The sequence below is a fragment of the Flavobacterium sp. DG2-3 genome (assembly GCF_030730925.1).
Taxonomy (GTDB): Bacteria; Bacteroidota; Bacteroidia; order Flavobacteriales; family Flavobacteriaceae; genus Flavobacterium.
Genome location: NZ_JAVAMB010000014.1, coordinates 1 through 57,671 on the forward strand (window position 1 = coordinate 1; position 57,671 = coordinate 57,671).

At 34.7% G+C, this 57,671-nt stretch carries 43 protein-coding genes (1 of these 43 running past the window's edge); 12 read left to right on the forward strand and 31 right to left on the reverse strand.

Translation table 11 applies throughout. The annotated features are described in order from the left end of the window. Positions 1 to 326: 326 nt before the first annotated feature. The 17 genes from Q9Q97_RS17250 to Q9Q97_RS17330 all read right to left on the reverse strand — a co-directional run bounded on the left by Q9Q97_RS17250 (position 327) and on the right by Q9Q97_RS17330 (position 23,836). Entirely contained in the window at positions 327 to 503 is a 177-nt protein-coding gene (locus Q9Q97_RS17250; protein WP_026729959.1) for a histone H1, read from the reverse strand. A gap of 307 nt (positions 504 to 810) precedes the next feature. Beyond that, on the reverse strand, positions 811 to 2,157 hold the full coding sequence (locus Q9Q97_RS17255) for a glycoside hydrolase family 28 protein (protein WP_306159357.1): 1,347 nt from the start codon (positions 2,155 to 2,157) through the stop codon (positions 811 to 813). A 2-nt stretch (positions 2,158 to 2,159) separates the two neighbouring features. Then, positions 2,160 to 3,440, reverse strand: coding sequence for a DUF4861 domain-containing protein (locus Q9Q97_RS17260; protein WP_306159359.1), 1,281 nt, complete (start codon positions 3,438 to 3,440; stop codon positions 2,160 to 2,162). Positions 3,441 to 3,599: 159 nt separating this feature from the next. Continuing rightward, positions 3,600 to 3,992, reverse strand: a complete 393-nt coding sequence (locus tag Q9Q97_RS17265) for a hypothetical protein (RefSeq protein ID WP_306159362.1) — start codon at positions 3,990 to 3,992, stop codon at positions 3,600 to 3,602. 19 nt (positions 3,993 to 4,011) lie between these two features. Next, positions 4,012 to 4,377, reverse strand: coding sequence for a hypothetical protein (locus Q9Q97_RS17270; protein WP_306159364.1), 366 nt, complete (start codon positions 4,375 to 4,377; stop codon positions 4,012 to 4,014). Between the two features lie 707 nt (positions 4,378 to 5,084). Continuing rightward, on the reverse strand, positions 5,085 to 5,828 hold the full coding sequence (locus tag Q9Q97_RS17275) for a rhamnogalacturonan acetylesterase (RefSeq protein WP_306159366.1): 744 nt from the start codon (positions 5,826 to 5,828) through the stop codon (positions 5,085 to 5,087). Between the two features lie 555 nt (positions 5,829 to 6,383). After that, positions 6,384 to 7,739 (reverse strand): glycoside hydrolase family 28 protein, encoded by a 1,356-nt coding sequence (locus tag Q9Q97_RS17280; RefSeq protein ID WP_306159368.1) that lies wholly within the window; start codon positions 7,737 to 7,739, stop codon positions 6,384 to 6,386. 104 nt (positions 7,740 to 7,843) lie between these two features. Then, on the reverse strand, positions 7,844 to 9,841 hold the full coding sequence (pelA, locus tag Q9Q97_RS17285) for a pectate lyase (RefSeq protein ID WP_306159370.1): 1,998 nt from the start codon (positions 9,839 to 9,841) through the stop codon (positions 7,844 to 7,846). A gap of 10 nt (positions 9,842 to 9,851) precedes the next feature. Continuing rightward, positions 9,852 to 11,441 (reverse strand): glycoside hydrolase 43 family protein, encoded by a 1,590-nt coding sequence (locus tag Q9Q97_RS17290; RefSeq protein WP_306159371.1) that lies wholly within the window; start codon positions 11,439 to 11,441, stop codon positions 9,852 to 9,854. Positions 11,442 to 11,635: 194 nt separating this feature from the next. Continuing rightward, positions 11,636 to 12,862 carry a glycoside hydrolase family 105 protein gene (locus tag Q9Q97_RS17295; RefSeq protein ID WP_306159373.1) on the reverse strand — a complete coding sequence of 409 codons (1,227 nt, stop codon included), beginning with the start codon at positions 12,860 to 12,862 and terminating at the stop codon, positions 11,636 to 11,638. Between the two features lie 69 nt (positions 12,863 to 12,931). Beyond that, the gene (locus Q9Q97_RS17300; protein WP_306159375.1) at positions 12,932 to 14,137 is read right to left on the reverse strand and encodes a glycoside hydrolase family 105 protein; all 1,206 of its coding nucleotides are present in this window, start codon (positions 14,135 to 14,137) and stop codon (positions 12,932 to 12,934) included. 9 nt (positions 14,138 to 14,146) lie between these two features. Continuing rightward, on the reverse strand, positions 14,147 to 15,340 hold the full coding sequence (locus Q9Q97_RS17305; protein WP_306159376.1) for a glycoside hydrolase family 105 protein: 1,194 nt from the start codon (positions 15,338 to 15,340) through the stop codon (positions 14,147 to 14,149). A 178-nt stretch (positions 15,341 to 15,518) separates the two neighbouring features. Then, positions 15,519 to 16,484: a DUF4861 family protein gene (locus Q9Q97_RS17310; RefSeq protein WP_306159378.1), complete on the reverse strand. Its 966-nt coding sequence runs from the start codon at positions 16,482 to 16,484 to the stop codon at positions 15,519 to 15,521. A gap of 13 nt (positions 16,485 to 16,497) precedes the next feature. Continuing rightward, entirely contained in the window at positions 16,498 to 17,436 is a 939-nt protein-coding gene (locus Q9Q97_RS17315; RefSeq protein WP_306159380.1) for an alpha/beta hydrolase, read from the reverse strand. Positions 17,437 to 17,536: 100 nt separating this feature from the next. Continuing rightward, entirely contained in the window at positions 17,537 to 19,225 is a 1,689-nt protein-coding gene (locus tag Q9Q97_RS17320; protein ID WP_306159382.1) for a RagB/SusD family nutrient uptake outer membrane protein, read from the reverse strand. A 12-nt stretch (positions 19,226 to 19,237) separates the two neighbouring features. Continuing rightward, positions 19,238 to 22,366, reverse strand: a complete 3,129-nt coding sequence (locus tag Q9Q97_RS17325) for a TonB-dependent receptor (RefSeq protein ID WP_306159384.1) — start codon at positions 22,364 to 22,366, stop codon at positions 19,238 to 19,240. A 30-nt stretch (positions 22,367 to 22,396) separates the two neighbouring features. Then, positions 22,397 to 23,836: a glycoside hydrolase family 28 protein gene (locus Q9Q97_RS17330; protein WP_306159386.1), complete on the reverse strand. Its 1,440-nt coding sequence runs from the start codon at positions 23,834 to 23,836 to the stop codon at positions 22,397 to 22,399. Between the two features lie 288 nt (positions 23,837 to 24,124). On the opposite strand from Q9Q97_RS17330, the gene Q9Q97_RS17335 reads away from it, so the two are divergent. Continuing rightward, on the forward strand, positions 24,125 to 25,153 hold the full coding sequence (locus tag Q9Q97_RS17335; protein ID WP_306159388.1) for a LacI family DNA-binding transcriptional regulator: 1,029 nt from the start codon (positions 24,125 to 24,127) through the stop codon (positions 25,151 to 25,153). A 267-nt stretch (positions 25,154 to 25,420) separates the two neighbouring features. On the opposite strand, the gene Q9Q97_RS17340 is transcribed toward Q9Q97_RS17335, so the two are convergent. From Q9Q97_RS17340 to Q9Q97_RS17375, 8 genes are all read right to left on the reverse strand, one after another. Next, complete coding sequence (locus tag Q9Q97_RS17340; protein ID WP_306159389.1) at positions 25,421 to 27,043, reverse strand: UxaA family hydrolase; 1,623 nt, start codon at positions 27,041 to 27,043, stop codon at positions 25,421 to 25,423. Positions 27,044 to 27,248: 205 nt separating this feature from the next. After that, positions 27,249 to 28,694, reverse strand: coding sequence for a tagaturonate reductase (locus tag Q9Q97_RS17345; protein ID WP_306159390.1), 1,446 nt, complete (start codon positions 28,692 to 28,694; stop codon positions 27,249 to 27,251). Positions 28,695 to 28,915: 221 nt separating this feature from the next. Continuing rightward, positions 28,916 to 29,584 (reverse strand): bifunctional 4-hydroxy-2-oxoglutarate aldolase/2-dehydro-3-deoxy-phosphogluconate aldolase, encoded by a 669-nt coding sequence (locus Q9Q97_RS17350; protein ID WP_306159392.1) that lies wholly within the window; start codon positions 29,582 to 29,584, stop codon positions 28,916 to 28,918. Between the two features lie 14 nt (positions 29,585 to 29,598). Further along, positions 29,599 to 30,618, reverse strand: a complete 1,020-nt coding sequence (locus Q9Q97_RS17355; RefSeq protein WP_306159394.1) for a sugar kinase — start codon at positions 30,616 to 30,618, stop codon at positions 29,599 to 29,601. A 289-nt stretch (positions 30,619 to 30,907) separates the two neighbouring features. Beyond that, positions 30,908 to 32,308, reverse strand: a complete 1,401-nt coding sequence (uxaC, locus tag Q9Q97_RS17360) for a glucuronate isomerase (protein WP_306159396.1) — start codon at positions 32,306 to 32,308, stop codon at positions 30,908 to 30,910. A gap of 24 nt (positions 32,309 to 32,332) precedes the next feature. Further along, positions 32,333 to 33,124 carry a gluconate 5-dehydrogenase gene (locus Q9Q97_RS17365; protein ID WP_306159398.1) on the reverse strand — a complete coding sequence of 264 codons (792 nt, stop codon included), beginning with the start codon at positions 33,122 to 33,124 and terminating at the stop codon, positions 32,333 to 32,335. Between the two features lie 4 nt (positions 33,125 to 33,128). Continuing rightward, positions 33,129 to 33,968, reverse strand: a complete 840-nt coding sequence (gene kduI, locus Q9Q97_RS17370) for a 5-dehydro-4-deoxy-D-glucuronate isomerase (RefSeq protein WP_111377125.1) — start codon at positions 33,966 to 33,968, stop codon at positions 33,129 to 33,131. Positions 33,969 to 34,066: 98 nt separating this feature from the next. Beyond that, positions 34,067 to 35,662: an MFS transporter gene (locus tag Q9Q97_RS17375; RefSeq protein ID WP_306159402.1), complete on the reverse strand. Its 1,596-nt coding sequence runs from the start codon at positions 35,660 to 35,662 to the stop codon at positions 34,067 to 34,069. 408 nt (positions 35,663 to 36,070) lie between these two features. On the opposite strand from Q9Q97_RS17375, the gene Q9Q97_RS17380 reads away from it, so the two are divergent. Further along, positions 36,071 to 37,009 (forward strand): alpha/beta hydrolase, encoded by a 939-nt coding sequence (locus Q9Q97_RS17380; RefSeq protein ID WP_306159404.1) that lies wholly within the window; start codon positions 36,071 to 36,073, stop codon positions 37,007 to 37,009. Positions 37,010 to 37,105: 96 nt separating this feature from the next. Here Q9Q97_RS17380 and Q9Q97_RS17385 read toward each other — a convergent pair whose 3' ends face one another. The 3 genes from Q9Q97_RS17385 to Q9Q97_RS17395 form a co-directional block, all read right to left on the reverse strand. After that, a complete protein-coding gene (locus Q9Q97_RS17385; protein WP_306159405.1) occupies positions 37,106 to 38,554 on the reverse strand; it encodes a PepSY domain-containing protein in 1,449 nt (482 codons plus the stop codon). Between the two features lie 75 nt (positions 38,555 to 38,629). Continuing rightward, complete coding sequence (locus Q9Q97_RS17390) at positions 38,630 to 39,868, reverse strand: DUF4374 domain-containing protein (protein ID WP_306159407.1); 1,239 nt, start codon at positions 39,866 to 39,868, stop codon at positions 38,630 to 38,632. Positions 39,869 to 39,892: 24 nt separating this feature from the next. Further along, a complete protein-coding gene (locus tag Q9Q97_RS17395; RefSeq protein WP_306159409.1) occupies positions 39,893 to 42,199 on the reverse strand; it encodes a TonB-dependent receptor in 2,307 nt (768 codons plus the stop codon). 191 nt (positions 42,200 to 42,390) lie between these two features. On the opposite strand from Q9Q97_RS17395, the gene Q9Q97_RS17400 reads away from it, so the two are divergent. From Q9Q97_RS17400 to Q9Q97_RS17425, 6 genes are all read left to right on the forward strand, one after another. Next, entirely contained in the window at positions 42,391 to 43,422 is a 1,032-nt protein-coding gene (locus tag Q9Q97_RS17400; RefSeq protein WP_306159411.1) for an AraC family transcriptional regulator, read from the forward strand. A gap of 522 nt (positions 43,423 to 43,944) precedes the next feature. Beyond that, the gene (locus Q9Q97_RS17405) at positions 43,945 to 44,256 is read left to right on the forward strand and encodes a hypothetical protein (RefSeq protein ID WP_306159412.1); all 312 of its coding nucleotides are present in this window, start codon (positions 43,945 to 43,947) and stop codon (positions 44,254 to 44,256) included. A gap of 25 nt (positions 44,257 to 44,281) precedes the next feature. Continuing rightward, on the forward strand, positions 44,282 to 44,848 hold the full coding sequence (locus Q9Q97_RS17410) for a 2'-5' RNA ligase family protein (protein ID WP_306159413.1): 567 nt from the start codon (positions 44,282 to 44,284) through the stop codon (positions 44,846 to 44,848). A 316-nt stretch (positions 44,849 to 45,164) separates the two neighbouring features. Next, a complete protein-coding gene (locus Q9Q97_RS17415; RefSeq protein WP_306159415.1) occupies positions 45,165 to 46,088 on the forward strand; it encodes an AraC family transcriptional regulator in 924 nt (307 codons plus the stop codon). Positions 46,089 to 46,658: 570 nt separating this feature from the next. Further along, on the forward strand, positions 46,659 to 47,384 hold the full coding sequence (locus Q9Q97_RS17420) for an SDR family oxidoreductase (protein ID WP_306159416.1): 726 nt from the start codon (positions 46,659 to 46,661) through the stop codon (positions 47,382 to 47,384). Positions 47,385 to 47,644: 260 nt separating this feature from the next. Beyond that, positions 47,645 to 48,409 carry an SDR family NAD(P)-dependent oxidoreductase gene (locus Q9Q97_RS17425; RefSeq protein WP_306159418.1) on the forward strand — a complete coding sequence of 255 codons (765 nt, stop codon included), beginning with the start codon at positions 47,645 to 47,647 and terminating at the stop codon, positions 48,407 to 48,409. 255 nt (positions 48,410 to 48,664) lie between these two features. Here the strand turns inward: Q9Q97_RS17425 and Q9Q97_RS17430 are convergent, their stop codons facing one another. From Q9Q97_RS17430 to Q9Q97_RS17440, 3 genes are all read right to left on the reverse strand, one after another. Beyond that, positions 48,665 to 49,138: a hypothetical protein gene (locus tag Q9Q97_RS17430; RefSeq protein ID WP_306159420.1), complete on the reverse strand. Its 474-nt coding sequence runs from the start codon at positions 49,136 to 49,138 to the stop codon at positions 48,665 to 48,667. Between the two features lie 170 nt (positions 49,139 to 49,308). Then, positions 49,309 to 50,010 (reverse strand): LytTR family DNA-binding domain-containing protein, encoded by a 702-nt coding sequence (locus Q9Q97_RS17435; RefSeq protein WP_306159422.1) that lies wholly within the window; start codon positions 50,008 to 50,010, stop codon positions 49,309 to 49,311. Next, positions 50,007 to 51,044, reverse strand: a complete 1,038-nt coding sequence (locus tag Q9Q97_RS17440; RefSeq protein WP_306159424.1) for a sensor histidine kinase — start codon at positions 51,042 to 51,044, stop codon at positions 50,007 to 50,009. The genes Q9Q97_RS17435 and Q9Q97_RS17440 overlap by 4 nt, the downstream gene beginning before the upstream one ends. A gap of 174 nt (positions 51,045 to 51,218) precedes the next feature. On the opposite strand from Q9Q97_RS17440, the gene Q9Q97_RS17445 reads away from it, so the two are divergent. From Q9Q97_RS17445 to Q9Q97_RS17460, 4 genes are all read left to right on the forward strand, one after another. Next, on the forward strand, positions 51,219 to 52,604 hold the full coding sequence (locus Q9Q97_RS17445; protein WP_306159425.1) for a TolC family protein: 1,386 nt from the start codon (positions 51,219 to 51,221) through the stop codon (positions 52,602 to 52,604). Between the two features lie 12 nt (positions 52,605 to 52,616). Next, complete coding sequence (locus Q9Q97_RS17450; RefSeq protein WP_306159427.1) at positions 52,617 to 55,904, forward strand: efflux RND transporter permease subunit; 3,288 nt, start codon at positions 52,617 to 52,619, stop codon at positions 55,902 to 55,904. A 209-nt stretch (positions 55,905 to 56,113) separates the two neighbouring features. Then, positions 56,114 to 57,202: an efflux RND transporter periplasmic adaptor subunit gene (locus Q9Q97_RS17455; protein ID WP_306159429.1), complete on the forward strand. Its 1,089-nt coding sequence runs from the start codon at positions 56,114 to 56,116 to the stop codon at positions 57,200 to 57,202. Positions 57,203 to 57,429: 227 nt separating this feature from the next. Next, positions 57,430 to 57,671 carry the 5' end (the start) of a hypothetical protein gene (locus tag Q9Q97_RS17460; RefSeq protein ID WP_306159430.1) on the forward strand. 316 nt of this gene lie beyond the right edge of the window, so only the first 242 of its 558 coding nucleotides appear in the window; the start codon lies at positions 57,430 to 57,432; its stop codon lies off the right edge, out of view.

Genomic DNA, 57,671 nt, shown 5'->3' on the forward strand with positions numbered 1-57,671 from the left:
GTAAAAAACTATTCAATAAAATTTGCGATAATTTGTGTAATTTCTGGTAAAAACCAATCCAATAAAATTCGTGAATTCGTGGCAGAAAAACTAACCGCAAAGGGCTTCGACTCCGCTCAGACAGACAGGCTTAGTAAAAAACTATTCAATAAAATTTGCGATAATTTGTGTAATTTCTGGTAAAAACCAATCCAATAAAATTCGTGAATTAGTGGCAGAAAAACTAACCGCAAAGGACTTCGACTCCGCTCAGCCTGACAAACGCAATAATTCACGGCAAAATAAAGCATAAAAAAACCTCGCCGATTGACGAGGTTTTAGTTGTATTATTTTTTTGATTCTTCGATAGAAACTTTTCTGAACTCTTTTAAAAGTTTTTCAATTTCTAAAGTAGCTTTACGTGCTCTTGGTCCTGCAGCCTTGATACCTTTCTCAGTTAAAGATTCAGCTTCTGCTTTGAATGTGTCAATTTCGGCGTTGATTTTTACTAATAAATCTTTCATGCTTATATATTGTTAAATTAAGCCACAAAAATAAAAGTTTGTGTGATAGTTACAACAATTTTGCTGTTAAATTTAATGCAGTTTTTCATGCATTTTCTTTACAATAAATTGACTTGCTTTGTTTTCAAAAACCCAGCAAACACAATGTATTAACAATCAAAGACTTATTAATAAAATATTCTAGTTACGCTTATTTTAATGCTTTGTAGAAAGTATCTCAGTTCAAACAATTTTATCAGAATTTGGCGTCTGAAATCCTTCTATTTGTTAATTTTTACAGGAAAAAATTGCTCCAAAAAGGAAAAAATTAGTCGATTAGAGCCTTATTTAGGTAAACATTCTTGAAAATAATACCATCTACAATACTCTTATCAATCTTCGTTTTTACAGATTCTATATTTAGATTTTTAAATTCAAAATTGCTTAATCGCACATTCGGATCTTTTTCCACACCATAAAAATTAGTGCATTTGAGATTGATATTTCTCAAAGTAATATGATCTCCATAAGACAGCGGGATATCTTTACGATTTTTTAGATCATAAAACTGCCGCCACGCAAAAATAGCCAAACCCGTTTCCGCTTCACCTTGAATATTTTCAACCAAAATATATTCGTACCGTTGCGGCGTATCTGGTCTCATTTTTAGCCAAAGCAGCCGAGAAGCACCTTCTATTTTACTGTCTCTAAAAATTACATTACGGTTGTGGATTGCTTCGCTCCCATTGGTCAATGCCGAATGGCAAAACCCAAAAGTACAATCCTCAATGATGATATTTTTATTAGAGCCGTTATTCTCGTCTTGGTCTGCATAAGGGCCTTTACCGCCTTTTAGAGCTACTGCATCATCATTAACCGACATGTAGCAGTTTTTTATTAAAACATTTTCGCAGACATCCAGATCAACCGCATCTGTGCTAGGCGCTTTAATTCCGATATGCGGAGAGAAAATATAAAGATTCAGCAGTTTTACATTCTTGCACTTATAAAAATGATTCGTCCAAAAACCAGAATTAATCAATTTTACATCCTGAAATTGAACATCATTGCAGTTCCATACAAATACTAATCTTGGGCGTGAAACTTCTAGATTCGTACAGTTTGGATTTTCACTTCGTCTTTTCCAGAAAGCTTCCCAAAACTTTTTACCATTTCCGTTTATAGTTCCTTCGCCAGAAATAGAAAAACGATCTACTCCATAAGCATTCACCAAAGCAGGAAAATAATCCAAATTCTGCCCTTCTATTCTTGAAGCCCTAATCGGATAATCAGCAATTGCATCTGACCCTTTTAAAACTGCTCCTTTCTCTAAATACAAAGCTGTTTTGGGTTTAAAGAATAAAGCACCACTCAAGAAAACGCCTTTTGGAAACACAATTACGCCACCACCATTTAATGATGCTTGGTCAATTACAGATTGAATGCTCTTAGTCTGAATTAACGTGCTGTCCTGCTTAACTCCGAAATCTGTTATACGATATTGTTTCCCTAAATCTTTCAGCTGCAACTTCTGATCATTTTTAAACCAGCTGCTAATCGGACTTCCATCAGGAAAAAATTCCGAATCTTTCTGTGCAAAAGAAGAATTTAGGCAACATATAAAAGTTAAAACAAGAAAAAGCTTTCTCATTTGTATAGCAGTCTCAAGTTTCAAGATTATTTAATTTTAACGGTAACTTTAGCAGAAAGCTGTTTCGCTAAATTCGTCACATAATTGGTGAAGAAAGCAGAATCTTCAAATCCTTTATCTGCACTTAATTCCCAAGCTGCAACAGCATAATAACTAATTTCTTTATTGTTTTCAATTTTCAATTTTGCCAAATACGAATCTGTTAGCTGTCCTGTTTTAGGAGCTTCCATATAGCCTTGATAAATATTTTTCGGAACTAAAATCGCCGATCCTAAAATCCATTGGCGTTCGTACGTAAGGCGGTCATGTAGAATCAAACACACCCATTCGCCAGCTTCTATAACTTGAAGCGGATTTTTATTGTTGATGTTTGAAAGCGCCGCGAGAAAAGTTTCTTTTCCTTTAATGCCATTGATAGACACCGTATTTTTATAGGCATACATTCCTGGCCAAATCGATGTTGTTTCTTGCGCCTGATATAAGTTGTCAGAAGCTTTCCAATTTTCGTAGTGATAACTTAAAACTGACTTTACAGGTCCTTCTGCTACAATTTTGAAAGTCGTTTTCTCTACATTATTAATCGTATCATTTCCTAAAATACCAAGCCTAGTGATTTTATTATCAGCCAATAATGCAAAACCGCCTAAACCGGCAGAACTTCCCACAGGAAAAACATCTCTTCCCCAATCCAGCATGACATGATAATTGTCTTCAACGGCACCTTTGCTGTTTATTCCAACATCTTCTGGTGTTATTCCCGGAAGTTTTTTACCAAACACATCTTTACAGTTTCTTCCGTCCAGATAATGTCTAAAACCCACTTTATCATTCTCCCAAGTTGGCCCATCAGTCTGATATTTTTGATAGCCTAATTTTTTATGCACTTGATTGGCAAGCAAAACTTCTTGTGTATCTGGATGAACTGGTAAATCTTTGCCTTCCCTTTTTCCAAATCGAACACTTGTCTTAATTGTAAATTTAGGATCTTTATCTGACCACTTCCATACAATCTTTTTTTCTTCATTTGGCGCAAAATCGGTCACAAAAAATAGTTCATCCCATTTTCCATCTCCATCAAGATCATTAATTTGTGCTGGAATCGTATCGTTTTTAAAAAGCAAAATCGGGTAATTTGCTTTATTTTCAAATCGCTTTTCTCTTTTTATAGAAACTGCTTTTTGAGATAATTTTAAAGTGCTTGTGTTTTTTACAACTATAGTATTTTCTGCAGTTTTTTGGGCGTTAGTGCTTGTGTAACATAATGCAGTAAAAGCAATTGAAATATAAAATGGGATTATTTTTTTCATTCTTTTTTAATCTTTATATTTTTTCCGAACAATTTATGAAATTAATTGTTATTATCACACTTAAAACATAAAACTTCATTCAAAAAAAATGCAGGATAACGAACAACAATTATCCTGCACTTGAACCACAACTTCTAAAAAATTATGAACGAAAAAAAACTATATTAAAAAATACATAGCTTTATAATAATCCTGAAACTTTGTTTCTCTATTTACTTTTTTATCAAAAGGCGTTTTTTTAATTTTTGCAACTGGTTTTTCCATAAAATGCTGCTTCAATTCCTTAAAAACTTCTTTTCTGGTTTTTGACTCATCAAAAAGAACTAAACCATTTATTTCTTCCAGAACTGACAAGGCTGAATAAAATTGCTTGTCAAATAAACAGACTAAAGTATTAGCGTTTCGATGTTCCTTTTTTAAGAAACCAAGCAATTCCAATTTATCATATATTACAAATACAATTTTGTCGTATTGTTTTTTGTCTCCATCCTTTTCATCAAAAAATAGACATTCAGAAAGTTCAAAATCATCTTTAAGCTTTCTTTTAAACATTCTTAAAAAAAGCCCTCTATTATCGTTTACCTGGTGCTCCATTACCTCCGGCAATACCATCTTTTCCAGAAACTGTTTCTCCAGAAACAGCTAATCTTACCCATTTGTCTACATACCAGTAGTAGTACCCAGGAATAACATCTGCAGTAGCCTCTGTATTAAAAACCAATAAACTGTTTGCGTATCCACCATTATCCAGTGTTACTGTGGTTTTGTCAGTCGAACTTTTCAGTTTTACACTCGGAATCAAGATACCTTTATTTCCATCTTTAGAATACACCTCTAACTGCGTCGAAGGACTCGGATTTAGCTTTCCAATACCTACTTGCGAATAAGCAGAAAAAGCACCTAAAACAAAAAATAAAGGAAGTAATTTATTTTTCATGAGATTTGATCTTTATGAATTATTAATTAATTTTTAAGCTCTGATTAGAAATAAGAAATATTTCTAAATGCATAAAATGCTCACTAGTACTAATAAATATCGAATTCAGTTTTTTTGTCTCTTTAAAGTTTAGAGAAGTGATTTGCTGCCATTCTGAAATTTCTGCTGTGCTTACTGTTTTTTTTATTATATGCATTGTAGTTTATTTCGTTACTACTAACTTGAAAGTATATTTACTATCAATTTGAAGGTGCAAAGTTCCAGACAAATGCCTCCTTTCTTAACCTGTAAAAGTTTTTATATTAATAGATTAAGACATACTTGATATTTCCAAAACAAACAATAAAACACTACGTGTCAGACACTTGCATTTTATATGTTTTAAAAAACAGCTCTAGCAAAAGATGGTTTGATTATAATTTTAAAAATCTCAATTAGAAGAGATTACCCTTTATGAAGTATGATTAGATACAACTATATAAGTTAAAGGGACTTTTTATACTTCCTTTATAGATATAGATATGTCCTGCAAAAGAAAGCAGATAAGTAGGGATCAATTTTTATTTTCTGATGAGTTAAAATACAGCGCGGGGAAGTACGTCCGGTAAAATTAACGGCCTTATTTTTAGGTATAGGCAAAAAAAATACTGTACAAAAAACACGTTTTGTACAGTATTAAGGTTATTTCGGATTAATTAAATAAAGGCTTATTTAATTTCTTTTTGAAGTTTTTGAAGTGAGGGATTCTTTAAAAGTTTAAGCTGGCTTATAAAAATCTGTGCTATTTCTGTTGCTCCTTTTAAGGAAAGATGTGTATCGTCTTCTTTGTCTTTATCGTAAAATGGGTTTTCGCCTCCTTTAAAATGCAAGTGCAAAAGTTTAGAGTTTTCTGGCCCGTACGACTGCTCCAGTAATTCTGTATAATATTCTAAGTCTATAAAAGGTACATTATATTCTTGTGCCACCAATCTGGTTTCTAAAGGATAATCGCCATGCGTAGGCACCAGTACTCCTTTTTCATTAAAATTGCGTCTGCTGATAGAGGTCAGCAAAATAGGAATTGCTCCTTTTTCACGGCTTTCTTTTACAAATTTTATAAGGTTGTATCTGTAAGCAGTATGCGGATTGGTATATCGTGATGGGTCTTCTATTTTTTGGTCATTATGCCCAAATTCAATGAGTACGTAGTCTCCTTTTTTTAATACCTTATATATAGAGTCCCAACGTTTTTCTGCAATAAAACTTTTGGTGCTGCGGCCGTTTACTGCTTTGTTTACTACTAATATATTATCTGTAAAAAATGGCTGTAGAACTTGTGCCCAACCGTGTTCTGGATTTTTCTCTGGATCTTTTTTGTTCGCCATTGTGGAGTCGCCAATGCAATATAGGTTTGTTTTTTGGGCTACGGCTGCTGTGGTGATCAGAAGTGTTAGGATTATATATTTTTTCATTTTTTTAATGAGTTTAAATGCATTGTTTTTTTTACCGCAAAGTTCGCAAAGGATTACGCAGAGCACGCAAGGTTTTTTGTTTAATTCCTTTTGCCACAAAGACGCAAAGGCGCAAAGTTTTATTTTAAGCTTAACTGCACATTTTCTGTTTCTGAAACTAGAATTGCGCTACGATTATTTTTTATTTAATCGCGCAAAGACGCAAAGATGCAAAGTTTTATTTTAAGCTTAACTGCACATTTTCTATTCCTGAACTGAAATTGTGCGATGATTATTTTTATTTAATCGCGCAAAGACGCAAAGGCGCAAAGTTTTATTTTAAGTTTATCTGAGCATTTTCTGTTCCTGAAATTGAAATTGCGCAATGATTATTTTTATTTAATCGCGCAAAGACGCAAAGGCGCTAAGTTTTTTTGTTTTTGCTACAAAGACACTAAGGCGCAAAGTTTGTTTTAAGCTCAAATCTTTGTGTTAAATGCACTGCGGTGCGTCTCTACAATTCGGTTCGTAAAAACCTTTGTCCCTTTGTCCCTCTGTCTCTTTGAACCTAAAAAACTAATGTTTCGAAACTGCTGTTGGCACGCTTGCTCTTTGTCCTATAAAAACATCTGTCATTAATACGTTTTCTGCATTTTCGTTTGACAGGGCGTTTTTGGCTTGTTTAATCTCTATGTTGTTTAAGGTTATGTTTTTGATTTTTTTATCTGGAAATCCTTGAATTACAATTCCTGATTCTGATGCTTTATTACAAGTAATATTTGAAAAATGTATATTGGATATATCCGATTGATAGCCTTTTCCTTCTCCGTGATAATTGGCTGTTATATAGAGACAGTCTTCAACCTGATCTAATTGAATGTTTCTAACAAATATATTTTTGATATAACCGCCTCGGTCTGCATTTGTTTTTAAATAAATACCTCTCTTTAAATAACCAACGGTTTTGCAGTTTTCAACAAAGACATTCTGCACTCCTGCTGACATTTCGCTGCCGATAACTACGCCGTGAAGTCCTTTAAAATTACAGTTTCTGATGACAATATTTTGACTTGGTGTTGCTGTATTGGCTCTTCCTTCGTGATCTCTTCCTGCTTTTATGGCTACATTATCGTCTCCGTTGTCAAAAGTGACATTTTCAATTAAGATATCTTTTGCATATTCTGGATCGATTCCGTCGTTGTTGTGATTTAAGGATTTATAACTGATGCCTCGAACGGTTATGCTTTCTGATTTTAAAAGATGAAGACACCAGAATGGCGAATTTTCTATTCTGATATTTTCGACCAAAATATTTTTACAATTGAGAAACTGAATCATTTGGGGTCTTAAAAAATAACCTTCTCCAAATTTTCTTTCGTTTAATGGAGTATTGTTATGATTCATTTCGCGGCTTCGGTTTTTGCCTTCGCCTTCTTTTGCCTTAAAGGTTTTCCATATTTTTCCTCCTTCTCCATCAATTGTTCCTTCACCAGAAATAGCAATATTATTGCAATTATTGGCATAAATTAGCGGACTGTAATTATACAGCATTGTACCTTCCCAACTTGTTAAAACCATTGGTAAATAATCTCGCGGATTATCACTGAATTTAATCTTGGCTCCTTTTTCGATCTTTAAATTGACGTTGCTTACAAAGTGGATTGGCCCATTAATTTTATAAATTCCTTTTGGAACGATAATCGTTCCGCCATTATTCTTTTTGCATAATGCCATGGCTTTATCAAAAGCCTTTTTATTATTGGTAATTGAATCGCCTTTAGCTCCCAATTTTACAACATCTATTTGATAAGCCGGAATTACAAGCAGCTGTATATTTTTTACAATCGAATCGGCTTTGGCAGTCGGAAACTGAGTTTGTTGCGCAAAAGCAGTGACCGAAATAAAAAAGAAAATAAAATTTTTAATATTCATTTTTTTATAGGTTCTAAGGTTCTGAGATACTAAGGTTCTGAGGTTTTCTTTAGAGAAGCATTACGAAAAAGCTTAGCCTCTTAGCTCCTCAGAATCTTAGTCCTTTATAAAAAATACCAATTTGTAATTTTGTCTTTAAGAATGTTTTCTATAGAATATTGAACAGCTTCTTTTTTTGTAAGCTGATGCGACCAATTTACTCTTTTATTGGTTTGGGATCCCTCTCCTTTACAATTGTATTCGGCATAAAAGCTATTTTTTTCTGCTTCTGGTTTCGACCAGTTTTCCCAGCCTTCTGGTTTTATTTGTTTTCCTAATTCACATTCAATGTAAACGGTTTTGGCATAAATACGCCAAGGTCTTCCGAGATATACTTGTGATGCTTCTGGATTGGAAGTAATTTTACAGTTTTTAAATACAAAGCCAAAAGCTGTTCCTTCTGGCGTTGAAGCCGCGGTAATATAAGAGCTTTTAATGCTGTGAATAATACAATTTTCAAACAGCACTGTCGCACCTCCAAAAATAAAATCGGTTGTTCCTTCTATATAACAGTCTTTAAAGTATTGTTTGGCTTCTTTTCCAGACAGGTATAAGGTATCTTGATTTCCTAGAAGATTGCAGTTTGAAACTTTTACACGATTTGCTACAACCGATAAGGCAATTGCCTGACCGCGATCTCCCGAGGCATTTTTAATCGTTAAATTTGAAACAGAGCAATCATCCCCTTCTATTAAAACAGTGTACGTGTAAAAAGTACTGTTTCTTCCTAAACCAATTTTAGAAAAGTTATCATCAAAGGTAATAATAGTGTTCTCTTTGCTTTCTCCTTTTAAAATTACATTATTGTTCCATTCTGGAATTCTGACTTTTTCATTATAAATTCCATTTTTTACATAAATGGTCACTTTTTCATACGGAAATGCAGGTGTTGCGTATACAGCATCTTGTATTTTAGTAAAGTCACCAGAACCATCTTGCGCTACTGTAATGAAGTTTACATTTTTCTTTTCGGCTGCTCCTACCTTTGTACCGTTTTTAACGGCCCAGTCTGGAAATTTTTTCAAAGCTTCTTTTGGCGCATCCGTATACCACGAATAACCATTTCTTCTTTCGGAACCAATTTCTGCAATAGATTTCTTTTTAATTCCATCGCGATCACAAAAGAAAGGTTCATTGGATTCTAAATCCATAAATCTTGCCCAAAGGGGTGCAGCATTTTGAGTTGGAATCATTTTTTTGTCTATAATTTTTCCAGCATCGTTGAGCACTCTTTTTTCTTCCAGATTCGTGATTTTTGTTTTTTCAAACCAAGCTACTGCACTTTTTACAGCGGTAACAATTTCTGGCGAAGGTTTATCAATTGCCATTAATAGCAATACTATTTTTGCTGATTCGTATCCGCTTAGTGATGCCAATTCAAAAGCTCTTGCGTTTGCAGGCTGCAACGTAATCTCGTCATGCTGTGCGCACCAAGCGGTTAAAATTCCGTTTTGCTTGTATTGTGTTTTTAAAATGCAGTCAACTCCCTTGTCAAAAGCTTTTTTACATTTTTCTACAATTTCTTTTGAAGGTTTTATGCTGTAATAATCGGTTTCCTCTGCAACGTTTTTAATTACATTCAAGATATTTACCATCGAATCGTCGTTGTAGGTAATATGCGTGTAATAGCCTTTCTTTAACGGATAAAACTGTGGCCACCCACCGTTGTCATATTGCGCTTCCAGCAAATAATTTAATCCTTTTAAAAAAGATGCAGCGTAACGTTCGTCTTTAACCTGAGCATACATTCTCGACATAAAAAGCATTTCCTGACAAGTTGCTCCGTTGTCTGTTGTGGTTTCTACAGCCGTTTTTTTGAGTGCAATTAAATCCTCTTTCTGTTTCTCTGTAAGCTCCTCCTGCATCTGGATGTTTTTTGGCCATCCTCCTATATCTCTTTGATACAGCAATACATTGTCTGCTATTTTTTTGGCTTCCGCCGAAGCAAACCAAGCTGCATCGTTCTTACGAATAACATCTGGCCATCTTTTATAGGTGTTTTGAGATTTTACTGCAAAACTGCAAAGACATAAAAAAAGGATTATTTGTTTTTTAAACTGCATCGCTTACTTTTTATTTTGTTATTCTAAACCAATCTATTTCAACATTTCCAGAATCATTTTTTACTTCTTCGCCTAAAGCGAAAAGTCCGACTTTGGCACCAATCCATTTTCCTTCTTTGGCTTTAAAATCGGTTCCAACTTTTTGATAATTTTTATCGTCTAAGCTGTAAAAGAAACTGCACATGCCTGCTTTAGTAATTTGCACTCTAAGGTAAATCGTATTGTTTTCTATTTTTATAGGTGCAGTTTCAGTTTCTGAAACTGTTTTATCAAAAGTTCCTGTTTTCTGATTTAGATATAATTTCCCGTCAACATTTTTAAAACATAAAAAACTATAATCTAACCCCATTACGATTAAACCTGTAGATTCTTTGTTTAATCTCGGATTAAAAGTCAGTTTTGTGGTAGCTGTAAATTCTTCTGCTGGGAATTTCTGCAATAATAAGTTTGGAGCATTAAAGATGTTCTGAGAAGTGGTATTGCAAAACAAATTCAGATAACCTAAACTGGTCGGAAATCCCCAATTGATTTGTCTGTTTGCCTGCCATTGCCACTGCAATCCTAATTTTGGCGAATTAAATTCGTCTGATTCTGCTGGAGTTTCGATTGGATATTTTTTACCAACGTTTGGTTTTTTATAAGTCGTAACTGGTTCGCCAATTCCGTTTTTATCAAAATCTTCTCCCATTACAGGCCAGTCGTTTACCCATTTCATCGGCTGCAGATGTACAATTCGTCCGTAAGCGCCTTTGTCCTGAAAATGGAAAAACCAATCTTCTCCTGTTTGAGTCGTAACCCAAGCGCCTTGATGCGGACCATTTATAGCGGTCGAACCTTGTTCTATAACCTTTTTCTTTTCGTAAGGGCCGAAAGCATTTTTCGATCTTAAAATAGTCTGCCATCCAGTCGGTACTCCTCCTGCAGGGGCAAAAATGTAGTAATAGCCGTTTCGTTTGTAAAATTTAGGGCCTTCGATAGTTTCTTCGCCTTTATGTCCGTCAATAACCATTACTTCGTCATTGTTTACAATAGTTCCTTCTGGATTCATGGTGCAGACTACCAGTAAACTTTTAATCTGTGCGCGGCTTCCAGCAAAGGCATGAGTCAGGTACGCTTTTCCATCTGTATCCCAAAGCGGACTAGGGTCTATCAAGCCTTTTCCTGCTTTTACTAAAAGCGGTTCAGACCATGGTCCTTCTGCTTTTTTTGCTTTTATCATATAAATTCCGAAATCGGGATCTGGATAATAGATGTAAAATTCATTTTTATGATAGGTGATGCTTGGCGCCCAAACTCCGTTTCCGTGCTGTACTTTATTGTACGTTTCAAACGGCGGCTGTTTGACCAAAGCGTGTCCGATAATTTTCCAGTTTACCAAATCTTTAGAATGCAGAATAGGCAATCCTGGAATACAATTAAAAGAAGAAGCGGTCATATAATAATCATCGCCTACGCGAACGACATCTGGATCTGAATAATCGGCGTGAAGGATTGGGTTTGTGTAGGTTCCGTCTCCATTATCTGATGTCCAGACTTGTGCTGTATTCTTCTGAAAACAGAAAATGGAAAGAAGAAAAAGGATGATTTTTATATTATTCATTGTTGTATTGTTTTTTACCGCAAAGTTTTTTTGCCGCTAAGGCGCTAAGACACAAAGTTTTTTTGTTTGTTTTTTGTTGCAAAGTCGCTAAGACGTAAAGTTTTTTTGCCACGAATTACACTAATTGCACTAATTTTTTTTACGAAGTCGAATACTAATTTGTGGAAATTCGTGCAATTCGTGGCTAAACTTTATTATCTATTTAGCTCTAAAGCAGCTAGAATGAATGGTCCTGTTGCTTTTGGGTCGTTGTCTTTTTTTCTTTCGTTTACGTAATATTCGTAAGAACCGTCACGGTATGGATTTCCACCTAATCCTGCTACTTGACAGCAGTTTGTTAAAGTGATTCCGCCATCTTGATCTACTTTTTTGATTAATACTGTCGTTAATCCGTCAAAAGCTTTGTTGGCTGCTTTTTTAAATTTAGCTGGCAAATACCCTTTGTTTGCTCCTTTTGCATACGCATACGCAAACATAGCCGAACCAGATGCTTCTAAATAGTTTCCTTTTTCACCTGCTTTGTCTGTAACTTGGTACCATAACCCAGATGATTTATCTTGGTATTTAAGTAAAGCCTCAGAAGCATTATTTAGATATTTAACTAATTCTTTTTGCTTTGGATGCTCTTTTGGGTAATAATCTAAAACGTCAACCAATGCCATTACATACCAGCCTAATGCTCTAGACCAGAAATTTGGTGAGTTTCCTGTTTCTTTATTTGCCCAAGGCATTTGCTTGCTTTCATCCCAACCGTGGTACAATAATCCTGTTTTAGGATCTGTTGCATGTAGCTGGATTAGCTCAAATTGTTTTGCAATATCATCCAGACTTTTTCCATTTTCAAACGTTACGGTGTATTGTGCATAGAATGGTTCTCCCATGTACAAACCGTCTAACCACATTTGGTTTGGATAAATTTGTTTGTGCCAGAATCCGCCACTTGCCGTTCTTGGCTGTTCTGCCAATTGTTTGCGTATTTGCTGTAACGCTTTTAAGTATTTATCTTGTTTAGATTCTGCATAAATATCAAATAAAAGACGCCCAGGCACTACCAAATCGATATTAAATTTATCAAATTCATAGGTTTTGATTTCACCATCTGCTTGAACCAATTCATCAACATATCCTCTTATGTAAGCTTTGTATCTAGGGTCAGGATTTTTTTTGTACAATTCTTCAATAGAATGTAAAACTAAAGCGTGAACATAATCCCACTTTGGCTTTTTGGCATCATCCAGCATGTAGGCTTCTGGATGGCGTTTCATCAAAGTTAAAGCCATTTTATCAGACCACTTCAGATTCTTTCCAATCACGATATCTTTCTTCGCTGGCTCTTGTGAGGTTACTTTACAACTCGTAATCGTCATTACACAAATCAGTAAAACTGACATTAGGTAACTTTGCTTTCTACTATTCTTCATTTCAAAATATATTTAATTCTACTATAATCTATTTTTTCTAATTCTCAAATTATCTAATTTTCTATTTGACTAATTATCTAATTCCAATGCGGCTAAAATAAAAGGCCCTAATCCGTGTGAGTTATCGACTTTTATTTTTTCGCCTATATAATATTCATAAGAGCCATCGCGATAAGGATTTCCTCCTAGCCCCGCGCTCGCACAAACTTGCGTAATATGTATTTCTCCATCTGGATCTACGGTAACTAGCTTTTTTACAATACCGTCAAATCCTTTTTCTGCTAAATTTTTATAGCTTTCTGGTAAATATCCTTTGTTTGCTCCTTTAGCGAAAGCGTAAACAAACATTTCAGAACCAGATGCTTCAAGATAATTTCCTTTTTTATTTCCGGCATCCGTAACTTGATACCACAATCCTGATTTGTCTTGAAATTTTTCCACAGCTTTCGAAATCTGATTCAAGTACTGGATTAGTTCTTTTCTTTTTGGATGTTCTTTTGGCATATAATCCAAAACATCAACTAAAGCCATCATGTACCAGCCGATAGATCGAGACCAAAAATTGGGTGAAGCTCCTGTTGTTTTGTTCGCCCAAGCCATTTGTTTACTTTCGTCCCAAGCGTGAAAAAGTAGTCCTGTTTTAGGATCTAAAGTATGTTTGTGGATTTCTTCAAACTGTTTTGCAATATCGTCAAAGGCTTTATTGTTCTCAAAATCCGCTGTGTAACGCGCATAAAACGGCTCGCCCATATACAATCCGTCAAGCCACATTTGATACGGATAAATCTTTTTGTGCCAAAATCCTCCTGAATTGGTTCTTGGATGCGTTTCTAACTGCTTTCTCAGTGTCTGCAAGGCTGTCAGATAACGTTTGTCTTTAGTTGAATCGTAAAGATCAAAAAGTATTTTTCCTGCGTTGATATTATCAATATTGTAATCTTCCAATTTGTAATTCAAGATTTCTCCAGACTCATTAATCGTCGATTCTGCGTATCCTTTTGCATATTCAAAATAAACCGCATTGTTTGTTTTTTGATATAATTTTTCAAAAGACAGCATGGCTAAACCTATTTTATAATCCCATTTTGGTTTTTCGTTGTTATCAATCTGCCAAGCTTTTGGATGACGTTTCATTATAGAAAGCGCCATTCTTTCAGACCATTTCAAATCTTTAGAAATAACAATTGCCTTTTCTTGAGCTGTTACATTCAAAATTGAACATAACAGAAAAATTATAACTGGTATCGAACTACAATATTTTATTTTTCTATCCATCAAAAACGCTTATTTATCCAATTCAATTGATGCCAATAAAAATGCTCCAAGGCCTATTGCACCATTTTCTTTTGTTTTGGAAGTCAGATAATAATTATTTGTTCCGTCTCGAAATGGCTTTCCGCCCAAACCAACATTTGAAGAAACATTCAAAACATTTACTTCTCCTTTTTTATCTACTTTCACAAATTCTTTTACAAAACTGTCAAATGATTTTTTGGCTGTAGCTTTATAGCTTGCCGCTAAATAACCTTTATTGGCTCCTTTCGCGAAAGCGTAAATAATCATACCAGAAGCTGATGGCTCTACGTAATTTCCATACAATTCTGGTTTATCGGCCACTTGATACCATAAACCTGTTTCACTTTTGTATTTATTCACATTATTTGCAATCTGATTCAAATACCCCACCAAAACTTTATATTTTGGATGCGATTTCGGGAAATAATCTAACGTTTCTACCAATGCGACCATATACCAGCCAATTCCTCTTCCCCAAATGGTAGGCGAAGTTCCTGTCTGTTTATCTGCCCACGCAATCTCTTTGCTTTCGTCCCAAGCCTGATAAACCAAACCTGTTTTTTTATCTACAATATGATTTTGAACGAGTTCGAACTGTTTGGCAATATCATCCAGATTTTTTCCTTTTTCGTACTTAACCGTAAATTGCGTGTAAAAAGGTTCTGCCATATACAAACCATCAATCCACATTTGATTTGGGTAAATCTGTTTGTGCCAAAATCCTCCGCTTGGCGTTCTTGGCTGACTTTCTAACTGATTTCTTAGTCTTCCGATAATCTGCAGATAGCGCGAATCTTTTGTGACATCATATAAATTAAACAGCAGTTTCCCTGGATTCAAATAATCGATATTGTATTCTTTAAGATCGTATTTTTTGATATTTCCGGTACTGTCAATCATTCCGTCAACATACTCTTTGATATAGTTCAGGTATTTTGGATTGTTTGTCTTTTGGTACAATTTTTCAAAACCAGACAAAACAAAACCCATTTTATAATCCCATTTTGGTTTGTCGTTTCCGTCGAGCTGCCACGCATTTGGATATTTATTTAAAATAGAAAGCGCTGTACGTTCTGACCATTTTAAATCATAAGAAATAACAGCTGCATCGGCTTGATTTTGCCCAATTGCAAAAACATTGAAAAGCAGAAATAATAATATGGCTGTTTTTTTATACTTCATATTTATATTTTTTTTGCCACAGATTAATGGATTACTTGGATTATTCTTTGCTAACTTTTTTTATACTCTTTTGTTTTCAATGTGCTAAATATTTTTCACGCAGATTTAGCAGATCCAGCAGATTTAAAATTTCTAATTTGCAAATCTTTTTAATCATTTAATCTGTGGCAAAAACAACTTACATCTTCCCTTTTTTATTCAGTACTTCCAATTGTTTATCTAAATATTTAGCAAATTCTTCTTTGGTTTTAATTCCGTTTACTTCTTGTTCCCAAGCTCCCAAAAGATAAAAAGTCACCGCTTTTGTAGTTGGTTTAAAAACTAAAAGATAATCTAAATCTGTATCTGCGATATTTTCGATAGTACTAATTTCATAAAAAATTGCCATTCCTAGCTTATCTGGAACCAAAGATTGTTCTCCGTAAGTTGCCAAATACGCCCATTTTTTATTTTTGCTTTCTTTTTTAAGAAGCTCAGCCGTTTTTTGTTTTACAATTCCAGTACAGATTCCTTTTATTGCCTGAGACGCTTTAATGGTATGCTGTGTGTATAATTGGTCTGGTTTAATTGTCAGTTCAGAAATAAAATCAATTTTGTCTGAAGCGGTTTTCCATCCGTAATAATTTACTTTTACCGAAGATTCATTCGATTTATTAGCCACAGTTGCGATAGTCGAATCTACTTCACGGAAGTGTAATTTTTCATTGTTTAAATAACGGTCGATAGAACCAATTCCGATTCCTTTTCCTGCTTTCAAGATATCAGCTCCCCAATCGCTCATGTTATGGTAAGAATCAAATCCGTCTTGTCCTACAAGCGGAAGAATATTTTCTGATGTCTTTTTCCCGAAAATATCAATCGCATTTCTCCAATCTAAATACAAACGGTAACCAATTCTGTTGTTCTCCCATCCTGGTCCTTCGTAACGAATGTCAAAAGAATGATCGGTATGTTCTGGAGCCAGTTTTAATCGGTCCACATTTTTAAAAACAGTTCCGCCTTTATACTTTCTTCCTTCCCATTTTCCGTCTGTTTTTGCAGATATTTCGGCGTAGGTTTTATTGGTTTTAATATCGTATTTCTGCGCGTTTATGGCCGTTAAACCTGCGAAAAATAAAACTGCTGTGGTGATTTTTGCTTTCATTTGTATGCTAAAATTATTTAAAAATTGTATCTAGAAATCGTACGCTGTACGAAATTGTCTGTGTAAACCAAGGATCGTAAAACCAAAATGAATGTGGAGAATCTGGAATAGTCTGCACTTCACTATAAATTTTATTTTCATTCAAAATCTTAATCATATCGTCTCTCCCCGCATGAAATCTCGGAATACTGCTGCAGATGTATAACACCGGCGGTGTGTTTTGGTCAGTATGGCTTAGCGCCGAAGCATTTTTCCAATTTTCAGGTATTTCATCTGATTTTCCTCCTAACCAAAATGCTGCCATATCTCCTTCTGACGATTCTGGATGTTTGAATGCCAGAACTCCATCTACATCAATTATGGCATGGACTTTTGAAGAAGAACGGCTTTTAAAATTTGTATCTTCAAAAAGCGGATTGTTGTTTGTTGTACCAATTAAAGCTGCCATTTGCCCTCCCGAAGAACAGCCTAAAACCGCAATTTTATTTGGATCTACATTAAACTTTACTGCATTGTCTTTGATAAATTTTATTGCATTCTTGACATCAATAACTCCTTCTGGATATTTTGCTTCTAATGATAATCGGTATTCGATTGCAAAACAAGAATAGCCTTTTGTTGCAATTTCTTTTCCTATAAACTGCATTTGGCTTTTATTTCCTGATCTCCATCCGCCACCGTGAATTAGGATAACAGCTGGATTTTTTTTCTTTTTTGTATGAATAAATGCATCAAAATGTAAAGTACGATCTTGCTTTTTATTGTAAACTAAATCGAATGTTTCTGTTACGTCTGGATTTGCTTTTATTTCAGGAATGGTAATAAACGGATATTTCTTAATTAATTTAGCATAAGTGCTTTTAATGGTATACGACGTATCTACCTTGTACTGCTGGCTTTGCATTACAATGACATTAAAAAATAACGCTAAGATTAATTTAAATTTTCGCATTTTTAATCTTTACTATTTAGTTAAGAAAGGAGTTCGACCGATAGTCAAACTCCTTTTTAACTACTTCAAAAAACATAGTTCTCAAAAAACTAACAAATTACTAATAACCAGGATTTTGAGGAAAATCTTTATTCTGATTCAAATCTAAAGCTGATTGCGGTATTGGTCTTAAAATTTTAAGTTGACCGTCTATACCAACAAAGTTTGCTTCTTTTATTCTATAATTATGAGCAGAAGCTCTTGCAACCAAAGTTCCTGTACGTTTTAAGTCGAACCAACGCTTGTATTCTCCCAATAACTCTCTTCCTCTTTCGTCTAAGATATAATCGATATTAAACTGAGCCAAAGTCGCATTAGCAACACCTGCTCTTCTTCTTACTTCGTTTAAACGATCTAATCCTGTTCCTGGATTTCCTGCTTTTAAATACGCTTCTGCAGCAATAAGATACGTTTCTCCAAGTCTAGAAATAATGATATCTCTTGTGCTCACAGGTCCTGTGCTTGATGGCGTAGTCGGATTTGCATCATCAAACTTCTTAACTGGAATTGTGTAACAGTCTAAGTTTTTGATTAATGTATGTGCTGCCGAATATTCTCCCCAAGGGTGGTATACAAATGTCGAAGCTAATCTTGAAGCATTAGTTGTCATATAAGCCGTTTTGTCTGCAGGTGTAAACCATTTTGGTTCGTAAAAATGTCTCACTTTTAATGAAGCTGGATTTGAACTTCTGTAATACGGGTAATATAAAATTGTTTTTGTAACTCCGTTTACTGTTTCTGGCCCTTCTAAAATTTCGGTCATAAAAGTGGCATTCCATCTTGCATCACCTTTTTCATATAAACCTAAAGCATAATCTGTAGGACATAAATTGTAACTTCTTAATGGCGCTCCTGTTTCTGCTCCTCCTAAATAAGAACTGAAATAGTAAAACTGATTGTTACCCAACTCTGTTGGATTTGTGCTTACTGAAGCTTTATCATATTGTACAGAAAAAATCGTTTCAGCATTCAAATCGTTATCAGTACCAGCTGCCGTTGTAACAAATAATTGGCCAAAAGGAATGTTTAGTGCCTGCCCTGCAATTGCAGCATCTGCATAGGTAGCCGCTTTTGAAAAATCATCTGGTTTTGCAAAACTTTCGTATCCTCTAGTTAAGTAAACTTTTGCTAATAAATCGTTTACGGCTCTCTTATTTACTTTTCCAGCGGTACTGTAAGCAGCAGTTCCTGCATTAGCCAAAGCAAAATCTAAATCTGATATGATTTGAGCATATACTTCTTCTGCACTGTTTCTTGTAAAAAATAAAACTGGACTTGTAATATTATCATTTACAATTGGCACACCGCCATAAGTCTGAACCAATAAGAAATAGGCATTTGCTCGTAAAAATCTTGCCTCACCTACTAATGTATTCAGATTGGGTGTCTGTTCTGTAATTGTAGAATAATAAATCGTTTTATTTACAGACTGAATCAGCTGATAACAGGAAACATATAAATCTTCAACATTTGTAGAAGATGGTATTAAAAGCGTATACTGGCTCAAACCTGCTGGTTCTGGAGTTCTTCCTTCGGCATACATATCGGTTCCAGCTTCAAAAAGCCACGGATTTTTTCCATAAATTCCTTTTAGCCACGCATAATTTGTATTGACTAATAACTGAAATCCTGAGGCTGTTTTATATGTTTCATCCGCTGGCACATACGAGCGGCTATCTTCTTCAATATAATCACTGCAAGAGCTTACCGCTGCTGCAATTATTCCTATCATTACTAATATTTTTTTCATTTGATATCTTTATTAAAATTTAACACTTAATCCCAATTGTGTAGTTACAGCTGCCGGACGGTTTACACCAAAAGGTGAAGCGGCCCACTCTGGATCATATCCATCAAAATTTGTAAACACAAATGGATCTAAAACGTTTACATAAATTCTGAAATTAGAAATTTTCAGTTTTTTCAATAATTCAGAATCTAGTGTATAACCTAAAGATATATTTTTAATTTTCACATAAGAAGCATCTCTATAATATCCGAATAAAGAAGTCCAATAAGCTCCAGCTCCAGTTGCAACAGGTCCTGGTCTTGGATTGGTATTATTTGCGTTTGCTTCAATTCCTGTTCCATTAGTAGGAATAAAATAATCCATTGCTAATTTCTGGCGTCCTCTATCACTGACGTCAGCAAAGTTTTGGTGAAAAGTACTCAAAACTGTTTGTCCTTGACTTGTAATTACTGAGAAGTTAAAATCGAATTGACCTACATTTAATTTAGAATAAAAACTTCCTTGCCATTCTGGATTTGGATTACCAATTACAGTTCTATCATCTTGGTTAAATTTACCGTCACCATTTAAATCTTTTGGTCTTGCCTGCCCTGGAGCCATTCCATAAGAAGCCGCTGCTGCCGCTTCGCTTTCCTGCCAAACGCCATCATAAACATAATTGTAGTTCGGGTTAAGAGGCGCACCAAGAATCAATTTATTACCAATATCACTTACTTTATCTTGATTGTAAATAGACTCTAATTTATTTACGTTTTTAGTGAATGTGAAAGTAGTTTCCCAAGTTACCAAACGAGATTTGATGTTTTTAGTAGTCAATAAAACCTCTACCCCTTTATTACTTACAGAACCAACGTTAGCAAAAGTATTTTTCCATCCTGATTCTGATGGTAATTGCTGTTTGTAAATCAAGTCATCAGATAATCTGTCGTACACGTCAACAGAACCTGAAATTCTATTTTTTAGAAATCCAAAATCAATACCTAAATTATATTCTCTTGTTTTTTCCCAAGTTAAATCAGGGTTTGCTAAATTCTCTGATTGCCATCCTGAAACCACATTTGGACCTGCTGCATAAAATGTCTGCTGGTTTAATAAGGCCTGAGAAGTATAAGGAGCTACGTTGTCATTTCCTGTGTAACCTAAACTCGCACGCAGTTTTAAATCAGAAACGAAAGAACTATTTTCTAAAAACGATTCTTTGCTTAATTTCCATCCTAAAGCTACAGAAGGGAAACTTTGCCATTTATTTCCTTCAGAAAGCACAGAAGATCCATCCCATCTTGTAGAAGCAGTAATTAAATATTTGTCTTTAAACGCATAGTTTAAACGAACTGCATAGGAGTTTAAAGTGTTTTTTGCAAAAGATGATTTTACCACATAACTTGTCTGAACACCAGAACCCATATTATCTGTACCTACATCAAAAGGCTGGTTGTTAGAATATAATGAAGAAAATTCATCTGTATTTGAATATAAACTCTGAAGCAATAATAAACTAAAATCATGAACATCATTAAAAGTATGTTTCAAATCAATCTGATTATCCCAAGTATAATTGAAGTTGTTTGAATTTTCTAGAGTTGCAGAATTTTTTCCGTTTAATGTTACCCCTGCATTCGTCTGTGCTGTATACGCTTTTGAATTTTGCGAATCCATAATTCCCGCCGCAAAAGTTGTTTTAAACGAAAGCCATTTTAACGGCTGATACTGGAAATAAGCATTACCAACTGTTTGCCAAGTTTTTTCTGTTTGAGAAGAATTAGCAATTTCCATTAATGGATTTACAGTTGAAGTTTTATTGATTGCCCAAGCTCCATTAGGATAAGTTAACTTACCTGGAAGAAAAAACAATGTTCCAACTTGCTCGTTTCCTGCTGCATCAATTGCCCACGGAGACATTAAAGGACTCAATCTAAATGCGTCCTGCATGGCTAAATCACTACCTAACTGATTGTCTAATCTAGCAATCGTAACGTTTACACCTGTAGAAAACTTATCATTTATTTTGTGATTTAATCCTAATTTGAATGAATATTTATCTGTTGAATCATTTTCAATTAAACCACGATCACTCTGGATTCCGAAGCCTAAATTATAGCTTAAACCAGAATCTGAACGGCCTGTAATATTTAAATAATTATTCTCTGTCATTCCAGATTTTAGTACTGCATCATACCAGTCAAAATTGTAACCGCTGTTAGCACGAGATACTAATAACGGACTTTGGTTTCCTGCCAAAGCAGCCAATTGCGCTGGAGTTTGTGTTGCAGGAGTTGCACTCATGTAAGCCACTTGGTGAAATTTCCACCACTGCTCTCCTGTCATCATATTTGGCAATCTTGTCGCCGTTTTATTTCCGTAAGAAGTATCAAAAGTTACACTGATACCTGCTTTTGCACTTGTTCCGCTTTTTGTAGTTACAATGATAACTCCATTAGAACCTCTAGAACCGTAGATTGCTGCAGATGAAGCGTCTTTTAGAACGTCCATTCGAGCAATATCCTGCGGATTTAAGAAATCAATTCCATCCATCGGAACGCCATCTACAACGTATAAAGGTGAAGAACCTACCATAGTCGAATTACTAGAATCAGCAATCAAAGAGTTGTTTCCTCTAATAACAACTTTAAATCCGTCTCCTGCACGACCTGTAGAAGATGAGATCTGGACCCCTGGCGTGCTTCCTTGAATCGCTTCTAGCGGACTGATTGTGTTTCTTTCTGTAATAGTAGCCGCACTGATCGTACTAACAGATCCGGTAAGATCTGTCTTTTTTACAGAACCATATCCTACTACAACTACTTCAGTCAATGCATTTGACTGTTCTGCTAAACTTACATTGATTTTAGTTTTTCCAGCAACACTTACCTCCTGTGTCTGAAATCCTAAATAGCTAATTATTAAAATTGCTTTACTGTTTGATACATTAATTTTAAAACTTCCTTCAAAATCTGTCGAAGTTCCGTTTTTAGTCCCCTTTTCATTAATGTTTACCCCTGGCAGTGACATACCCGTAGCGTCGGTAATCTTTCCCTCTATTGTGGTTGACTGTGCGTTAATAGAACTGCACAGTAAAAAATTCAGGAAAAAGAAAAATACAAAGTACTTATCTTTTCTCTCAGATAATTGTTTAATACTCATGTGGTTTAAAGTTTGGTTAATTGATAGTGTTTAGTTTTTAATAGATTCTACTTTTTTCTCATTGATATAGGTATTTATAAAGTTTATATTTTTTACATTTTTTAATAAGTAGACCGAATCTACTTTTTGGATTTTTACATTTTTCAGCGTAATATTCTCAACTGGAGACTCCGCGTAACCTTCTGCCCAAACGCTGTATTTTCCACCGTTTTTCACCGTGACATTCTCTAAGCTTATATTTCTGATCGTCGGAATAAAATTTCCTATCTGAGATCCGTATACGTTGTAAAACATGTTTAGTTTTAAAACACATTCTTTCACCGTGCCCACTTCAAGATTTCGAACATAGACATCTTCTATAATTCCTCCTCTTTTTGAATTTGTTTTAATGCGAATGGCACGATCTAAATTTGGACTGTCCATCACACAGTTTTCAACAAAAACATTATTTACTCCTGCTGAAATTTCACTTCCAATTACAACACCGCCGTGTCCATCAATCATTTTGCAGTTTTGCACAATTATATTTTTACTTGGTATTGCCACTCTCCTTCCGTCGCCATCTCGTCCTGCTTTAATAGCAATACAATCATCCCCAGTATTAAAAGTGCAGTTTTTGATTAAAATGTTCTGCGAATATTCTGGATCACAGCCGTCATTATTCGGGCCATGGCTATTGACCGTTACTCCGTCAATAATCATGTTATTGGTTTTTATCGGATGTAAAATCCAAAAAGGAGAATTAATAATGGTTACATCTTTTATCAAGGCTGTGTTGCATTCAAAAAACTCGATAAAGTTTGGTCTTAAATAACGTCCTTCTCCAAAAACTCTTTCTGCTACCGGAATCCCTTTTTCTGCCATATCCACCAAAACCTCACGATTTGTTGGATCATTTTGAGATGGAATTCCTTTTTTCCAGCCATAATTTTTTCCTCCAGACCAAATCCACCAATTGGTGCTGTCAGCCTGACCGTTTAAAGTCCCTTTTCCTGTAACTGCAATATTGGTTTTGTTTTTAGCATAAATAAGTGGCGAAAAGTTCATTACTTCTGTACCTTCCCAAGAAGTATGCACAATAGGATAATCTTTCGGGTTTATACTAAAAAGAATCTCAGCATTATCTTCTAAATGCAAGTTGACATTGCTTTCTAAATGAATCGCTCCTGTCAAATATTTTCCGTTTGGAACCAAAACTCGACCGCCTCCATTTGCTGCACATTTTTGTATTGCTTTTTGGAAAGCTACCGTGTTTAATGTTTTTCCATCAGCAACAGCACCAAAATCATTTATGTTATATATTTTATGTGAGAAATCTGTTTGCGGAATACTTTTTACGACCAAATCCATTCTCTGCCATGGATTATCTGATGAGATTGAAGAAGAATGTCTTGTGCAAGATGCCAATGACAGCCCCAAAGCAGCGAAAAAAAGAATCTTTTTAAATGTGACTATCTTATTTGTAATCATTTGTATAGATATTTCTTGTTTGGACGCCAAAAATCTTAAGATTTATGTAATCGATTACACGAAAGTAGAAAAATTGTTCTAAGAGACCAAATTAATTTAGAAAAAAATTATATATTTAATTTTTATTGCAAAATTTAATTACATTTAATGCAAAAAATTAGATAATTTATTATCATTGTAGAATCTAAAACGTTTTAGCTTTTCGATATGGTAATCGATAACAATTTTTATTACATAATGAAAAAAAATGTACTTTTGTCTAAAAATAATCCGAAAACTTTTTTTTGAATGAGTGAAAAAGTAACTATTTACGATATTGCTGAAAAATTAAACATCACAGCTGCAACAGTTTCCAGAGCGTTAAACAATAATCCTAAAATAAAGGAAGCGACGCGTGAGTTGGTTATCAAGACAGCTGCTGCGATGAACTACAAGCAAAACAAATTGGCACTAGCTTTAAAGAGCGGTCGAAGCAATAATATCGGAGTTATTGTTCCGCGTATTGACAGTAACTTTTTCGCTTCGGTTATTCGAGGAATCGAAGAAGAACTTTATCCTCACGGTTATCAGGTTATCATCTGCCAAACGCATGAAAGCATTAAAAGAGAAAATGAAAACCTTCATACGCTGGTAGATGCACAGGTAGACGGTATCATGATGTCGGTTACTGGTATTTCAGATGAAAATGATAGCGCTTTCAGAAATGTTTTAGAAAAAAATGTCCCTCTGATATTTTTCGATAGAAGCAAACATATTGATGGCGTAAGTTCTGTAACCATTAATGACTTTAAAGGAGGCTATTTAGCCACCAAACATTTAATCGATGAAGGTTGCCGACATATTGCACATTTTTCTGGAGATCAGTCTTTAGATATCTTTAAAAACAGGTTTTTAGGCTATAAACAAGCTTTACTAGACAACGGACTTCAATTTAACGAAGAATATGTTATTTACGTAAAAAGTAGTGTTGAAGCAGGTAAAGAAGCTGCGACTGCATTATTGGGTTTACAAACTCCGCCAGACGCGATATTCTCTTCTAGTGATTTCGCCGCTCTAGGCGCAATTCAAGAACTTCAAAACAGAAATATCAGTATTCCAAATGAGTTTTGCGTAGCTGGTTTTAGTAATGAGCCTTTTACTAAATTCATGGAATTATCGATCACTTCTGTAGATCAGTCGCCTTTAGAAATGGGAAAAATGTCTGCTCGCGTTTTCTTAGAACAGGTCGACAAAACCGATACAATCAAAATCGAAAAAAAGGTTGTCCTTGCCCCAGAATTACACATTCGTAAATCTTCTACTAGAACTAATTTCTAATTAGTTTTTAAACCATATAAGTGATATAAGTTCATTTTAAGCTTTCCTGCAAGGTTTCCAAAACCTTGTAGGTATTTACTTTTATAGTAAAACAAAATTTCATTATTCTATTTCGCATTTTCAACCGCTGAGCGCAGGAGACCTACAAGGTTTTGGAAACCTTGCAGGAAATCAATACACTTAAATGTTATTTTTTTTTGCTGCAAAAAAAAGTCCATCTAAAAGTATCTTTTAAATGGACTTATATAACTTATATGGTTTAAAAACCTACAACGAGACTCCTCTTTTCCAAGGAATAAAATCGTTCTGATTTAATATCGCCGCTTTAGTTTTTACCGTACCACTCGCAATATCGATAATAGTTTCAAGCATTTCATCAGCCATTTCTTCGATAGATTTTTCTCCTTTGATGATTCCACCAGTGTCAATATCGATAATGTCAGACATTTTTGCCGCCAACTCTGAGTTAGAAGATATTTTTACTACTGGCGCAATTGGATTTCCTGTCGGAGTTCCTAAACCTGTTGTAAACAATACCATATTCGCTCCCGAGCCTACCATTGCAGTTGTACACTCCACATCATTTCCTGGCGTACATAACAATGTTAATCCTGGCTCGTTAATATACTCACCATAATCGTAAACACCAGCAATTGGAGATGTTCCTCCTTTTTTAGCCGCTCCTGCAGATTTCATAGCATCCGTAATCAAACCGTCTTTGATGTTACCTGGAGATGGATTCATATCAAATCCTGAACCAGCATCAACAACTGTTTTTTCGTACCACTTCATCAAATCTAAGAAACGTTTTCCGTCTTCGTCATCCACACAACGGTTTACCAATTCTTGCTCTACACCACATAATTCTGGGAATTCAGAAAGAATTGTCGTTCCTCCTAATGCTGCCAATTTATCAGACAAAACTCCTAAAGTTGGGTTAGCAGAAATTCCAGAGAATCCGTCAGATCCACCGCATTCTAAACCAATTCTAAGCTTAGATAATGGAGCTGGTTCTCTCTTAATTTCGTTTGCTTTTTTAATCGCTTCAAAAGTATCTTTTACCACACTGCTCAACATCGTTTCAATAGTTCCGATAGACTGCTGATCGTAAATTAAAACAGGCTTTTTACTGTCTGGATTAATAGCATCTAAAGCTTCTTTAAAAATTGAAATCTGAAGATTTTGACATCCTAAACTCAATACAGTCGCTCCAGCTACGTTTGGATTGTTTACATAACCAGCTAAAAGCTTAGCTAAACTATGAGAATCCTGACGAATTCCACCACAACCTCCTTGGTGCGTAATGAATTTTACTTCGATATTATTGAACAAGTTAGCGTCGTTTGAAGCTTCTTGATTTCCTGCTCCACCCGTTTCTGATTTCACCAAAGAACGCAACAATAATTGATAGTCGTTTTCTTTAGGTTTCATCAACTCTTTCTCAAAAATGTCTTTTAAGATTTCGATGTTTCTGTTTTCACAAAAAACCAATGGAAAAAACAACCACACATTTTCTGTTCCAACCTGCCCGTCTTCTCTATGATAGCCCTGCCACGTTCTGTCTTTCCATTTATCCACATTTGGAGCTGTCCAGCCAATAGTTTCCGTTTTACCTGTAACTTTATCACTCTCGTGTTTTACGTTTGCAGTAGAAAGCAATCCTCCTTTTTCGATTCTTGCACTTGCTTTTCCAACCAAAACACCATACATAATGATTCTGTCTCCTACATTAAAAGGAACCATTGCAATCTTATGTTTCATTTTCACATCAGACTCAACAGCAATTGATTGTCCTTCAAAATCAATCACTTCGCCAGCTGACAGATTTACCAAAGCCACCGCTACGTTATCAGTAGGATGTACTTTTATTAATTTTTTCTGCGTTGCCATAATTAACCTTTGTTCTTTGTTCTTTTTGTTTTTCTTTTATTTTCAAGCAATTGAGTATAATTCACTTTTTCTCAATCTTACTCACAATCTTAAATTTAAATCTCCATAAATCTGCTTTAATCTGTGTAAATCTGCGTGAAAAATATTTCACGCAGATTATAAAAGATTTCAGCAGATCAAATTAGATTTTAATCTTAGATCCTCTTTATTTTATTCTTTCTTGAAACTTAGCAAAACCAGCTTCAATTCCGTTTGAATCAATTTCTTCTAAAGCTATTGTAATTGCTCTTGTTAATCCTGGAATTTCTGTTAAGTCTTCATCCCAGAAAGATTTATTTTGTAATGTCAAACGAGCGATTTTCTCGTAATCATCAGATTTCCAAAGTCCGCTAAAAAACGTTATAATATCTTCACCATCTTTAACCGGTAATTCTTGTCCGTTCCATGTTCCTTTATAAAAGCGAATTAAACTCGCTAATGAGAAAGTCAAATTAACTGGTAATTTTTTGTTAGCATTATAATATCCTAATAAACTAGGCAAAACTCTTACTTTGAATTTCGAAATAGAATTTAACGCAATATCAGCAAGTGCATGTTTGATAAATGGATTTTTAAATCGGTCCATCACTTCCTCACAATAGGCAGTAATTTCATTTTTATCCATATCAAGCGTTTCACTAATTTCACCAATAACGCTATTTACAAATTTTCCTGTAAAATCTCCGTTAACAGTTTCCATCACTAATTTATTACCATACAAAAGTGAAAAAGGAACCATTGCCGTGTGAGAACCGTTTAAAATACGAACTTTAATCATTTTAAAAGGACGTATATCATCAACAATTTTTACATTCAAATCTGTTTTATCAAAAGGCAATTTTGCTTTTAAATCATCTCCACCTTCAATAGCCCAAAGGAAAAAAGGTTCAGCAGCAACAATTAAATTGTCCTGATAATCTAATTTACTATTGTATTCTTCAATTTCAGCTCTTGGGTATCCAGGAACAATTCTGTCAACCAAAGTACTGTGATAGGTACAAGCATCAGATACCCAAGTTTTAAATGCATCTTCTAATTTCCATAAATCAACATATTGCAAAATATATTTTTTCAGTGTCTCTGAGTTATAATCAATCAATTCACATGGAATAATTGTTACTCCTTTAGAAGCATCACCATTAAAATGTTTAAATCTTTCATATAATAAAACCGTCAGCTTTGCAGGAAACGACACGGGTGGCTGCATGTCTGGAGTATCACTTCCAATGAATTCAATTCCAGCTTCAGTAGTATTAGAAACAATAAACTGAAGTTCTTCTTCTTTAGCCAAAGCCAAATAATTTGAAAATTCAGTATAAGGGTTTACAGTTTTTACAATATTAGAAATTAACTCAATATTTTGTATTTTTTCACCTTTTTTGATTCCGTTCATAAACAAAGTATACAAACCGTCCTGATCATTAATCATGTTGACCATACCGTCTTTCAAAGGCTGAACTATTGCAATACCGGCATTAAAATCAACTTCAGTATTTAGTTTGTGAAAAGCGTAATCTACAAAAGCTCTTAAAAAGTTCCCTTCTCCAAACTGAACAACCTTAATTGGCTGTAACTTTTCTAATCCTGTATTTATTCTATTTAATTTTTTCATTTTAAATTTTTCTTTAAAGTGTTTTAAATAACCACTATAAATCCCTATTGTTTATGTCCTTTTTTTAAAACTGTAAATGAAACATTACACTCGATTGGGTAAAATAAAGTCTGCTGTGAGGAATGGCAAACCAAATTTTTCAAGCGTAATGCTCAATTACAATCTCTAAAAATCTAAAAAAAACTTATAAAATAAGGAGTTCGGCATGATTACCCCTTAATCTATTTTCTAATATCTTTTATAATGTCAAGAACCTGTTTCACTTTTGCAGTCAGTCCTTCGAAATCTTTATTCTCTAATATGTCTTTTGAAATTAGCTGCGAACCTAAACCAACGCAAGTAGCACCTGCATTTAGCCAAGAACTCAAACTTTCAACCGTTGGATAAACACCTCCTGTAGGCATAATGTTTGTCCATGGACAAGGGCCTTTTATAGCTTTAATGAATTCTGGTCCGTAAATATCTGCTGGAAATAATTTTACAATCTCACAGCCTAATTCTTCTGCTCTTGCAATCTCTGTCAAAGTTCCGCAACCTGGCGACCAAAGCACTTTTTTGCGATTACAAGCTATAGCTATATCTTCTCTAAAAACCGGAGTTACAATAAAATTCGCCCCTAAACTCATATATAATGAAGCCGAAGCTGCATCTGTTACAGAACCCACTCCTAAAATCATTCCTGGAAGTTCTGCTAAAGCATATTTGTTTAAAGCTCCAAAAATTTCATGAGCAAAATCACCACGGCTTGTAAATTCCATTAATCTAGAACCTCCGTCGTAACAGGCCTTTAAAACTTTCTTACTTAATTCGATATCCGAATGAAAAAAAAGCGGAACCATTCCGTTTTCTTTCATTTGAGAAGCGACTTCTATTCTTGAATATTTTGCCATTTTTTATTTTAAAATTATCTTGATACTAATGCAGAACCATCACCATCAATCATATTTTCCACTTCTTTTAAGGTAACCAAGTTGTAATCTCCAGCAATGGTATGTTTTAAGCAACAAGCCGCAACTGCAAAATCCAACGCTCTTTGGTTATTATCATATTCCAATAAACCGTAGATTAATCCGCCCATAAAAGCATCACCGCTTCCTACGCGATCTACAACTGGAGTAACTTCTTTTACAGCAGCGCTGTGAATTGCTTTTCCGTCATATAAAATTCCGCCAATTCTTTGGTGAGAAGCGCTTACAGAATAACGAAGCGTTGTTGCAGCAATCTTCAAATTCGGAATTAATTGAAACAATTTATCATATACCGCAGGAAGCGTTTTCTCATCCTGATAATTCGGATTCATTTTCGGAATTCCTAACATGAAATAAGCAGTATCAATATCTCCCAAAATCACATTGCTGTATTGTAGCATTTCTGGCATTACTTCGCTTGGCGTTTTACCATATTGCCACAATTTTGATCTGTAATTTAAGTCGCAAGAAATTTTAATTCCTTTTTTATGAGCCACTTGAATTGCTTCTAAACAAGCTTCGGCAGCACTTTGAGAAATTGCTGGTGTAATTCCGCTCCAGTGAAACCACTCTGCTCCTTCCAAAACTGTTTCCCAGTCAACTTGCCCTTTTTGAATAGTCGACATCGCACTATGTGCACGGTCGTAAACTACATTACTGCCACGTGTTCCTGCTCCAGTTTCCAAGAAATAAATTCCTAAACGTTCTCCGCCGTAAACAATGTTTTTCGACTCCACGTTCATTTTTCTCATTTCTTTTAATGCCGAAAAACCAATTTCGTTTTCTGGCAGTCTGGTAACAAATTCGGCATTTACACCATAATTTGCCAAAGAAACACAAACATTAAATTCACCGCCTCCATAAGTAGCACCAAATGCTGTAGACTGTGAAAAACGTAAATGTCTCTCTGTCGAAAGACGAAGCATGATTTCTCCAAATGCAACTACTCTACTCATATTATATTTTTATTTTACCATTAAAGGTATTTTTACCATTAAGAAATTAAGGAAATTAAGTTTTCTTTATTGAAAGAAAATCCAAAATAAGTTAGAGATTTTCCAATTCTGAACCTGAAAGGTTCATATGTTTATAGATCTAAAATATTCTCAAACATACGACTCCGTAGGAGTCGAACGTGGCTAAAATTATTCATTTGCTATAAACATGTGAAGCTTTCAGCTTCTAAAATCAGATTCCAAAAAAAAACTTAATCTCTTAATGTCTTAATGGTTCAAAAAACTTTTCTTAAAATTTGAAATACTCTTTTGCGTTATTGTATGAGATGTCAGAAACTAATTTTCCGATCCATTCCATATCGTTTGGCAATTCTCCTCTTTTGATTTCGTCTCCCAAAAGATTACACAAAATACGTCTGAAATATTCGTGTCTTGGGAATGATAGGAAACTTCTAGAATCTGTTAACATTCCAACAAAACAGCTGATTAATCCCATATTAGACAAAGCATTCAATTGTTTTGTCATTCCATCTTTCTGATCTAAGAACCACCATCCAGAACCAAATTGTACTTTTCCGCGAACGCTTCCGTCGTTGAAGTTTCCAATCATTGTTGCCATAACTTCGTTATCTGCAGGATTTAGGTTGTAAATGATCGTTTTAGTCAATTTATCTTTACTGTCTAAAGCATTTAAGAAAGCAGATAATTTTTGAGCTTGAGGATAATCTCCGATAGAATCCCATCCTGTATCTGGGCCTAAAATTCTGTGCATACGAGCATTATTGTTACGCAATGCACCTAAGTGAAACTGCTGTACCCATCCAAACTCATGGTACGTCTCTGATAAGAAAACTAAAATAGCACTATGGAATTTTAAAACTTCTTCTGGAGACAATTCGCCGTTTTCTCTTTTCTTTTTGAAAATAGCATTTACTTCACTTTCTGTAAAGTTTTCAAAATCAATTTGATTTAAACCGTGGTCACTTAATTTACATCCGTTTGCATTAAAGAATTCAATTCTTTTTCTTAATGCAGACTGTAAATCAGCATACGTGTTAATTGCAACTCCGGACACATCCCCTAATGTGTCCAGATATGCATTATATCCATCATTAGCAATTAAGATGGCTTTATCAGGTCTGAAAGCTGTACTCATTTTGATTCCAGTCGAATTGTTTGCGAATTTCTGGTGAAATTCTAATGTATCGATTGGATCTTCTGTAGTACAAACCAATTCAGCGTTTACTTTTTTAAGAAGATTTTGCGTGCTGTATGCTGGAGAATTTACTTTTTCTGAAGTTTCTAAATAAATTTTCTCAGCTGACTTTTCATTCAATAAATCATAAATATCAAAATAACGAGCCAATTCTAAGTGCGTCCAGTGGTACAACGGATTACGCATTGTGTACGGAACTGTTCTTCCCCAGTTTAAGAATTTATCTTTATCTGAACCGTTTCCAGTTACAAACTGCTCGTTGATTCCTAATGTACGCATTGCACGCCATTTGTAGTGGTCACCGTTAATCCAAACCTGAGTGATATTGTCAAAGATTTTATCTTCTGCAATAAACTGCGGATTTAAGTGATTATGGTAATCTATGATTGGCTGATTTTTAGAGTAATTGTGATACAACTCTTCAGCATATTTATTTTCTAATAAAAAATTATCGTTGATGAAAGTCTGGCTCATGTCTTTTAAAATATAATTTGAAAATTATTCTTCGTTTGAAGGTTTTCCGATTGTCGCAAGGATTCCTCCGTCAACATACAAAATGTGACCGTTTACAAAATCACTTGCTTTTGATGATAAAAATATCGCTGCTCCAGCTAAATCACTTGGATCTCCCCATTTAGCCGCTGGCGTTCTACTAATAATAAAATCATTAAAAGGATGTCCGTCTACGCGGATTGGCTTTGTCTGTTCTGTAGCAAAATATCCAGGACCAATTCCGTTGATTTGAACGTTATACTTTGCCCATTCTGTTGCCATGTTTTTAGTCAGCATTTTCAAGCCTCCTTTCGCAGCAGCGTAAGCAGAAACTGTATTTCTTCCCAATTCACTCATCATTGAGCAAATGTTGATGATTTTTCCTTGTCTTCTTGAAATCATTCCTTTAGCAACATGCTTAGAAACAATAAACGGACTTACCAAGTCAATATCTACTACTTCTCTGAAATCTGAAACTTCCATATCTAGAAGCGGAATTCTTTTGATAATCCCAGCATTGTTGATCAGGATATCGATTGGTCCTACTTCGCTTTCAATTTTCTGAACAGCAGTTTTAACTTCCTGCTCTTCCGTTACATTAAATTTGTAACCAACTGCATTAATGCCTTCACTTTTTAATTCCGCTACAGCGTTATCAATTTTTTCTTGAGAAGAATTTCCGTTTACTACAATTGTAGCTCCCGCTTGACCTAATCCTTTTGCCATTGCCATTCCAAGTCCGTGTGTAGAACCTGTGATAAGGGCAACTTTTCCTTTTATATCAAATAAATTTGTCATTTTCTTATCTTAAATCAGTGATTTTACAAACATCCATATCTCCGTAATCTAAGTTTTCACCCGCCATTCCCCAGATAAAAGTATAATTACTAGTTCCTGAACCTGAGTGAATTGACCAAGGCGGAGAAATTACTGCCTGATGATTGTTCATCCAGATGTGTCTTGTTTCCTGCGGTTGTCCCATAAAGTGGCAAACTGCTTGATCTTGTGGAATATCTAAGTAAAAATAAACTTCCATTCTGCGATCGTGTACGTGCGCTGGCATCGTATTCCAAACACTTCCTGGCTTTAATTCTGTCATTCCCATTTGCAATTGGCAAGTTGTAACTACACTTCCAATAATCATTTGGTTTACAGTACGGTGATTTGCAGTTTCCATTGTTCCCAACTGTAATTTATTAGCTTCAGCTAAACTTACTTTTTTAGTTGGATAAGTGGTATGTGCTGGTGCAGAGTTTAAATAAAACTTCGCAGGATTGTTTTTATCATCACTTTTAAAAACAACTTCTTTATTTCCAGCTCCGATGTACAAAGCATCTTTAAAACCTAACTCATACGTTGTTCCTTCTACTACAACAGAACCGCTTCCTCCGACATTAATAATTCCTAATTCTCTTCTTTCTAAAAAATAAGGAGCTTTTAACGGATCTATAGTTTCTAAAGCTAAATCGCCTTTTACAGGAACTGCAGAACCTGCAATGTATCTGTCGTAATGCGAGTAAACCAATACTACTTCATCTTCCTGCATTAAGTCATCAATCAGGAATTCTTCTCTCAATTGCTGTGTATCATATTTTTTAACAGCTTCAGGGCTTGACGCGTATCTTGAACTATATTTTGTCATAATTTTAAATTAATGTAATCGATTGCACAAAATTATATTTTTATATTTAAATAGCATAATTGAAATGAAAAAAAATGTTTCAATTATCAAAAAATCTATTAAAGATCGGTAATTGGACGGTATTTTGGAACTAAAGTTTTCATTACTATCCATCCTGTCAAATAACAAACCGCACAAATAGAAAAAATAATCATGTAACCTGAATTGATTCCGTTTGCAACAGTATCTCCTGCAGCGGTAAGCGATTTTAAAAAGTCTTCTAAATTTGCTACTCCTTTTTCAGCAAGAAAAGCCTTTTCTGTTACTGCATCTTGAAACTGAGGATATTTTTCCAATAATGGCTGACCGTTTACCGTACTCCAATTTCTTTGTGTAAAATCAAATAATACACCTGAACCTTTGTTGATCAATGTTGAACCAACACCGCCCGCTAATCCACCGATACCGGTAATCGTAGCAATTGCTTTCTTAGGAAACATATCTCCTACTGTAGTAAAAATATTTGCTGACCAAGACTGGTGTGCTGCACCTGCAATACCGATAATGATTACGGGAACCCAATAACTAATATATCCTAAAGGCTGAGCCGCTAAAGCCAACAGAGGAAAAAAGGCAAAAATTAACATCGCTCTCATTCTGCCTTCATACGGGTTCATTCCTTTTTTCTCTACAAAATAAGTTGGAAGCCATCCGCCAATAATAGACAGTAAAGTGATCATGTATAAAATAAACAATGGGAAAGCTGCTTGCGTAGAATCCATTCCGTAAACTGAGCTTAAATATGCTGGTGTCCAGAATAAAAAGAACCACCAAACACCATCTGTCATAAATTTACCAAATGCAAAAGCCCATGTCTGTTTGTATTTAAAACAATCCTTTAAAGAAACTTTAGTCGTAGTTTCTGGCTTATAACCTTCGATTTTACTATCTGCAATATCATCTTGCTGAATATAAGCTAATTCTTCTGGCGTTACTCTTGCGTGCTTTTCTGGTTTATCGTACATAAACATCCAGAATCCCATCCATACAAACCCTAAAGCTCCTATAATAATAAAAGACATTTCCCATCCGAAAGATTCTGCAATAAAAGGAATTGTAATTGGTGCCGCTAAAGCTCCAACTGTTGCTCCCGCATTGAAAATACTTGTTGCAAAAGCTCTGTCTTTTTTAGGAAAATATTCTGCTGTTGTTTTAATAGCTGCCGGAAAGTTTCCCGCTTCTCCAACTGCCAAAACAAAACGAGCAAAAATAAATAAAGCCACACTCACATTGATTACTAACGCTGTATCGCTTATTGTACCGATTATTTCTTTTGAACCATGAAAACCTACAAACCATTCTCCAGTAATAATTCCAGATGTGGCGATTCCGCAGAATGCATGAAGACAAGCTCCTACAGACCAAATTCCGATTGCCCAAAGAAATCCTTTTTTAGTATCCAACCAATCTACAAATCGGCCCGCAAACAAAAGAGAAACTGCATAAAAAATAGAAAATAAAGCGGTAATGTTTCCGTAATCGTTATTCGTCCAGTGAAATTCAGGCGCAATAAAATCTTTCCAGGTTAAAGAAAGAACTTGTCTATCTAGATAATTGATTGTGGTTGCAAAGAATAGCAAGGCACAAATGCTCCAACGGTATTTTCCTGTAGATTTGATGCTTTCATTTACTGCAACAGTTTCGGTTTGATTCATAGTAAGTGGGTATTATAGTTTTTATAATTTTGGTAATCTTAAAAGACTATATTTACTGCTTTCTAAAAATATTAAAATCAATAAATTAGCACCTTTAAAGAAAATTAATGTAATCGATTGCACAAATATAGTTTTTAATCTGTACAATCCAAATAATATTGTATGAAAAATTATTTTAAGTCATTAAATAAACATATTACATAAAAAAAAGAATACAAAATTACACATTAAACAATATATTTGTTAAAAGCCAATAGGTGAATTTCATCCTTTTTAAGGGGTAAAATTGTCCTGAAATTTATATTTTGGAAGTTTGTTTCATTTTAATTTCCCTTTTCGAATAATGCTATTGAATTTCTTTCGATAAAACCAAATAAACAATTGTACAACAATTAATTAAAATTCAAATTGAAAACTACAAAAACACGATCTTTAAGAGGAGCAGCGCTTACTTTTCTTCTTTTTTCAGGAATATTTACTGTTAACGCTCAAAATCAAATTATTCCGCTTTGGAGTAAAATTCCTGACGAAGTAAAAGCTTCTGACTACAAAGAAAAAGAAGTCGTGAAAGATGGAAAAATGCAGAGCACAAGTCAGGTTTCTGTTCCTACTTTAAGCATTTTCATTCCGAAAGAAGCAAAACCGAACCAGACAGCTGTTGTAATTTGCCCAGGTGGCGGCTATACTCATTTGGCCTTTGAAAAAGAAGGAACAAAAGTTGCAGAATGGTTTAATAGTTTAGGAATTGCCGCTTTTGTATTAAAATACCGAATGCCGACAGATTTAACAATGAAAAACAAAAATGTCGGTCCGTTACAAGATGCTCAAGAAGCGATTCGTTACGTAAGGCAAAATGCATCAAAATGGAATATAGACCCAAATAAAATTGGAATTTTAGGTTTTTCTGCTGGAGGTCATTTGGCTTCTACCGCATCAACTCATTACGATGATAAAGTTTACGAATCTGCTTTTAAAGTAAGTGCACGTCCCGATTTTTCGCTTTTGATTTATCCTGTAATTTCAATGGAAAACGAAATTACTCATAAAGGTTCGCAAACCAATTTGCTTGGAAACAATCCTTCAAAAGAATTAATAGATTCTTTTTCGAATGAAAAGAAAGTAACTTCTAAAACACCACCTACTTTCTTAATTCATGCCACAGACGATACTGTCGTGATACCAGAAAACAGCATCAATTACTATTTGGCTTTAAAGAAAAATGGAGTTTCGGCAGAACTTCATATCTATGAAAAAGGAGGCCACGGATTTGGTTTAGGCGTTGCAGACACTAGCAAATTTTGGACAAGAGACTGCGAAGAATGGTTAAAAGCAAACGGATATAATTAAAAAAAAGAAGGGCAAAACTTTTACAAGTTTTGCCCTTTATCAAAAAAAAAAAAAAAAAAAACAAAAAAGGAATTAAAAAAAACATTTTTAATATCCTTAAGCAGTAACCTCTTGTTCTGCTGTATTTTTCAATTTAGGAACAGGAATTCCTTTACTTGCTACTTTTGGTTTTGCAGCAGGTTTCTTTTTACCAAATTTCTGTTTTCCCCACCAGATAATAAATCCTGTAATTGGTAAGCTGGCAGAAATTAAACTAGCTAAAAAGGCTATAATTTTTCCTGTAAGTCCGAGAACACTTCCTACGTGAATATCATAATTCATACGTCGGATTTTGTCTGGAATGTTGGCTTCGACATACTTTCCTGAGAAAGGCGTTTTAATCGAGATTTCTTTCAAACTCTGCTGATCATAACTATATCGGTCCATATTATAAAAAGTGTGTTTTTGTTTGTAAACAAAAGCACCAATAGGATCTGCAGGTTTCGCTGGAATACTAATTAAAATTCCCGCTGCCTGAGGATTTTCTTTTCTTAGATTCAATAAAACTTTATCGGCTGTTGTAATATTGAATTCTTTTACATGAGTTGTGTCAGATTTTGGAGATTCGCGGTTTTCAGTAAGCGGTTTACCTCCAGATGTTACCCAATACAATGATTTACTCCACCATCCAAAACTCCATACTAAGCCTGTTACGGCTATAAAAAACAGGAAAATACAGCTGTAAAAACCAAACACATTATGCATATCATAATTGACACGTTTAAAGCTGGCATCCCATTTAATTTTAAAACTTTTATCTATAATAGATTTTATCCATTTTGTAGGCCACCACAAAACGATACCTGAAATTAATAACACGACAAAAATTAAAACTGCAACTCCAACAATTGGCCTTCCAATATCGTAAGGAAGCCATAATGCTCGGTGTCCGTTTAAAATCCATCTGAAAAAATCTGGAGAATCTCCTCTCGAAAAAGTTTTTACATTTAATACTTCTCCCGTATACGGATTCATATAAACGCTTATAAAAGTTCCAGATCTTCTTCCGCCTTTACGTTTTTCACCTTTTCCTTTTTCCTTACCTTTTTCACCAGGTTTCAGTTCCGATTTTGCTTTTTCTGATTGATTTTGAGCAAAATCTTTTTTACGTTCTCCCCTTTTATGTTCACCTCTTTTATTTCCTCCTTTTTCACCTCTTCTCCCTTCGCCTTCTTCTTTTTTCTCCACAAAATAACCTACAATTGCTGCTTCGTCTTTTGCACCAAAAGTTACACTTGTAGCTTTCTTGTCTTTCATTTTTTTATCTGCAATGGTAACCAATTGAGAGGGCAGTAAAAATGCTTCTTTCTGAGGTTTTACAAAACGCCAGTCTTCAATAAAATCTTTTATTTCATTTTCGAAAACATAAATACAGCCTGTAAGACTGACAATAACTACAATAATTCCAGATGCCAAACCAAGCCACAGATGCAGCCAAGCCATGATACGCTTAAAAAGCGACTTTTTACTTTTTTTCTTATTATTTGGTTTTGAAGAAGAAAACATATTCGGATAGATAAATAGGATAAATAGAAAAACCGCAAGTCCTCATAAAAAATAAGGACTTACGGCAAAAAATTATTAGTATTTTAATTTCTGGATTGCAGTAATTTGTCCACCTTCAACTTTCATACCTTGTGTCGCTACACCAGTTGTTCCATTGATAGCGTAAATCCAGTTTCCATCAGGAGTATTTACACCAAGAACAGCTGAATTTCCATCTTCTGTTGTAATATTATAACGAGTAGTAGCATTTGATAATACAGCAGGCATACCAGTAACCCATTTAAAAGTTTGGTTGTACACATCAGCAACAGCTAACTTAACAGCTCCTGAATTAGTTCCTGGAGTTCCGTACATTAATAATAAGAACTTACCATTTGAGATATAACTTGTTGAAGAAATCTTGTATCCTCCAGATTTTTCCTGAACATTAAAGAAGTAAGATTTGTCAAATTCTGTAGTACCTTTATTAATTCTAACAATAGCTGAAGGTTTTGTAGAGCTTACAACATTATTAGCTGTTGCAATAGCTCCAGAAAATCCATAAGCGTCTCCTTTTTCATCTTGGAACAATCCATTAGTAAAATAAGCTCCTAAATAACTAGTACGGTTATCTTTGATTACTTTTTCTAATTTTAGATCTGGATAACTATAAACAGCTACCCAAGTACTATCAGGATGTCTTGTTCCAAAAGTATCTGGAGCAATACCATTAATTTTCATATAAGGCATAAATACTTTATCTCCTACTTGAGTTGCCCAAGTAAAGTGAGCTCTTTCAGCTAAATCTGCATTTTTATTTCCAATTAAAAGTCTAGTATCTTGTGATACTGTTCCTGTAAGTACAGATTGTTCTGCATCAACTTTATACATATAAGAAATTGAAGCGCCACTTCTTGGTACTTTTACCATTAAAATATCTTTATTAACTGGTGCAAAAACTTGTACTGTCTCTGCTTGGAAATTTGAAGTTTTAGTTAAATTTCCATCCGCAGTTAATCCATAAGTAGTAACAGCTCCTGGATTTCCTTGACCGTAAAGGAAACTAAAAAATTTGTTTTGAGTAGATAGGTAATAACGATATGTACCGTCTTGTTCTAGTCCGTTTCCTGCTGTGGTAATTAATCCCTTTGAAACGTCGTCTGCAGTTAATAAATAATCTGCTACTCCAGTTGCTCCTGTAGAAACGGTAACTATATATTTTGATTTTCCTGTTTCTCCACTAGCTCCCTCATTTTTATCATCATTACTTTCGCATGAAATAAAAGTGAAAGCAAATGCAGCCAATAATAAAGGTAATTTGCTAATTGTTTTCATAAGTATTAAAAATTTATATTAAAATTATTTGTTCGATTTGTTAAAGAAGTATCTAAATTTTAGATAAAAAGCACGACTAGGTTTTTGAAGTGAAAAATTATCTACAAGTTCATTATCCAATAAGTTCTGGCATTCTAAGGCAACGTTGTATTTTCCATTGGCCATCGTGTAAACCAAGTTTAAATCATGCTTAAGCTGTGTAGGAATATCGTGTTTACCATTTGATCCTCCTCTACTTGGCCAATACAGATAATAAGCATGCACATAAAGAAGATTATAACCTACAGATAAATTATTTCCTTTCTTAAATACATCGTTAAAAAAAACTGTTGCATCTAGATTACCAAATAAATAAGGGATATTGGGCACTCTGTCTTTATAATAGTAGGAAACATAATTTTGCTCTGGCTCATATTTGGTCATATTGCGTATATCCTGATACGTCATATTAATACCAGAAGTAAATCGGTTTTTATAAGAGTATCGAATCTCTCCATCAATACCTTTTGTTCTTACACTTCCTTGATTAACTGTTACCGTTTTGTTCTGATTGTTATTAAATTCAGTCCGAATAAAATCAGTAGCATTACGATATATACCATTTACATCAAATGTTAAGGCATTAATTTCATTAAAACTAGTTTGATAACTAAGACCTACATTGACATTGTTACTCGATTCTGGTTTTAAATTATTATTACCCTGCAAATTATCATTAGGATTACCAAAAATTTCATTTGGTGTAGGTAATCGATAGGTTTTTTCATAAGAAGCTTTTACTTGTAAATTTTGCCTTAAATAATAATTGCTTGCTCCTCCATAACCTAAAGAAGATGATTTATCATTTAACTCCTGATAGGCAACATCTCCCCAGTTTCCAGAAGGATTGTAACTTCTGGTGAGAGTAGTTTTTAAATCATAATTCTTTACAAATAATGAGGTGCTCCATTTTTGATTGTAGTCAAATTTATAGCCAAATGCCAAAATATTCTTTTGTAGCTTTTCAGGTTGCTGATACGTTACAGACTCAGGATAAAGTTCATCGCTTCCTTTACGGTCAAATGTGTTAAATGTATTGTTTAGCAACAATGAGTGACGTTCTCCTATAGCATAATTAGCATTAAAAGTAGCTACTCCATTGTTGTTTTTAAATTTATACAAGGATCTGCCAGCTTCTCCGCCTGGGCCTTCATTTTGTGTATATTGCCCAAACCAATTGTATCGTCTATTTACTGTATCTACAGTTTGTTCATAACCAAAATTAAAATTTCCCGTTACATCCACATTCAACCCTTTTGTAAATAGATCTTTTACCTGGTATTTCAAAGTAGGCATCAAAGTATTCCCGCGTCTATACCTTTCGCCAAATACTGCTACCATTCTGGCTCCAGTTTGAATATCGGCCTTATTTTGTCCAGCTGTAAAACCCACCATCAATTTATCGGCATATTTTTTACCAGTAATTCCAATTTTAAAGATTACCGTTTCGTTATGGTAATTATCATGAAATCTTCTTACTCGAGTTTCAGGATAATATTTACCAGTTTCTAAATCATTAGTTTCAACATTTACCCAGTAATTATTATCCGAATAATTTTGAAATGCGTTAATCTCTGTAGTAAAACCACTTTTTGAAGTATAACCTGCGTTTATAGCAGTTTTAAATGTGTTGAATGATCCAAAAGAATAAGAAGCATCCACATAAGTTCGAGGTTTGCTATTCGTTACAATATTAACAGCTCCACCCAAAGCATCTCCACCCAACCAAATAGGCACAACACCTTTGTAAACCTCTACACGATCAGCCAGATTAATTGGAATATTATTGATTTGAAAAGAGGAACCAAAATTATCCATCGGTACGCCGTCAATAAAAATTTTAATTTGGTTTCCAGAAAATCCATTAATCGATAATTCTGATCGAGATCCTACACCTCCAGCTTCACGAAAACGTACGCCTGACACTCGATCTAAGGCATGTGCCAGATCCAAAGTAGAGTTGTGCAGTTTTTTTGCATCAAGAGCAGTTACATTATAAGCTTGTTTATTTACCTTATCAACTGCCGAACGCCCTATTACAGATACGTTTTCTAATTCTTGCAATTCACTTTCCATTTTAATCGAAAGATCTAAATTGCCTGAAACTTGAATTTGTTTTTTTTGAACTGAAAATCCCATTGCAGAGATTTTTATAGTGTGTTTTCCTGATGGAACATTTTTTAAAACATAGTTCCCTTTTTCATCTGACATTACACTTAAACCTGTTTTTTCGATGATAACGGTTGCAAACGGAACGGTTTCTCCAGAATTTTCAACAACTTTTCCTGACACTGTAAAACCTTGATTTTGCTGGGAAAAGGATAAGAACGTGGTTAGAAAAAATAAACTGGTAAATAAAAATTTTTGAGCTGACATATCTTTAATTAGACTAATTATAAATAACTTTGCTGCAAAAGTACCATCAACGTCTTGAAAAAAGATAGGGAAAAACGGATTATTATTTTGTAAAAACGGATTAAATTTTGAAAATCAACGCCACTATTTTAACTTCTGAAACGCCTATAATTAAAATTCAAATTGGAGCTAACTATTATCCAAAAAGTATTTTAACCGAAGAAAATGTCAATATACAGAATGAAGATTCAGAACAAATAATTAGCAGACATCTCATAACCGACGGACTGGTTCTACTTGATACTCAGTTATATTTCTCAAGTTCTAAAACTGTTCTCTTTGAAATTGATGAAGAGTCTATTGTTATGAATTTTATTTACAGCAGTAATGTAGAAACTTATATTGACCAATTGGAAAGTGAGAAGTTTTCTAAAGAAAATACACACAATATATTTTATACCAATAATTTTAAAGGCTCTTTTAAAATTCCGGCCCATAAGCAGATAAATTACATGTCGATTATACTTTCTAAGGAATTCTATTACAACATTATAAACGAAGACTGGCAGCTGCATGAGAAATTTTCGAAAAAAATTCTGGGAAAGCAATCTTCTTATTTAACAACAAAATATCTTCCTTTTACGCCAGCAATTCAGTGGGTAACATCAGAAATAAAAAACTGTACGAGAGAAGGCGTTTTAAAAAGAATTTATATCGAAAGTAAAATTAAAGAACTCCTTATTTATCAGCTTGAAACAGTAGATACAAAACCTTTAGCTTCAGAAAAAATTAGCGAAGAAGATTTTAGCAAGCTTTTAGAAGCAAAAAAAATATTAGAAAACGATTATAGAAACACCCCTACTCTACCGGAACTTTCCAGACTTATTTCGTTAAACGAATTCAAACTTAAAAAAGGTTTTAAAGCTTGTTTCGGAACGACTGTTAGGAGCTATATCATCAAACTGAGAATGGAACATGCAAAAGAATTATTTCAAAGCAAAACGGTTACGGTAAGCGAAACAGCTTACAAATGTGGCTATAAAGACGTTTCGCATTTTTCGGCAGCTTTCAAAAGCTATTACGGATTTTCGCCTCAAAAATTTAAAATCAACACCGATATTATTCAGTTTTTCTTATTAGCTTTTTCGTTTGCCGTATAAAAAAAGGGTTCTAAAATTCAGTCCGTCGACTTCCTTTTAAAACCCTAAAAAAAATTAGACATTAATGTATAGTGCAAACTCTTATACAAGTACCCACGATCAAATGAATATGTCAAAATTTAATTCAAAAAAAATGTTTCTCCAAAAAACATGAATTGTTAAAACTTAAAATGATATTCTAAAAAAGGTAAAAACAGCATTGTTATTAAATTTCAACAGCCCAAAATTAAAAGGCTCAACAGAGATTCCCTTACGGTTTTCCTCATTCAACAAAAAATTAACATCATTATAACAAACCAAAAAGCTTAAATGATTGTGCAGCAAAATATTGCCAAAATCAACTTTAACTAAATTTTGTAAAAGAAAATACTAGATTCCTTCCGAAAAACTTCTTAAAAATACATTTCTTGTCCTAGATTAAGTTTATTTTTCTAAATCCCTGACTACATTTGCGAATGCAATTAGATAATTAGACAATTTCTTAGAAGCTTAGTACCTTAATAACTCAGAATCTCAAAAAAAATGAAGCTACAATTTTTATTACTCGGAAAAAACGAAGCTATTTTAGCTATTTTGCTTCGTCTAGTTAACGCAGATGAAAACTGGAATGGAGTTGCTTTTAATAACGAAAAAGAAGCTCAAGAATACTTTCAAAATAACAAAATAGATATTGTACTTTTAAGTTCTGCAATTGAAGATCATGTCGAAAAAGAGTTCACTTCTTTCTGCTTAAAACATCAGCCCGACGTCGAAGTTATTGAACATTTTGGAGGCGGAAGCGGTTTATTGAAATCGGAAATCCTGCATAGGCTGCATTTGAAAGGAAAGCTTTAAATTTGTTTTCTTTAAAATATCCAAAATGGAAAAAACATATTCAGTTGTATTTTATTCGAAAGACATTGTGGGTCCAGTCAAAAAAATGAAAGATGATTTGAAAAGCAATGTGCCTGAAAAATGGTACAGCAGCTGCAATTCAGAAGCTCATATTACTATCTGTGAATTTAAAATTGACGACTCTCAACTGGATTCCGCTAAAAAGAAACTTATTAAAATTGCTGATAATTTTACCTCTTCCCAAGTACATTTAGATCATTTTGGATTTTATGAGAATGCTGGCGCGTTTTACATTGGTGTCAACGATGAATCTAAAATGAATCTAATACCAATAATGAAAAAGATTCACGAAACCCTGAAATCTTTAAAACTCAAAAAAAGTGACGATCCGCACATGTCAATCGGTCGAAGATTAACTCCTGAAAATCTTAAAAAAGCCACTGAATTATTTACCACAATTGACCTTAATTTTCTTTGCGATTCAATTGTTTTAAGAGAATTTGATCCTGTTGTAAAACAGTTTTTTGTAATTGATGCTTTTCCTTTTGGCAATAATCCCCAACCAGAATTTGTACAGGGAAGTTTGTTTTAATTGGTTTTGCCACAAAGGCACAAAGGCGCAAAGTTTTTTAAATATTCTAATTTCTCCATTTCAACCATAGCCCAAGGTTTCAACCTTGGGTACACAACGAATTCATCCCTAAATGTACCCAAGGTTGAAACCTTGGGCTATGTTCTAGCAAAATGCACAAAGCTTTGCGAACTTTCTAATTCTTACATAAATAAAACTTGCGTCCTTTGCGTAATTCTTAGCGCCCTTTGCGGTTAAACAAAAAACTTCGTGCCTTAGCGTCTTCGTGGCATAAAAAACTTTTTTCGTATATTTGATTTTCGCAAATTCGAATGCTATGAAATCTCTTGACTCATTTTACAAAGACATTACCGAAGGATCTACTGTAGATCCAAATTCACTGCTTCCAAATGACATTCAGAAAGAAATCGGACACTTTAATGTTTTTGACATAAAAGAACTTCTAGAGCGTATGAAAGGAAAACCTGGAATGCCTTATGACCGCAGAGCGTATTATAAAATAAGTTTGATTAGAGGACACAATAAAGCAGAATATGCCAATAAAGTAATCGAAATAGAAAAACAGGGATTGTTATTTGCAACTCCCAAAATTCCATACAATTACCTTCCGCAGGATACTAATCAAGGAGGACAATTTTGCGTTTTCACAAGTGAATTTCTCTCTAAAAGTAAAAGTGGAATCGACTTGGACGAACTGCCTATTTTTGCCTCAGATGGTTATCCAATCTTTCAGCTTTCAGACGAAGAAGTTTTAGAAGTAGAACTGATATTCAATAAAATACAAAAAGAAATCAATTCTGATTATATATATAAGTACGACTTAATCCGAAATTATGTTGCCGAATTAATTCACTTCGGACAAAAGTTACAACCCATTACAGCATTATACTCTAAGCACAATTCGGCTGCGAGAGTTTCTTCTTTATTTGCTGAATTATTAGAAAGACAATTTCCAATTGAATCGCCAAATCAGCGATTAGAATTAAGAACCGCTAAAGATTTTGCTGAAAGATTATCAGTTCATGTCAACCATTTAAATAAAGTTTTAAAGGAAAACACAGGAAAAACAACCACCGAATTAATCAGCAACAGATTAACCAACGAAGCAAAAATCCTTTTAAAACAAACCGATTGGAACATCTCTGAGATTGCTTATTCACTTGGTTTTGAAGAATTAGCACATTTTTCTAATTTCTTTAAAAAACAGACCACCTTTACGCCGATTGCTTTTAGAAGCTGATTTTAGATTTTAGATTGCAGATTTTAGATTGCAGATTTTAGATTGCAGATTTTAGATTGCAGATTTTAGATTGCAGATTTTAGATTGTAGATTTTAAATTATTGATTTTAAATTATTGATTTTAAATTATTGATTTTAAATTATTGATTTTAGAATTAAATTGTAGAGCTTAGATTGTAGAGAATCCGAAGGATTCAAATGTTTATAGCATAATAATTAGTCAGTTGGGTTTGACCCCGAAGGGGTCATATAATTCGTGGGTGATATGTACTCTATAAACATTTGAATCCTTCGGATTCTTTTTTAGAATAAGCAATTCCGTATTCTTTTTCTCCTAAACGCCACGACGCTTCGGGAGAAGGTTCTCATGCTACATCCGCATCGTGGATATACTTTGCGTGTCCTTCGACTCCGCTCAGGAAGACATAAAATGAGAATTGGAATTTGGAATTTAAAAAATTGGAATTTCATTCCTCTGATTTGAATTTCGCAAACATCGGTTTGATATTTACAAACTCTCCAATCTGCTTTGGCTATACCTTTGTCTCATCAAATTAAAAGATTAAAATTATGAATTTATCAAACAACAAAATTTTAATAACCGGTGGCGCAAGCGGCATCGGACTTGGGCTTACCGAAAGATTTCTGAAAGAAAACAATACCTTGATTATTTGCGGAAGAAGAGCTTCTCTTTTAGAGGAAGCAAAAGCTAAATTTCCAGATGTCATTACCAAAGTATGTGATCTTTCTAAAGAGGAAGAACGAACTGAACTTTACGAATGGATCAAAGAAAATCATTCTGATTTGAATGTATTAATAAACAACGCTGGAATTCAAAACTGGAAATCTGTAACCGATGCTGATTTTTACGAAAGTATGAAATCGGAATTAGCAACAAATATAGAAGCTCCGTTACATTTAACTTCGCTTTTCATTCAATTGAAATCACTTACAACTGTAATGAATGTAACTTCTGGATTGGCATTTTCACCTTTTGCAAAAGTTCCAGTTTATTCGGCTACAAAAGCATTTTTCCGTTCGTTTACGATTTCACTTCGTCATTTATTAAAAGAAAAAAACATTGAAGTAGTCGAGATTATTCCACCAGCACTAAACACCGATTTAGGCGGAATCGGACTTCACGACGCTCACCCAAGCGTAAGCAGTTTTATTGAGTCGATTTTTGAACAGTTGAAAGAAGGCAGACAAGAACTTACTTTCGGAACCAGCGAAACGAGATTGAACGCAAGCGTACCAGAATTGAAGGCATCATTTGAGGCATTGCATTCTAACTAATTTATTAAACACATAGAAACATAGATTTAGAAATTTATAAAAGGCGTTTCACTTGTTTAAAAAAACATAGCTAGCGTCTAGAATTACACTTCCAGCTATGTGTGAGAAACTAGTTTCTTTCAGCTCTCTTTTAACGAAAACAAAAAACCTATGTTTCTATGTGTTTAAAATTATTAACCAGCAAAACTCGTAAAAGTCTTCGACTCCGCTCAGACAGACAACAACAAACAACAAACAACAAACAATTAACAATAAACATCATGGCAGTAAATACAAAAATAGCTCTTGTTACAGGTGGTAGCAGAGGTTTAGGAAAAAACATGGCAATTGCAATTGCAAAAAAAGGATTAGATGTAATTATAACCTACAACAGCAAAAAAGAAGAAGCTGATGCAGTAGTTTCAGAAATTGAAAGCTTGGGTCAAAAAGCAGCTGCCCTACAATTAAATGTCGCTGATTCGGGAACTTTTGATTCTTTTTTCGAAGCTGTAAAAACAACTTTAAAAAACACTTTCAAAACAGACAAATTTGACTTTTTAGTAAATAATGCTGGAATCGGAATCCATAAATCATTTATCGAAACTACAGAAGCCGACTTCGATTTATTAACTAATATCCAATTTAAAGGTCCGTTCTTCTTGACTCAAAAAGCTTTAAACGAAATGAATGATGGCGGAGGAATCGTGAACATCTCAACTGGTTTAGCAAGATTTTCGTTTCCAGGTTATGCAGCTTATGCTTCTATGAAAGGTGCAATGGAAACTTTGACAAAATATCAGGCAAAAGAATTGGGCGCTAGAAAAATAAAAGTGAATATTGTAGCTCCTGGTGCCATAGAAACAGATTTTGGAGGTGGTGTCGTTCGTGATAACGAGCAAATGAATCAGCAAATCGCTTCTGTAACCGCTTTAGGAAGAGTTGGTTTGCCAGACGATATTGGCGGTGTTGTTGCCTTTTTATGCAGTGAAGAATCTCGCTGGGTAAATGCACAAAGAATTGAAGTTTCTGGTGGAATGATGTTGTAAAGAGGTTTCAGGTTTAACCGCAAGGCACGCAAAGATTTACGCAAGGTTCGCAAAGTTCGCAAAGTTTTTCACATAAAGCTTTGCGAACCTTGCATTTCTATTCGTATAGTTTAAAAAACTTGCGCTCTTTGCGGTTAAAAACACACAAAGAATATCAACTTGAAACTTGAAACAAAATCCAAAAACAAAACCCGATAAGCTTTAAAAACTTTATCGGGTTTGTCATTTCAAATAATATTTGAATTAGTAAAATCTTTAATTCTTTTCGATTGAGACTTCAAAACCGCCGTCTTTATCAAAAACAACATCATAAAACTTAGTGTCTTTTATTACGCCGACTTCGTAAGTTGTTTTGTTTTTATCGTCTACTACTTTTGCAATTTCTTGAATCGCTTTCGCTTTGTAATTCTTCTTTAAATAGGACTGTGCTTTTATCGGAAGATCTCTAAAAGCGATCTCCAATTCAAAAGCTTTCATGATTCCTAGATTGTCATAAATTGCTACCGCTTTGGTGGTATCGTTTACATTATATCGTGCTTCATACCTAACTTCGTCTGCATCGTCACCCACATATTCTTCAGACCAAACTGGAACCTTTCCGGGATATTCTTTTTCAAAAGTAAACCGTACCTTTTCTGGCGGTGTAATTACTTTTTTCATGTTAGTTCCTTCTTGCGCAATTAAAAAACTACTGCATAAAAAAGTAAAAATCAAAAATGCATTTTTCATAATTTCTCTTTTAAGTTGAACTTTAAGTAACGTATTAAAAGTACTACTTTTTTTATTATGAAAAATAAATATTTTTTAGTGGCAAATGGTCGGTTTTTTTAATATTCAGCCTTCTTACTATTAATTAAAACTGAACACTATCCCGAAACTTCGGGACTGACCACTGAACACTAATTTTTCTTAATCCTATCCGTCAATTCTCTTTTATAAGTAATTCCTATTGGGATTCTTTCATTTTTAATGACAACAAAATCTTTTTCTGTCGCATCAATTTTATCTAAAGCCACGATATACGATTTATGAATGCGCATAAAATTCTTTTCTGGAAGGCATTTTTCAAATTCTGTGGTCGTTATAGAAGCCAAATAAGTTCGTTTAGTAGTATGAAGTTTCACATAATTTCCGAAACTTTGCGCAAACAAAAGCTGATCCAGTTCTATATCCATAATATAACCGTCAACCTTTACGCTTACGGTATTCACAATGGTTTCTTCTTCTTTTGCTTTTCCATTTTCTGTTGAAAAAAAACGATCTATAGCTTTTAAAAATCTCGGGAAATAAATTGGTTTCAGCAGATAATCAATTACGCCGTAATCGTAACTTTCTAAAGCAAATTCAGAATAAGCCGTTGTTAAAATCGTTTTAGGATGATTCGGAATAATCTTTAATAATTCCATTCCTGAAATTTCGGGCATGTTGATATCCAAAAACATTAAATCGACTGTATTTTCACGGAGATAATTCATCGCTTCGATGCCGTTATAACCTTGAAAAACCAATTCTAACTGCGGATTCTGTTTGATATAATTCGCTAGAACATAATGCGCTGCGGGTTCGTCATCTACAATGATACATTTCTTTGTTTCTTTCATCCTACAAACTTTTTTAGCTGAATTTCTAAATCAACAATGTAGGTTTGTTTGTCATCGTTAATATTCAATTTATAGTCTTTTCCATAAATTAAATTCAAACGTTCGATCGTATTTTTTAAGCCTATTTTGGTCGAAATCACATCGTTTTTCTTCGGAATCGAATTCGAAACATGCAATTTCAACAAACCATTTTCAACTGTAATCGTAATTTTAACAAAACATCTTTCAATCGCGCAAGTGCCATGTTTAAAGGCATTTTCGATAAAAGCAATTAAAAGCATGGGAGAAATTTTATAGGTATATTCGTTGTCTACCTGACTTTCAAAAGTAATATCACAACGATACCCAACACGTTCTTTTTCGAGCTGCACATAACTGTTTATAAACTCCAATTCGTCTTCTAAAGAAACACATTGTTTGCTGTTGCTTTCTAATTGATAGCGCATTAGCTGCGAAACTTTCATAATCAAATCGGGAGTTCTGTCTGGAAACTGAAGACTGATTCCGTAAAGTGTATTAAAAGTATTAAATAAAAAATGCGGATTTAATTGTCCTTTCAATGAATTCAATTGCATTTGATTGAACAATAAAGCCGCATCGGTTTGTTTTCTGTGAATACGATAAAACTTAAATACAATAATTGGACTCAGAATGCAGACCAAAGTTCCTAAAACGCTCGCCAATTGGTACGCATAACTTCTCTGATGCGAGTTTTGATACAAATGGCATTTGGCAAACATATCCAACATTGTGATTTCGTACAAAATGACCGAAAAGACAAAAACTCCAAAAAGCGTTAAAATGATATACGTAAAAGGTTTATTGGATTTGAATAAAATTGGCAGTAAAAAAAAGCGGTTAAATTGGGCGTGCATGTACAAAATGCAATAGAAAAATATACCCATTAAAATAGAAATGAAAGAACTGAATAACATCCAATCATTTTTTAAGGTATAAATTGTAAAGGAGAAAAGGACAACGGCAACCTCCTGCCACCATTTGTTATCCAGTATGTTATCAATTCTTTTGTTCATTCTTAATTTTGAAATAGTTTACAAAGTACGAACAAATATTTAATTATTTTTTTCAAAAAATGACAAATTCAATTCGTCATTTACTAGTGCAGTACATCACTTAACCTGACTTTTATCAGCATAAGAGAAATAAATTTGTTTCATCAAAAACATTTTATTTCACACCTTGAGTTTATGTATTTCAAAAAAATTACCTTTTTATTTTTATTGATTTTTGCCTCAATCGGTTATGCTCAAACCCTATCTTTAAAAGAAGCTGTAAAGATAGGTCTTGAAAACTACGGTTCTATCCGAGCAAAAAGCAATTACACCAATGCATCAAAAGAGACTCTAAAACAATCCCGTCGTGATTATCTGCCCAACTTAAATTTATCGGCGCAGCAGGATTACGGAACTGTGAACGGACAAAACGGACCGCTTTACGGATTTGGAGGTTTAGGAGTTGCTTCGTCAGGTTTACCTCTTCCTGAACAAAACTGGAATTCGGCGTTTGGAGCGCTGTATTTAGTCAACATGAATTGGGATTTTTTCACCTTCGGAAAAACGAAAGAAAAAATCAACCTTTCTAAAATTGATGTTCAGGCTAAAGAAAAAGATTTACAGCAGGAAAAATTCCAACAGGAAATTAAAATTTCGGCTGCTTATTTAAATCTTTTGGCAAGCCAGCGATTACTGATTTCACAGCAAAAAAATCTTTCCCGCGCAGAAGTTTTTAAGAAGACAGCTTCCGCGAGAGTGAAAAACGGATTATTGGCTGGAGTAGATTCTACTTTAGCAACAGCTGAAGTTTCTAAAGCTAAAATCGCTTTGAATTTGGCTCGAAACTTCGTTAAAGAGCAAAACAACAAATTGGTTGATTTGATGGGCGTTGCACCGCAGGATTTTGTTGCCGATACACTTTTTGTAACGCAGATTCCGAAAGATTTAATTAAAACGGAAGCTTCGACAGACAGTCTTCATCCGTTGTTACAATTGTACAAAACGAGAATTGATTACAGCAATCAACAGGTGAAACTGTACAAAAGATTTTATTATCCAACAATGACTGCTTTTGGCGTATTGCAAACCAGAGCTTCAGGATTTGAAAATTCATACGCGACAGATCAAACCGCTTTCAGCAGAAACTATTGGGACGGTGTAAATCCAGATCGTTCTAACTATTTAATTGGCGTTGGAATTACGTGGAATCTAACCACGCCTTTCCGTTCGAGCAAACAAGTTAGCGCTCAGAAATTTGTTTCGCAGGCGATTCAGGAAGAATACAATCAGGCAGATCGCGAATTGAAATCGCAGTTGAATTTTGCTGAAGATAAAATCAGAATCACTCTAGAAAACTACGCCGAAGCGCCAATTCAGGTTGATGCAGCCAAAAGAGCGTACATTCAGAAATCGACTTTATACAAAAACGGCTTAACCGATTTGACTGATTTAACGCAGACGATGTATGTTTTAAACCGCGCCGAAATCGATCGTGATATTGTCAATAATAATGTGTGGCAGTCGTACTTATTGAAAGTCGCAGCAACAGGAAATTTTGACTTATTTATAAATGAATTTTAATTATAGAGCCAAATGAATTTAATACGTTTTGCACTCCGCAAACCCATATCGATCTTAGTATTGGTTGCGGGTCTATTTTTCTTCGGAATCGGTGCCATCAAAGACATTAAGGTAGATATTTTACCGAAAATGAATTTGCCGGTTATCTACATCGCGCACCCATTTGGAGGTTATACGCCAGACCAGATGGAAGCTTATTTTGCCAAAAACTACGTGAACGTTTTGCCTTTTTCGAACGGTATCAAATCGGTAGAAACCAAAAATATTCAGGGGTTAATGATTATGAAATTAACCTATTACGAAGGAACCAACATGGCGCAGGCAGCTGCCGAGTTAAGTGCACTTTCGAACAGGATTCAGGCGGCATTTCCTCCCGGGACACAGCCTCCGTTTATCATTCGTTTTGATGCTTCTTCATTGCCGATTGGTCAATTGGTTTTGAGTTCTAAAGTTAGATCTAATAACGAATTGCAGGATTTAGCCAACGTTTATGTTCGTGCTTCGTTTACTTCTATTCCTGGTTTATTATCTCCGGCTCCCTTCGGCGGAAGCCCAAGAACAATTGAGGTTAACGTAGATCCAGATTTATTGCGTTCGCATAATATGACGCCAGACCAGATTGTAGAAGCAATACGTTTGAACAACCAAACGGCTCCTTCTGGAAACGTGCGTATGGGCGACAAAAACTATATTACGCCAACGAATAATACCATTAAAGAAATTGCAGATTTTGAGCAGATTCCGTTATTCAAAGGCGGTGTTCAAAACTTAAAACTGGGCGATGTTGCTCAGGTAAAAGACGGTGCCGATATCACAGCGGGTTATGCTTTGGTAAACGGAAAACGTTCGGTTTATATTAGTATTGCAAAAGCAGGAGATGCTTCAACTTGGGATGTGGTTCAGAAATTGAAAAAAGAACTGCCTAAAATTCAGAGCACGCTTCCTGAAGATGTAAACATTACGTACGAATTTGACCAGTCGGTTTATGTAATCAACTCGGTAAAAAGTTTGATTACAGAGGGAATTATTGGTGCGGTCTTAACAGGATTAATGGTTTTATTATTCTTGGGAGATAGACGTGCAGCGTTAATCGTAATTATGACGATTCCGATTTCGGTAATTTCTGGAGTTTTATTCCTGAAATTATTCGGGCAGACGATCAACTTGATGTCATTGTCAGGATTAGCGCTTGCAATTGGTATTTTGGTGGATGAAAGTACCGTAACGATCGAAAATATTCACCAGCATCTCGACATGGGAAAACCCAAGGCACTCGCCATTTGGGATGCCTGTCAGGAAATTGCTTTGCCAAAATTATTGATCTTACTTTGTATTCTGGCGGTATTTGCTCCAGCATTTACAATGGTCGGAATTCCGGGAGCATTGTTCTTGCCTTTGGCTTTAGCAATTGGATTTTCAATGGTGATTTCGTTTTTACTTTCTCAGACTTTTGTTCCCGTAATGGCCAACTGGATGATGAAAGCGCACACAAAACACGCACACGAACCAAATATTACCGACGACGAAGCAGAGTTTAACGCCTGCGGATTAACTCCAGAATCTGAGCAAGATTTAATTGCACAGAAAAAGGAAATGGTCGAAAGGGAAGATTTTAACAACGACGGAAAAGTGAGTGGTTTCGAAAAATTCAGAAACCGTTTTATGCGCACTTTAGACCGATTGTTTGTTCATAAAAAAATAACGAGTATTACGTATTTAGTTGTGGCAACTGTTCTAGCAATAGTATTCTTGACTTTCATCGGAAAAGACGTTTTCCCGAGAACCAATTCAAGTCAGTTTCAGTTAAGAATGCGCGCCGTTGACGGAACGCGTTTGGAAAGAACTGAAGAACAAGCCAGAGTCGTATTGAAAGAATTAGAAAAAATGGTGGGCAAAGAGCATATCGGAATCACTTCTGTTTATGTGGGTCAGCACCCTTCTCTATTCTCGATTAACCCGATTTATTTGTTCATGGCGGGTTCACATGAAGCGGTTTTTCAGGTAAGTTTAAAAGATTACCATGAAGATATGGACGACTTTAAAGACGAGTTTAGAGCGCGTTTGAAAAAGGTTTTACCAGACACGAAACTTTCTTTCGAACCAATCGAATTAACGGATAAAGTGTTGAGCCAAGGTTCTCCTACTCCAATCGAAATTCGAGTGGCAGGAAAAGACAAAAAACGAAACGAATTGTACGCGACTCAAATTGTAGACAAACTAAAAGCGATTTCATATTTCAGAGACGTACAAATTGGACAGCCAATTCATTATCCAGCAATGAATATTGATATTGACAGAACTCGTGCTGCCGAATTAGGCGTTGATATGAACGACATTTCACGTTCGTTGGTAGCATCGACTTCTTCTTCTCGTTACACCGAAAAAAACAACTGGGTTGACGAAAGAGCAGGATTATCATACGCGGTACAAGTTCAGGTTCCGTTGAATAAAATGAAAAGCAAAACCGATATCGGAGAAATTCCGGTTTTAAAGAACTCGCTTCGTCCTGTTTTAAGCGACGTTGCCAAAATTACACCAGGCTTTGTAAGCGGTGAAAACGACAATTTAGGAGCCATGCCATACATTACCGTTACGGCCAACATCTACCAAACCGATTTAGGTACGGCATCAAAAGATGTGTCGTCAACAATTAGTTCATTGGGCGAATTGCCTCGTGGTTTGTTTATTACGCCAATTGGACTAAGTACTGTATTGACCGAAACATTAAGTAGTTTACAAACAGGATTATTGGTTGCCGTTTTTGTAATCTTCTTAATGTTGGCTGCTAATTTCCAATCGTTCAAAGTTTCGCTAGTAATCTTAACGACAGTTCCTGCGGTAGTTTTAGGTTCCTTATTAATGCTGACACTTACAGGCTCTACACTGAATTTACAATCGTATATGGGAATCATTATGTCGGTCGGAGTTTCTATTGCCAATGCCGTTCTTTTGGTCACGAATGCCGAGCAATTGCGCAAAATAAACGGAAATGCCCTAGAATCGGCTCGTGAAGCGGCGGCGTTGCGTCTTCGTCCAATTATCATGACTTCTGTGGCGATGATTGCGGGTATGTTGCCAATGGCGATCGGACACGGCGAAGGAGGCGATCAGGTTTCTCCGTTAGGAAGAGCAGTAATAGGCGGATTATTATTTTCTACATTTGCCGTATTATTAATCCTTCCGCAGATTTTTGCGTGGGCACAAGAAAAAACATCGACACAATCTGTTTCTTTAGATCCTGAAGATCCAGAAAGCATCCATTATATTTCATCAATAAGTAAGTCGAAAGTTGGAAAGTAACCTGTTGAGTATATTTTTTTAAACACGTAGAAACATAGATTTGAGTTTTAAATAAAAAGAGGTAAAAGAAAAAACTAGTTTTCACACATAGCCAAACTATGTGCACTTAGATTAGTGAAACGCCTTCTATACGCAAAGAAAAACTATGTTTCTATGTGTTAAAAATTACACGAACAGATTAAAACATATTCATTATATAAAACCAAAAAATGAAAAGTAACATTATAAAATCATCTGCATTATTATTTACGGCATTAGTTGTATTAAGCGGTTGCGAAAAGAAAAAAGAAGAAACTGCGAAACCAGAAATCGAACCTAAAGTTGAAACTTTCCTTTTAGCGAAAGAAAAACTGACTACAGAATTGCGTTTGCCAGCCGAATTAACAGGTTTTCAACAAGTTGATTTGTATGCCAAAGTGAGCAGTTTCGTAAAAACTTTAAAAGTAGATATTGGTACTAAAGTAAAAAAAGGACAGCTTTTGATTGTTCTAGAAGCACCAGAAATCAGTTCGCAATTGGCGGCTGCCGAATCGAGATTAAAATCGATGGAAGCGATTTATGCAACCAGCAAAAGCACGTACAACCGTTTGTACGAAACAAGCAAGGTTGAAGGAACAATTTCTAAAAACGATTTAGAAATGGCAAGCGGTAAAAAGAATTCTGATTACGCACAATATCAAGCAGCAATTGCAGCACACAAAGAAATCTCGATTATGAGAGGTTATCTTGAAATTCGTGCGCCATTTGACGGTGTTGTAGCCGCAAGAAATGTCAATTTAGGAACATTTGTTGGGCCAGCAGGAAAAGGCTCAGATTTGCCTTTATTGACGATTCAGGAGCAGAGTAAATTGCGTTTGGCGGTTTCGGTTCCGGAATTGTACACAGGATATCTGCATCCGGGCGACGAAATGAGTTTTAATGTAAAATCGTTACCCGATACTTTTACGGCAAAAATTACCAGAATGTCTGGCGCTTTAGATTTAAAACTACGTTCTGAAAGAGTCGAAATGGATGTTCACAACACCAAAGGAAATTTACTGCCAGGAATGGTTGCCGAAGTTTTGTTACCGCTTAACGCGAAAGACAGCACATACGTAATTCCAAAAACGGCTTTAGTAAGTTCTGCAGAAGGGCTGTATGTGGTAAAAGTAGTAAACCACAAAGCAACCAGAATTGACGTTAAAAAAGGAAGAGAAATCGATGATAAAGTAGAAATATTTGGCGATTTAACTCCAAATGATAAATTGGTAAAAATTGCCAGCGAAGAAACTAAAGAAGGCGACACCATAAACGAATAACCTGCGTTTAGCCTTTTTAGTAGATTACCATTAACTGTACGCATTCGTTAGAATGCAAATCTAAAAATTTGCCTAAGGACAGTTCCTCTTTTTTGGAGGGACTGTTTTTTTTTGTTTTTAAATTAAGAATAAAAAATCAGGTAAAATTACTTATAAAGGCTACATCCAAAAATTAATATATTTGGGAAAATATACATGAAATTTTAATTTTCATAGATACTATTATTATGTCTTTAAAAAATCTAATTAAAAATCAAACTATAATAATTGATGATCACAAGCGTGGAACTGGAGAAATTAAAAATTTTGACAATCCTGAAAATGATGTTCATATAGATAAAGAAACTAATTTCCTTGTTGATGGAAAAAGGCAAAAGGTGAAAATTAGAATTCCAATTAATTCTGATAACCCAATTAAAATTGAAAGTAAGAGGCAAAGAATTCCAATCCCTAGAATTCTTGATAAAGA

Excerpts from the sequence above, each read along its gene's own strand:
- Q9Q97_RS17260 (WP_306159359.1), bottom strand. The coding sequence starts at position 3,440 with ATGAAAAAAATAATCCCATTTTATATTTCAATTGCTTTTACTGCATTA.
- Q9Q97_RS17290 (WP_306159371.1), bottom strand. The coding sequence starts at position 11,441 with ATGAATAATATAAAAATCATCCTTTTTCTTCTTTCCATTTTCTGTTTT.
- Q9Q97_RS17405 (WP_306159412.1), top strand. The coding sequence starts at position 43,945 with ATGAAGCTACAATTTTTATTACTCGGAAAAAACGAAGCTATTTTAGCT.
- Q9Q97_RS17385 (WP_306159405.1), bottom strand. The coding sequence starts at position 38,554 with ATGTTTTCTTCTTCAAAACCAAATAATAAGAAAAAAAGTAAAAAGTCG.
- Q9Q97_RS17345 (WP_306159390.1), bottom strand. The coding sequence starts at position 28,694 with ATGAAAAAATTAAATAGAATAAATACAGGATTAGAAAAGTTACAGCCA.
- Q9Q97_RS17365 (WP_306159398.1), bottom strand. The coding sequence starts at position 33,124 with ATGACAAATTTATTTGATATAAAAGGAAAAGTTGCCCTTATCACAGGT.
- Q9Q97_RS17335 (WP_306159388.1), top strand. The coding sequence starts at position 24,125 with ATGAGTGAAAAAGTAACTATTTACGATATTGCTGAAAAATTAAACATC.
- Q9Q97_RS17425 (WP_306159418.1), top strand. The coding sequence starts at position 47,645 with ATGGCAGTAAATACAAAAATAGCTCTTGTTACAGGTGGTAGCAGAGGT.
- Q9Q97_RS17305 (WP_306159376.1), bottom strand. The coding sequence starts at position 15,340 with ATGAAGTATAAAAAAACAGCCATATTATTATTTCTGCTTTTCAATGTT.
- Q9Q97_RS17265 (WP_306159362.1), bottom strand. The coding sequence starts at position 3,992 with ATGTTTAAAAGAAAGCTTAAAGATGATTTTGAACTTTCTGAATGTCTA.
- Q9Q97_RS17325 (WP_306159384.1), bottom strand. The coding sequence starts at position 22,366 with ATGAGTATTAAACAATTATCTGAGAGAAAAGATAAGTACTTTGTATTT.
- Q9Q97_RS17445 (WP_306159425.1), top strand. The coding sequence starts at position 51,219 with ATGTATTTCAAAAAAATTACCTTTTTATTTTTATTGATTTTTGCCTCA.
- Q9Q97_RS17410 (WP_306159413.1), top strand. The coding sequence starts at position 44,282 with ATGGAAAAAACATATTCAGTTGTATTTTATTCGAAAGACATTGTGGGT.
- Q9Q97_RS17340 (WP_306159389.1), bottom strand. The coding sequence starts at position 27,043 with ATGGCAACGCAGAAAAAATTAATAAAAGTACATCCTACTGATAACGTA.
- Q9Q97_RS17315 (WP_306159380.1), bottom strand. The coding sequence starts at position 17,436 with ATGCGAAAATTTAAATTAATCTTAGCGTTATTTTTTAATGTCATTGTA.
- Q9Q97_RS17275 (WP_306159366.1), bottom strand. The coding sequence starts at position 5,828 with ATGAAAAAATATATAATCCTAACACTTCTGATCACCACAGCAGCCGTA.
- Q9Q97_RS17330 (WP_306159386.1), bottom strand. The coding sequence starts at position 23,836 with ATGATTACAAATAAGATAGTCACATTTAAAAAGATTCTTTTTTTCGCT.
- Q9Q97_RS17455 (WP_306159429.1), top strand. The coding sequence starts at position 56,114 with ATGAAAAGTAACATTATAAAATCATCTGCATTATTATTTACGGCATTA.
- uxaC (WP_306159396.1), bottom strand. The coding sequence starts at position 32,308 with ATGAGCCAGACTTTCATCAACGATAATTTTTTATTAGAAAATAAATAT.
- Q9Q97_RS17350 (WP_306159392.1), bottom strand. The coding sequence starts at position 29,584 with ATGGCAAAATATTCAAGAATAGAAGTCGCTTCTCAAATGAAAGAAAAC.
- Q9Q97_RS17320 (WP_306159382.1), bottom strand. The coding sequence starts at position 19,225 with ATGAAAAAAATATTAGTAATGATAGGAATAATTGCAGCAGCGGTAAGC.
- Q9Q97_RS17295 (WP_306159373.1), bottom strand. The coding sequence starts at position 12,862 with ATGAAGAATAGTAGAAAGCAAAGTTACCTAATGTCAGTTTTACTGATT.
- kduI (WP_111377125.1), bottom strand. The coding sequence starts at position 33,968 with ATGACAAAATATAGTTCAAGATACGCGTCAAGCCCTGAAGCTGTTAAA.
- Q9Q97_RS17415 (WP_306159415.1), top strand. The coding sequence starts at position 45,165 with ATGAAATCTCTTGACTCATTTTACAAAGACATTACCGAAGGATCTACT.
- Q9Q97_RS17310 (WP_306159378.1), bottom strand. The coding sequence starts at position 16,484 with ATGAAAGCAAAAATCACCACAGCAGTTTTATTTTTCGCAGGTTTAACG.
- Q9Q97_RS17430 (WP_306159420.1), bottom strand. The coding sequence starts at position 49,138 with ATGAAAAATGCATTTTTGATTTTTACTTTTTTATGCAGTAGTTTTTTA.
- Q9Q97_RS17440 (WP_306159424.1), bottom strand. The coding sequence starts at position 51,044 with ATGAACAAAAGAATTGATAACATACTGGATAACAAATGGTGGCAGGAG.
- pelA (WP_306159370.1), bottom strand. The coding sequence starts at position 9,841 with ATGCAGTTTAAAAAACAAATAATCCTTTTTTTATGTCTTTGCAGTTTT.
- Q9Q97_RS17300 (WP_306159375.1), bottom strand. The coding sequence starts at position 14,137 with ATGGATAGAAAAATAAAATATTGTAGTTCGATACCAGTTATAATTTTT.
- Q9Q97_RS17420 (WP_306159416.1), top strand. The coding sequence starts at position 46,659 with ATGAATTTATCAAACAACAAAATTTTAATAACCGGTGGCGCAAGCGGC.
- Q9Q97_RS17435 (WP_306159422.1), bottom strand. The coding sequence starts at position 50,010 with ATGAAAGAAACAAAGAAATGTATCATTGTAGATGACGAACCCGCAGCG.
- Q9Q97_RS17280 (WP_306159368.1), bottom strand. The coding sequence starts at position 7,739 with ATGAATATTAAAAATTTTATTTTCTTTTTTATTTCGGTCACTGCTTTT.
- Q9Q97_RS17450 (WP_306159427.1), top strand. The coding sequence starts at position 52,617 with ATGAATTTAATACGTTTTGCACTCCGCAAACCCATATCGATCTTAGTA.
- Q9Q97_RS17375 (WP_306159402.1), bottom strand. The coding sequence starts at position 35,662 with ATGAATCAAACCGAAACTGTTGCAGTAAATGAAAGCATCAAATCTACA.
- Q9Q97_RS17390 (WP_306159407.1), bottom strand. The coding sequence starts at position 39,868 with ATGAAAACAATTAGCAAATTACCTTTATTATTGGCTGCATTTGCTTTC.
- Q9Q97_RS17355 (WP_306159394.1), bottom strand. The coding sequence starts at position 30,618 with ATGAGTAGAGTAGTTGCATTTGGAGAAATCATGCTTCGTCTTTCGACA.
- Q9Q97_RS17250 (WP_026729959.1), bottom strand. The coding sequence starts at position 503 with ATGAAAGATTTATTAGTAAAAATCAACGCCGAAATTGACACATTCAAA.
- Q9Q97_RS17270 (WP_306159364.1), bottom strand. The coding sequence starts at position 4,377 with ATGAAAAATAAATTACTTCCTTTATTTTTTGTTTTAGGTGCTTTTTCT.